The organism is Streptomyces sp. NPDC002054 (assembly GCF_040296685.1).
Taxonomy (GTDB): domain Bacteria; phylum Actinomycetota; class Actinomycetes; order Streptomycetales; family Streptomycetaceae; genus Streptomyces.
The window spans coordinates 57,672-114,273 of record NZ_JBEOXT010000011.1 but is presented as its reverse complement, the minus strand read 5'-3'; the positions used below and the strand labels follow the sequence as shown (position 1 = coordinate 114,273).

Annotated in this window: 55 protein-coding genes (2 of these 55 only partly in view); 37 read left to right on the top strand and 18 right to left on the bottom strand. The window is 71.4% G+C overall.

Annotated elements, in window-relative coordinates:
* From ABT123_RS12835 to ABT123_RS12825, 3 genes are all read right to left on the bottom strand, one after another.
* On the bottom strand, positions 1–555 hold the 5' end (the start) of the coding sequence (locus tag ABT123_RS12835) for a catalase (protein WP_351312793.1). The gene continues 906 nt to the left of window position 1, outside the view; 555 of the gene's 1,461 nt are visible here — the first part of the coding sequence; its start codon is at positions 553–555; its stop codon lies off the left edge, out of view.
* 217 nt (positions 556–772) lie between these two features.
* The gene (locus ABT123_RS12830; protein WP_351312658.1) at positions 773–1,663 is read right to left on the bottom strand and encodes a 2-hydroxy-3-oxopropionate reductase; all 891 of its coding nucleotides are present in this window, start codon (positions 1,661–1,663) and stop codon (positions 773–775) included.
* A 41-nt stretch (positions 1,664–1,704) separates the two neighbouring features.
* Positions 1,705–2,538: a TIM barrel protein gene (locus ABT123_RS12825; RefSeq protein WP_351312657.1), complete on the bottom strand. Its 834-nt coding sequence runs from the start codon at positions 2,536–2,538 to the stop codon at positions 1,705–1,707.
* 125 nt (positions 2,539–2,663) lie between these two features.
* Between ABT123_RS12825 and ABT123_RS12820 the strand changes: the two genes are divergently transcribed.
* From ABT123_RS12820 to ABT123_RS12790, 7 genes are all read left to right on the top strand, one after another.
* The gene (locus tag ABT123_RS12820) at positions 2,664–2,915 is read left to right on the top strand and encodes a hypothetical protein (RefSeq protein WP_351312655.1); all 252 of its coding nucleotides are present in this window, start codon (positions 2,664–2,666) and stop codon (positions 2,913–2,915) included.
* The gene (locus ABT123_RS12815; protein WP_351312653.1) at positions 2,912–3,292 is read left to right on the top strand and encodes a helix-turn-helix domain-containing protein; all 381 of its coding nucleotides are present in this window, start codon (positions 2,912–2,914) and stop codon (positions 3,290–3,292) included. The genes ABT123_RS12820 and ABT123_RS12815 overlap by 4 nt, the downstream gene beginning before the upstream one ends.
* Positions 3,293–3,447: 155 nt before the next feature.
* A complete protein-coding gene (gene uraD / locus ABT123_RS12810; protein WP_351312652.1) occupies positions 3,448–3,954 on the top strand; it encodes a 2-oxo-4-hydroxy-4-carboxy-5-ureidoimidazoline decarboxylase in 507 nt (168 codons plus the stop codon).
* 9 nt (positions 3,955–3,963) lie between these two features.
* Positions 3,964–4,368, top strand: coding sequence for a hydroxyisourate hydrolase (gene uraH, locus ABT123_RS12805; protein WP_351312650.1), 405 nt, complete (start codon positions 3,964–3,966; stop codon positions 4,366–4,368).
* A gap of 5 nt (positions 4,369–4,373) precedes the next feature.
* Positions 4,374–5,297: a factor-independent urate hydroxylase gene (gene pucL / locus ABT123_RS12800; protein WP_351312648.1), complete on the top strand. Its 924-nt coding sequence runs from the start codon at positions 4,374–4,376 to the stop codon at positions 5,295–5,297.
* Positions 5,298–5,492: 195 nt separating this feature from the next.
* Complete coding sequence (locus tag ABT123_RS12795) at positions 5,493–6,896, top strand: 8-oxoguanine deaminase (protein WP_351312646.1); 1,404 nt, start codon at positions 5,493–5,495, stop codon at positions 6,894–6,896.
* A gap of 286 nt (positions 6,897–7,182) precedes the next feature.
* Positions 7,183–8,577 carry a nucleobase:cation symporter-2 family protein gene (locus tag ABT123_RS12790; protein ID WP_351312791.1) on the top strand — a complete coding sequence of 465 codons (1,395 nt, stop codon included), beginning with the start codon at positions 7,183–7,185 and terminating at the stop codon, positions 8,575–8,577.
* A 96-nt stretch (positions 8,578–8,673) separates the two neighbouring features.
* On the opposite strand, the gene ABT123_RS12785 is transcribed toward ABT123_RS12790, so the two are convergent.
* Positions 8,674–9,504, bottom strand: a complete 831-nt coding sequence (locus tag ABT123_RS12785) for a class I SAM-dependent methyltransferase (RefSeq protein ID WP_351312644.1) — start codon at positions 9,502–9,504, stop codon at positions 8,674–8,676.
* Between the two features lie 154 nt (positions 9,505–9,658).
* On the opposite strand from ABT123_RS12785, the gene ABT123_RS12780 reads away from it, so the two are divergent.
* Both ABT123_RS12780 and ABT123_RS12775 read left to right on the top strand, forming a co-directional pair.
* On the top strand, positions 9,659–10,273 hold the full coding sequence (locus ABT123_RS12780; RefSeq protein WP_351312643.1) for a TetR/AcrR family transcriptional regulator: 615 nt from the start codon (positions 9,659–9,661) through the stop codon (positions 10,271–10,273).
* 13 nt (positions 10,274–10,286) lie between these two features.
* Positions 10,287–11,507, top strand: coding sequence for a cytochrome P450 (locus ABT123_RS12775; protein WP_351312641.1), 1,221 nt, complete (start codon positions 10,287–10,289; stop codon positions 11,505–11,507).
* A gap of 13 nt (positions 11,508–11,520) precedes the next feature.
* Here the strand turns inward: ABT123_RS12775 and ABT123_RS12770 are convergent, their stop codons facing one another.
* Genes ABT123_RS12770 through ABT123_RS12760 form a run of 3 tightly spaced genes read right to left on the bottom strand, consistent with a single transcriptional unit; the run spans position 11,521 to position 15,251 of the window.
* The gene (locus tag ABT123_RS12770; RefSeq protein WP_351312640.1) at positions 11,521–13,338 is read right to left on the bottom strand and encodes an FAD-binding dehydrogenase; all 1,818 of its coding nucleotides are present in this window, start codon (positions 13,336–13,338) and stop codon (positions 11,521–11,523) included.
* Positions 13,339–13,396: 58 nt separating this feature from the next.
* Positions 13,397–14,011 carry a 3'-5' exonuclease gene (locus ABT123_RS12765; RefSeq protein WP_351312638.1) on the bottom strand — a complete coding sequence of 205 codons (615 nt, stop codon included), beginning with the start codon at positions 14,009–14,011 and terminating at the stop codon, positions 13,397–13,399.
* 43 nt (positions 14,012–14,054) lie between these two features.
* Positions 14,055–15,251 (bottom strand): GDSL-type esterase/lipase family protein, encoded by a 1,197-nt coding sequence (locus ABT123_RS12760; protein ID WP_502970946.1) that lies wholly within the window; start codon positions 15,249–15,251, stop codon positions 14,055–14,057.
* 248 nt (positions 15,252–15,499) lie between these two features.
* On the opposite strand from ABT123_RS12760, the gene ABT123_RS12755 reads away from it, so the two are divergent.
* On the top strand, positions 15,500–17,020 hold the full coding sequence (locus ABT123_RS12755; protein WP_351312634.1) for an amino acid adenylation domain-containing protein: 1,521 nt from the start codon (positions 15,500–15,502) through the stop codon (positions 17,018–17,020).
* A gap of 60 nt (positions 17,021–17,080) precedes the next feature.
* Here the strand turns inward: ABT123_RS12755 and aceB are convergent, their stop codons facing one another.
* On the bottom strand, positions 17,081–18,706 hold the full coding sequence (gene aceB / locus ABT123_RS12750; protein WP_351312632.1) for a malate synthase A: 1,626 nt from the start codon (positions 18,704–18,706) through the stop codon (positions 17,081–17,083).
* Positions 18,707–19,010: 304 nt separating this feature from the next.
* Positions 19,011–19,697 carry a nucleotidyltransferase family protein gene (locus ABT123_RS12745; RefSeq protein ID WP_351312630.1) on the bottom strand — a complete coding sequence of 229 codons (687 nt, stop codon included), beginning with the start codon at positions 19,695–19,697 and terminating at the stop codon, positions 19,011–19,013.
* 252 nt (positions 19,698–19,949) lie between these two features.
* Between ABT123_RS12745 and yczR the strand changes: the two genes are divergently transcribed.
* A complete protein-coding gene (gene yczR / locus ABT123_RS12740) occupies positions 19,950–21,446 on the top strand; it encodes a MocR-like transcription factor YczR (RefSeq protein ID WP_351312628.1) in 1,497 nt (498 codons plus the stop codon).
* A gap of 30 nt (positions 21,447–21,476) precedes the next feature.
* Here yczR and ABT123_RS12735 read toward each other — a convergent pair whose 3' ends face one another.
* Positions 21,477–22,106, bottom strand: a complete 630-nt coding sequence (locus ABT123_RS12735; RefSeq protein WP_150206566.1) for a response regulator — start codon at positions 22,104–22,106, stop codon at positions 21,477–21,479.
* A gap of 2 nt (positions 22,107–22,108) precedes the next feature.
* Positions 22,109–23,293 (bottom strand): sensor histidine kinase, encoded by a 1,185-nt coding sequence (locus tag ABT123_RS12730; protein ID WP_351312789.1) that lies wholly within the window; start codon positions 23,291–23,293, stop codon positions 22,109–22,111.
* A gap of 144 nt (positions 23,294–23,437) precedes the next feature.
* Here ABT123_RS12730 and ABT123_RS12725 point away from each other — a divergent pair, with 144 nt between their 5' ends.
* On the top strand, positions 23,438–24,520 hold the full coding sequence (locus ABT123_RS12725; protein ID WP_351312626.1) for an ABC transporter permease: 1,083 nt from the start codon (positions 23,438–23,440) through the stop codon (positions 24,518–24,520).
* Positions 24,517–25,197 (top strand): ABC transporter ATP-binding protein, encoded by a 681-nt coding sequence (locus ABT123_RS12720; RefSeq protein ID WP_351312624.1) that lies wholly within the window; start codon positions 24,517–24,519, stop codon positions 25,195–25,197. The genes ABT123_RS12725 and ABT123_RS12720 overlap by 4 nt, the downstream gene beginning before the upstream one ends.
* Positions 25,198–25,305: 108 nt before the next feature.
* Here the strand turns inward: ABT123_RS12720 and ABT123_RS12715 are convergent, their stop codons facing one another.
* Entirely contained in the window at positions 25,306–26,109 is an 804-nt protein-coding gene (locus ABT123_RS12715) for an IclR family transcriptional regulator (RefSeq protein ID WP_351312622.1), read from the bottom strand.
* Between the two features lie 328 nt (positions 26,110–26,437).
* Between ABT123_RS12715 and allB the strand changes: the two genes are divergently transcribed.
* Both allB and alc read left to right on the top strand, forming a co-directional pair.
* Positions 26,438–27,781, top strand: coding sequence for an allantoinase AllB (gene allB, locus ABT123_RS12710; RefSeq protein WP_351312621.1), 1,344 nt, complete (start codon positions 26,438–26,440; stop codon positions 27,779–27,781).
* Between the two features lie 2 nt (positions 27,782–27,783).
* Positions 27,784–28,917: an allantoicase gene (alc, locus tag ABT123_RS12705; RefSeq protein WP_502970943.1), complete on the top strand. Its 1,134-nt coding sequence runs from the start codon at positions 27,784–27,786 to the stop codon at positions 28,915–28,917.
* A 74-nt stretch (positions 28,918–28,991) separates the two neighbouring features.
* On the opposite strand, the gene ABT123_RS12700 is transcribed toward alc, so the two are convergent.
* Positions 28,992–29,723: an SDR family oxidoreductase gene (locus ABT123_RS12700; protein ID WP_351312617.1), complete on the bottom strand. Its 732-nt coding sequence runs from the start codon at positions 29,721–29,723 to the stop codon at positions 28,992–28,994.
* A 173-nt stretch (positions 29,724–29,896) separates the two neighbouring features.
* On the opposite strand from ABT123_RS12700, the gene ABT123_RS12695 reads away from it, so the two are divergent.
* Complete coding sequence (locus ABT123_RS12695; RefSeq protein ID WP_351312615.1) at positions 29,897–30,514, top strand: dihydrofolate reductase family protein; 618 nt, start codon at positions 29,897–29,899, stop codon at positions 30,512–30,514.
* Positions 30,515–30,528: 14 nt separating this feature from the next.
* On the opposite strand, the gene ABT123_RS12690 is transcribed toward ABT123_RS12695, so the two are convergent.
* Positions 30,529–31,338: a hypothetical protein gene (locus ABT123_RS12690; protein WP_351312614.1), complete on the bottom strand. Its 810-nt coding sequence runs from the start codon at positions 31,336–31,338 to the stop codon at positions 30,529–30,531.
* A gap of 109 nt (positions 31,339–31,447) precedes the next feature.
* Here ABT123_RS12690 and ABT123_RS12685 point away from each other — a divergent pair, with 109 nt between their 5' ends.
* Entirely contained in the window at positions 31,448–32,359 is a 912-nt protein-coding gene (locus tag ABT123_RS12685; protein WP_351312612.1) for a DMT family transporter, read from the top strand.
* Positions 32,360–32,462: 103 nt separating this feature from the next.
* On the top strand, positions 32,463–33,650 hold the full coding sequence (locus tag ABT123_RS12680; protein WP_351312610.1) for a cytochrome P450 family protein: 1,188 nt from the start codon (positions 32,463–32,465) through the stop codon (positions 33,648–33,650).
* Positions 33,651–33,704: 54 nt separating this feature from the next.
* On the opposite strand, the gene ABT123_RS12675 is transcribed toward ABT123_RS12680, so the two are convergent.
* Positions 33,705–34,709, bottom strand: coding sequence for a Gfo/Idh/MocA family protein (locus tag ABT123_RS12675; RefSeq protein ID WP_351312608.1), 1,005 nt, complete (start codon positions 34,707–34,709; stop codon positions 33,705–33,707).
* Between the two features lie 151 nt (positions 34,710–34,860).
* On the opposite strand from ABT123_RS12675, the gene ABT123_RS12670 reads away from it, so the two are divergent.
* The 12 genes from ABT123_RS12670 to ABT123_RS12615 all read left to right on the top strand — a co-directional run bounded on the left by ABT123_RS12670 (position 34,861) and on the right by ABT123_RS12615 (position 44,839).
* Complete coding sequence (locus ABT123_RS12670; RefSeq protein ID WP_351312606.1) at positions 34,861–35,871, top strand: sugar ABC transporter substrate-binding protein; 1,011 nt, start codon at positions 34,861–34,863, stop codon at positions 35,869–35,871.
* Positions 35,868–36,914 (top strand): ABC transporter permease, encoded by a 1,047-nt coding sequence (locus tag ABT123_RS12665; RefSeq protein ID WP_351312604.1) that lies wholly within the window; start codon positions 35,868–35,870, stop codon positions 36,912–36,914. The genes ABT123_RS12670 and ABT123_RS12665 overlap by 4 nt, the downstream gene beginning before the upstream one ends.
* Entirely contained in the window at positions 36,884–37,750 is an 867-nt protein-coding gene (locus ABT123_RS12660) for an ATP-binding cassette domain-containing protein (protein ID WP_351312603.1), read from the top strand. The genes ABT123_RS12665 and ABT123_RS12660 overlap by 31 nt, the downstream gene beginning before the upstream one ends.
* Complete coding sequence (locus ABT123_RS12655; RefSeq protein WP_351312602.1) at positions 37,747–38,919, top strand: ROK family glucokinase; 1,173 nt, start codon at positions 37,747–37,749, stop codon at positions 38,917–38,919. The genes ABT123_RS12660 and ABT123_RS12655 overlap by 4 nt, the downstream gene beginning before the upstream one ends.
* Entirely contained in the window at positions 38,916–39,515 is a 600-nt protein-coding gene (locus ABT123_RS12650; protein WP_502970942.1) for a hypothetical protein, read from the top strand. Before ABT123_RS12655 ends, ABT123_RS12650 begins: the two co-directional genes overlap by 4 nt.
* 29 nt (positions 39,516–39,544) lie before the next feature.
* The gene (locus tag ABT123_RS12645; protein WP_351312600.1) at positions 39,545–40,177 is read left to right on the top strand and encodes an MBL fold metallo-hydrolase; all 633 of its coding nucleotides are present in this window, start codon (positions 39,545–39,547) and stop codon (positions 40,175–40,177) included.
* A 30-nt stretch (positions 40,178–40,207) separates the two neighbouring features.
* Positions 40,208–40,987 carry an exodeoxyribonuclease III gene (locus ABT123_RS12640; RefSeq protein ID WP_351312599.1) on the top strand — a complete coding sequence of 260 codons (780 nt, stop codon included), beginning with the start codon at positions 40,208–40,210 and terminating at the stop codon, positions 40,985–40,987.
* Between the two features lie 16 nt (positions 40,988–41,003).
* Positions 41,004–41,444 carry a DUF6278 family protein gene (locus tag ABT123_RS12635; RefSeq protein ID WP_351312597.1) on the top strand — a complete coding sequence of 147 codons (441 nt, stop codon included), beginning with the start codon at positions 41,004–41,006 and terminating at the stop codon, positions 41,442–41,444.
* A gap of 141 nt (positions 41,445–41,585) precedes the next feature.
* On the top strand, positions 41,586–42,329 hold the full coding sequence (locus tag ABT123_RS12630; RefSeq protein ID WP_351312595.1) for an amino acid ABC transporter ATP-binding protein: 744 nt from the start codon (positions 41,586–41,588) through the stop codon (positions 42,327–42,329).
* A gap of 14 nt (positions 42,330–42,343) precedes the next feature.
* Positions 42,344–43,282, top strand: a complete 939-nt coding sequence (locus ABT123_RS12625; protein WP_351312593.1) for a glutamate ABC transporter substrate-binding protein — start codon at positions 42,344–42,346, stop codon at positions 43,280–43,282.
* 16 nt (positions 43,283–43,298) lie between these two features.
* Complete coding sequence (locus ABT123_RS12620; protein ID WP_351312591.1) at positions 43,299–43,943, top strand: amino acid ABC transporter permease; 645 nt, start codon at positions 43,299–43,301, stop codon at positions 43,941–43,943.
* Positions 43,940–44,839, top strand: a complete 900-nt coding sequence (locus ABT123_RS12615; protein ID WP_351312589.1) for an amino acid ABC transporter permease — start codon at positions 43,940–43,942, stop codon at positions 44,837–44,839. The genes ABT123_RS12620 and ABT123_RS12615 overlap by 4 nt, the downstream gene beginning before the upstream one ends.
* 40 nt (positions 44,840–44,879) lie before the next feature.
* Here the strand turns inward: ABT123_RS12615 and ABT123_RS12610 are convergent, their stop codons facing one another.
* Positions 44,880–46,481 carry a CocE/NonD family hydrolase gene (locus ABT123_RS12610; RefSeq protein ID WP_351312587.1) on the bottom strand — a complete coding sequence of 534 codons (1,602 nt, stop codon included), beginning with the start codon at positions 46,479–46,481 and terminating at the stop codon, positions 44,880–44,882.
* 110 nt (positions 46,482–46,591) lie between these two features.
* Positions 46,592–47,788, bottom strand: coding sequence for a L,D-transpeptidase (locus ABT123_RS12605; protein ID WP_351312586.1), 1,197 nt, complete (start codon positions 47,786–47,788; stop codon positions 46,592–46,594).
* 237 nt (positions 47,789–48,025) lie between these two features.
* Here ABT123_RS12605 and ABT123_RS12600 point away from each other — a divergent pair, with 237 nt between their 5' ends.
* The 6 genes from ABT123_RS12600 to ABT123_RS12575 are packed head-to-tail and all read left to right on the top strand — an operon-like array spanning position 48,026 to position 54,950.
* Positions 48,026–49,192, top strand: a complete 1,167-nt coding sequence (locus ABT123_RS12600; RefSeq protein ID WP_351312584.1) for a lipid II:glycine glycyltransferase FemX — start codon at positions 48,026–48,028, stop codon at positions 49,190–49,192.
* Entirely contained in the window at positions 49,117–50,862 is a 1,746-nt protein-coding gene (gene murJ / locus ABT123_RS12595; RefSeq protein WP_351312582.1) for a murein biosynthesis integral membrane protein MurJ, read from the top strand. The genes ABT123_RS12600 and murJ overlap by 76 nt, the downstream gene beginning before the upstream one ends.
* A 35-nt stretch (positions 50,863–50,897) precedes the next feature.
* Entirely contained in the window at positions 50,898–51,578 is a 681-nt protein-coding gene (locus tag ABT123_RS12590; protein WP_351312580.1) for a response regulator, read from the top strand.
* A 49-nt stretch (positions 51,579–51,627) separates the two neighbouring features.
* Positions 51,628–53,073 (top strand): ATP-binding protein, encoded by a 1,446-nt coding sequence (locus ABT123_RS12585; RefSeq protein ID WP_351312578.1) that lies wholly within the window; start codon positions 51,628–51,630, stop codon positions 53,071–53,073.
* Entirely contained in the window at positions 53,070–53,618 is a 549-nt protein-coding gene (locus ABT123_RS12580) for a hypothetical protein (protein WP_351312576.1), read from the top strand. Before ABT123_RS12585 ends, ABT123_RS12580 begins: the two co-directional genes overlap by 4 nt.
* Before the next feature lie 51 nt (positions 53,619–53,669).
* A complete protein-coding gene (locus tag ABT123_RS12575; RefSeq protein WP_351312574.1) occupies positions 53,670–54,950 on the top strand; it encodes a cytochrome P450 in 1,281 nt (426 codons plus the stop codon).
* Here the strand turns inward: ABT123_RS12575 and ABT123_RS12570 are convergent.
* The gene (locus tag ABT123_RS12570) at positions 54,910–55,638 is read right to left on the bottom strand and encodes a hypothetical protein (protein ID WP_351312572.1); all 729 of its coding nucleotides are present in this window, start codon (positions 55,636–55,638) and stop codon (positions 54,910–54,912) included. The genes ABT123_RS12575 and ABT123_RS12570 overlap by 41 nt on opposite strands.
* 85 nt (positions 55,639–55,723) lie before the next feature.
* Between ABT123_RS12570 and ggt the strand changes: the two genes are divergently transcribed.
* Positions 55,724–56,602: the 5' end (the start) of a gamma-glutamyltransferase gene (ggt, locus tag ABT123_RS12565; protein ID WP_351312570.1), read on the top strand. It continues 936 nt past the right edge of the window; only the first 879 of its 1,815 coding nucleotides appear in the window; it begins with the start codon at positions 55,724–55,726; its stop codon lies beyond the right edge, outside the window.

Below are 56,602 nucleotides of genomic sequence, written 5' to 3'. Positions count from 1 at the left end.
CGGGATACCGCGGTCACCCATCAGCCAGGTGATCTGGTGCGTCGCCTCGGGGGCGTGCGCCCAGAAGTCCCAGACGTTGTCCGCCTCCTGCTTGCCCGTGAAGGGGTCGCGCTTCTGGGAGTGGATGAAGTCGGGGAATTTGATCGGGTCCTTGATGAAGAACACCGGGGTGTTGTTGCCGACGAGGTCGTAGTTGCCGTCCTCGGTGTAGAACTTCAGCGCGAAACCGCGGGGGTCACGCACCGCGTCCGCACCGCCGAGGGAGTCGGCGACGGTGGAGAAGCGCAGGAAGGTCTCGGTCTTCTTGCCGACCTCGTTCAGGAACTTCGCCGAGGTGTAGGCGGTGACGTCGTCGGTCACCTCGAAGTAGCCGTACGCGGCGGAGCCGCGGGCGTGCACGACACGCTCCGGGATGCGCTCGCGGTTGAAGCGGGCCAGCTTCTCCAGGAGCTGCTGGTCCTGGATCAGAAGCGGGCCACCGACGCCGGCGGTGGCGGAGTTCTGGTTGTCGGCGACCGGAGCGCCTGACTCGGTCGTAAGCACGCGCTTCGACATGGTGACCTTCCGTACGGGTGCCTGCTGACGGAAAACGTCTTCCGTCATGCGGATGAGCCTAATTTCGGCTCGAACGTGACGTCAACAGTTTGTTGAAGAAAGCTGAAGGAGAGGTGATCCGGACAGTGCCGGCGCTTGGGCGCGACAGGACAGGTGTCAGCACCGGCACCGTCCGGAAACTCAGGTCCCTCGCGGAGAGAGGGGGAGGGGGCTCGGATCAGAGCTGGGCGCCGGAGAGGCGCTCGACGGCGCGCAGCAGGGCTGAGTGGTCCAGGCCGCCGTCACCCTGGGCGCGCAGCGAGGCGACCAGCTGGGCGACGACCGCGCCGACCGGCAGGGCCGCACCGACATTGCGGGCGGCGTCGGTGACGATGCCCATGTCCTTGTGGTGCAGGTCGATCCGGAAACCGGGCTTGAAGTCGCGGTTCAGGAAGTTGTCCTTCTTGCGGGTCAGGACCGTGGAGCCGGCCAGACCGCCGTTGAGGACGTCCAGGGCGGCCTGGAGGTTCACGCCGGACTTCTCGAGGAAGACGACGGCCTCGGCGCAGGCCTGGATGTTGACCGCGACGATGAGCTGGTTGGCGGCCTTGACCGTCTGGCCGGAGCCGTGCGGGCCGCAGAGGACGATGGTCTTGCCCAGCGCCTCGAGGATCGGGAGGGCCGCGTCGAAGTCGGCCTGCTCGCCACCCACCATGATCGACAGGACGGCCTCGATGGCGCCGGCCTCGCCGCCGGACACCGGGGCGTCGATGACGCGGATGCCCTTCTCCTTGGCGTTCTTGGCCAGGTCGACCGAGGTCTGCGGGGTGATCGACGACATGTCGACGATCAGCGCGCCCTGCTTGGCGTTCTCCAGGATGCCCTCGGGGCCGTAGGAGATGGCCTCGACGTGCGGGGAGGCGGGCACCATCGTGATGATCACGTCGGCGTCCTTGACGGCCTCGGCGATCGAGCCGGCCGCGGTGCCGCCGGCGGCGGCCAGGCGGTCCAGCTTGTCCTGCTCCAGGGTGAAGCCGGTGACCGAGTAGCCGGCCTTGATCAGGTTCTCGGACATGGGGGAGCCCATGATGCCGAGACCGATCCATGCGACCTTGGGGAGATTGCTCATGGTGAGGGTGCCTCTCAAAACTGGTGGTACAGGGGAGGAAGTCAGCGGGCCGCGCGGGCCTCGGCCGGGAGCCACTCGAAGGACGCGGCGGCGTCGGCGGCCTTGTACTCCAGGCCGACCCAGCCGTCGTAACCGGCCTTCTTGAGCTCGTCGAGCAGCTGCTCCAGGGGGAGCTCGCCGGTGCCCGGCGCGCCACGGCCCGGGTTGTCGGCGATCTGGACGTGGCCGGTCTTGGCGGCGTACTCCGCGATGACCTCGCTGACGTTCTCGCCGTTCATCGACAGGTGGTAGATGTCGAGGAGGAACTTGGCGTTGCCGAGCCCGGTGGCGGCGTTGACCTTGTCGACGACCTCGATCGCCGAGGGGGCGCTCACCAGCGGGTAGAGCGGCGATTCCGGCTTGTTCAGCGTCTCGATCAGCAGGATCGCACCGACCCGGTCCGCGGCGCGGGCCGCGAGAACCAGGTTCTCCAGGGCGAGCTCGTCCTGGACGGCCGGGTCCACACCCTCGACGCGGTTGCCGTAGAGGGCGTTCAGCGCCTTGCAGCCGACCGAGGCGGCGAAGTCCGCCGCGACGTCGATGTTGGCGCGGAAGCGGTCGGACTCCTCACCGGGCACCGAGACCGCACCGCGGTCCGGGCCGGGGAGCTGACCGGCGTAGAAGTTCAGGCCCACCAGCTGGGTGCCGGCGTCCTCAAGGGCCTTCTTGAGGGCGTCGAGCTCCGCCTGGGCGGGAGTGGGGGTCTCGATCCAGGGCCACCACAGCTCGACCGCGGTGAAGCCTGCCGCGGCGGCAGCCGCGGGACGCTCCAGAAGCGGGAGTTCCGTGAAGAGGATCGAAAGGTTCACATCGAAGCGCTGGTCCGTGTATCCCATGAGGGGTGTGCGCTCCTTCCGTATTGCGGAAGTTAGTTTCTGCTTGATGGAAGACTGCAAGGCGGGCGCCGCACTTGTCAAGTACGGACTCCCGGAAAATCGTGACCGCGGGGTAGCTTGACGAGGTGCGATTGAGAGTGGAATTCACGACCGAGCCCTTCGACCTCGAAGAGGCCCCCGCCCATGCCGTGGCCGCTCGCGAGGTCATCCAGAAGGCGCAACTGGACGCGGTGGACGTCGGCCCGTTCGGCAACACTGCCGAAGGGGAGGCCGGCGAGCTGCTCGGCGCGGTGACCGCGCTGCTGCGCGATGCGCTGGCAGCCGGTGCCACCCGGGTCTCGCTGCAGGTCAATGTGATCCCGGAGGACCTCCGATGACCGAGCCCCGCGACCACCCGTTCGTCGCCGCGGTCAAGCCGCTGGTCGACGCGATGGGCGGGGAGCTGCTGGACCCCGCCCTGGCCCAGCCCGACGACGTCGTGCTGGCCTGGGAGGGCCGCGACCTGCTCGCCGTACGCCTGCCGCAGCTGTCCGACTCGCTGGACCACATCCTGGCGGCCCTGGAGCGCCGGCACGGGATGCCGCTCTCGCAGCTGGACCGCAAGTCCAAGCAGGACGTGGTGCGCATACTGGAGGCGCGCGGCGCCTTCTCCGTGCGCCATGGCGTCGAAACGGTGGCCGGCGCCCTGGGCGTAAGCCGCTTCACCGTCTACAACTACCTGAACAGGGAAAACCCCAACAAGAACAGCCGGTAGTGAAGACGGTTTCACCCATGGTGACGAGCCGCCGCCCGATTCAACCGGGCGGCGGCTTTTGTGTACGGGAAGTTTCAACAAAGTGTTGACGCCGTGTTGTCGAGGGCGTTAGCTATGCGCAGCCCGTCAAAGCAACATGGCCACGGAGGCTTCCCGTGACTTCGAGTCCGACACCGGGTCTGACCCGGTTCAACACCCTGGACGACAGCGCGGCCACGGCCGAGCTGCACGAGGTGTGCGCCAGCGCGGCATGGGGCGGCAAACTGCTCGCCCAGCGCCCGTTCTCCAGCGCCGAAACCCTGTTCGCCGCGAGCGACGCCGCCATGGCCGAGCTCACCGTCGCGGACCTGGAAGAGGCGATGGCGGGCCACCCGCCGATCGGCCGGCCGAAGCCGGGTGACCCGACCTCTGCCCGCGAGCAGCGCGGCATGGCCGGTGCCTCCGAGGAGCTCAAGACCGAACTGCTGGAACTGAACCTGGCCTACCAGGAGAAGTTCGGCCATGTCTTCCTGATCTGCGCCACCGGTGCGACCGGAGAGCAGATGCGGGACGCGGTCAAGGTCCGGATCGAGAACACTGCCGAGGTCGAGCGGGAGATCGCCCGCGGAGAGCTCGTCAAGATCAACCGGATCCGTCTGACCCGCCTCGTAGAAGGAGAGTGAGCACAGCACATGAGCACGCAGACCACGGCCTCGGTGTCCACGCACATCCTGGACACCAGCATCGGCAAGCCCGCCGAGGGCGTCGCCATCACCCTGTCGGCCCGTAGCGGATCCGACGCGGAGTGGGCGAAGCTCGGCGGTTCCGCCACCGATGCGGACGGGCGTTGCAAGGACCTGCCGGCGCTGCCGGAGGGCACCACCCACGTACGTCTCGACTTCGAGACCGAGGCGTACTTCACGCGTCAAATCAACACAGTGAAGCAAGCCGAGGCGCAGCAGGACGCCCCCCGCGTAAGGGACAGCGGCGCGTTCTTCCCCGAGGTGACCATCACGTTCGCGGTCACCCCGGGCGAGCACTACCACGTACCGCTGCTGCTCAACCCGTTCGGCTACTCCGTTTACCGAGGGAGCTAGCAGACATGCCCACGATTCTCGGCCAGAACCAGTACGGCAAAGCAGAGAACCGCGTCGTCAAGATCACGCGGGACGGCGACACCCACCACATCAAGGATCTGAACGTCTCGGTCGCCCTCTCCGGCGACATGGACGACGTCCACTACTCCGGCTCGAACGCCAACGTCCTGCCGACGGACACCACGAAGAACACGGTGTACGCGTTCGCCAAGGAGTACGGCATCGAGTCCGCCGAGCAGTTCGGCATCCACCTGGCGCGCTGGTTCGTGAACAGCCAGGAGCCGATCCACCGGGCGCGCATCCGTATCGAGGAGTACTCCTGGGAGCGGATCGCCACCTCGGACGCCAACTCCAAGTTCATCGGCTCCGACGAGGTCAAGCACTCCTTCGTCCGCAAGGGCCAGGAGACCCGCGTCACCCAGATCACCTACGACGGCCAGAACTGGGAGGTCATCTCCGGCCTCAAGGACCTGGTCGTCATGAACTCCACCAACTCGGAGTTCTGGGGCTATGTGAAGGACAAGTACACGACCCTGCAGGAGGCGTACGACCGCATCCTGGCCACCCAGGTGTCGGGCCGCTGGCGGTTCAACTGGACCGACGACGAGCAGCGGATGCCCAACTGGGAGAAGTCCTACGAGGCCACCCGCAAGCACATGCTCGAGGCCTTCGCGGAGACCTACTCGCTGTCGCTGCAGCAGACCCTGTACCAGATGGGTTCGCGCATCATCAACCACCGCTCGGAGATCGACGAGGTCCGCTTCTCGCTCCCGAACAAGCACCACTTCCTGGTCGACCTGGAGCCCTTCGGCCTCAAGAACGACAACGAGGTGTACTTCGCCGCCGACCGTCCCTACGGTCTGATCGAGGCCACGATCCTGCGGGACGGCGCCGACGCGCGCATCCCGGTGGACATGACCAACCTCTGATCCCCGTGCGAAGAGCGTCCCGGGGCTCCGCAGTGGCCCCGGGGCGCGGCGCAACACACTTTTGCTTCCTGATTCGGCACCCGGCGCACCATACGGGGCGGCAGTACTGTCAGCTGTCAAGGCCCCCGGCTCCGGCACTCAAATTCCCTGGGCCTTGCCGTGCCCGTACCGCCACTGAAAGCACGAGGAAGTCCCATGGCAGCATCGGCAGCCCCTGACAGCGCAGTCGAGCGCATCGTCATCGAGAACTGCGCCATCGCGACCGTCGACGCCAACGACACCGAGTACGCCTCGGGCCACATCGTTGTCGCCGGCAACAAGATCGAGTCCATCGGTGCGGGCAAGGCCCCCGAGAACCTCGAGAACGTGGTCCGCCGCATCGACGGCACCGGGCACCTCGTGACCCCCGGTCTGGTCAACACCCACCACCACTTCTACCAGTGGATCACGCGTGGCCTGGCCACCGACCACAACCTCTTCAACTGGCTCGTCGCCCTGTACCCGACCTGGGCGCGCATCGACGAGCAGATGGCGTACACGGCGGCCCAGGGCTCCCTCGCCGCGATGGCCCGCGGCGGTGTCACCACCGCGATGGACCACCACTACGTCTACCCCAAGGGCTCCGGCGACCTCTCCGGCGCAATCATCCGCGCCGCGTCCGAGATGGGCGTACGGTTCACCCTCGCGCGCGGTTCCATGGACCGCAGCGAGAAGGACGGCGGCCTGCCGCCGGACCACGCCGTCGAGACCCTCGAAGGCGCGCTCGCCGACACCGAGGCCACCGTCAAGAAGCACCACGACGCCTCCTTCGACGCGATGACCCAGGTCGCCGTCGCCCCCTGCTCCCCCTTCTCGGTCTCCACCGAGCTGCTGAAGCAGGGCGCCGAGCTGGCCCGCCGCCTCGGTGTGCGCATGCACACCCACGGCAGCGAGACCGTCGAGGAAGAGCAGTTCTGCAAGGAACTGTTCGGCATGGGTCCCACCGACTACTTCGAGTCCACCGGCTGGCTCGGCGAGGACGTGTGGATGGCGCACAGCGTCCACATGAACGACTCCGACATCGCCGCGTTCGCCCGCACCAAGACCGGTGTCGCGCACTGCCCGTCCTCCAACGCCCGACTGGCCGCCGGCATCGCCCGCGTCCCGGACATGCTGGCCGCCGGCGTGCCCGTAGGCCTCGGCGTGGACGGCACCGCCTCCAACGAGTCCGGTGAGCTGCACACCGAGCTGCGCAACGCGCTGCTGATCAACCGTCTGAACCCGGTGCACCGCGAGGCCGCGCTCAACGCCCGCCAGGCCCTTCGCCTGGGCACCTACGGCGGTGCGCAGGTCCTCGGCCGCGCCGACAACATCGGTTCGCTGGAGGTCGGCAAGTGCGCCGACCTGGTGATGTGGAACCTGAACACCTTCCTGCACTCCTCGATCGCCGACCCGGTCACCGCGCTGGTCTTCGGTGCGGCTGCCCCGGTGACCCTCTCCCTGGTCAACGGCAAGCAGATCGTCGAGAACAACCGTCTCCTCTTCGCCGACGAGGACGCCATCGCGGTTTCCACCCGGGAAGAGGCCCAGCGCCTCGCGCGGATCACCGCGCAGGCCTGATCGAAGGAATCCGGCCGGGGGGGACGGCCCCCGGCCGGTGGCCGCGGTCCCGAGCGGGGTCCGCGGCAGCCGTTCCCGGGCGGTGCCACCGGATTCCGGCGGCGCCCCCGGGCGCGGTGACTCGTGCCACCACGGCTCCGTACCTGGAACGCACCACGGCCACGGCACCGCCATGCCCGAAAACCGTCTCCCCCCACAACTGCATACAGGCTCGACTTGCACAGCTTTCGCACGACCTCCAAGACACCACGTCCCTGCCGACGTGTTCAACCGAGCGGAGGAAGCCGTGGCCAACGCGCCCAGGTTTCGCAAAGATGCAGTCGCAATACCGGAGGAAAAGCACCCGGTCGACGAGACCCTGCCTCCTCTGAAGATGTTCACCAGCGGCCTCCAGCACGTGGCCGCCATGTACGCGGGTGTCGTCGCCCCGCCCATGATCGTCGGCCCGGCCGTCGGACTCTCCGCCAAGGAGACCGCCTTCCTGATGGGCGCGTCCCTCTTCACCGCCGGACTCGCCACCCTCCTCCAGACCCTCGGATTCTGGAAGATCGGCGCCAAACTCCCCTTCGTCAACGGCGTTTCCTTCGCCGGTGTGACCCCGATGATCGCCATCGGCAAGGGGGAGGGGGACAACGCCATCCCCATCATCTTCGGCGCGATCATCGTCGCCGGCCTGCTGGGCTTCTTCGCCGCCCCCTACTTCGGCAAACTCGTCCGCTTCTTCCCGCCCGTGGTCACCGGCACGGTGATCACCCTGATCGGCGTCTCGCTGCTCCCGGTGGCCTTCAACTGGTCCCAGGGCGGCAATTCCACCGCCGCCGACTACGGCTCGATGAAGAACATCGGGATGGCCGCCCTCACCCTGGCCATCGTGCTGCTGATGCGGAAGTTCCTGCGCGGCTTCCTCCAGCAGATCTCCATCCTGCTCGGCCTGGTCGCCGGCACGCTGATCGCGATCCCGCTGAATATGACCGGCTTCGACGCCATTGCCGGCGCGGACCTGGTCGGCTTCCCCACCCCCTTCCACTTCGGCGCCCCGCAGTTCCAGGTCGCGGCGATCATCTCCATGTGCATCGTCATGCTCGTCTGCATGACCGAGTCCACGGCCGACATCCTGGCCCTCGGCAAGATCGTCGGACGGCCGGCGGACGAGAAGACCATCGAGGGCGGCCTGCGCGCCGACACCCTCGGCAGCGCGCTCAGCCCGGTCTTCAACGGCTTCATGTGCAGCGCCTTCGCACAGAACATCGGGCTGGTCGCGATGACCAAGGTGCGCAGCCGGTTCGTGGTCGCGGCCGGCGGCGGCATCCTGATCCTGCTCGGCCTGTGCCCGGTGGCGGCCTCCGTCATCGCCCTGGTCCCGCTGCCGGTACTCGGCGGCGCCGGCATCGTGCTGTTCGGCTCGGTCGCCGCGAGCGGCATCCAGACCCTGGCCGGCGCGGCCATGGAGAAGGGCGAGAACGCCCTGATCGTCGCGGCCTCCGTCGGCATCGGCCTGATCCCGATCGCGGCGCCCGAGTTCTACCACGCCTTCCCGGAGGACCTGCTCGTCGTCCTGGACTCCGGCATCAGCACCGGCTGCGTGGTGGCCATCCTGCTCAACCTGGCCTTCAACCACCTCGGCAGCCGCAAGAACGCGGGCGCCGGCGCGGCCGTACCGGAACCGGCCGCCGCGCACTAGGGGGTGTCCGGCGAGACCGTACGGCGGTGCGCACGCCACCCACTGCGGGTGTGGCGTGCGCACCGCCGTATCCGTACGGGAGCTGCGCGGCCTGGGCTACGCCTTCGCCGTTCCCCAGGCGGTGAGCATGCCGGGCGAGAGGGCGGCGCACTCGGGCGAGTCCAGATAGCGGATCGCCGCGTCGATCGTCGCGTCGTCGACCAGTCCGGTGGCCGTCATCGCCTCCCGTGCGCGCTCCCATGTCTCCGCCCAGAACCGGCTGATGGGGCTGCCGGGCAGCAGCGGGGGGACGTGGATCTCGGCCGCCACGGAGGTGAGGCCGGCCGCCCGGAGGTGCCGGGGGTAGTCCGGCACCCAGGAGACGTCGGTGCCGAGGGTGTCCCGCAGGCCGTGCCACATCGCCCCCATCACCCGGCTGTACGGGGTGTCCGGCGAGGTGGCGGCGGTGGTCAGGTCCACGGCGTCGCTGAGCACCAGGACCCCGCCGGGGGCGAGCAGGGAGGCGAGCCTGCCGATCATCTGCTGCCAGGAGCGCAGGTGCATGAGCACGAACCGGGCATGGACCAGCCGGAACCGGCCGGGCATGAAGTCCGGGTCGGTGACGTCCGCTTCGAGGGCGGTGAGCCCGGCGGCCGGGTGCGCCCGGAGGAAGCGTACGTCGCGGTCGACGGCGAGGACCTCCGCGACCCCGGCCCGCTCCAGGAGCAGGCGGGCCACCGTGCCCGTGCCCGCGCCCACATCCAGGCAGCGCCAGCCGGGGCCGACGCCCAGTTCCGTCAGCCGGGCCAGGGTGAAGGCGTCGTACGCGAGCGCGCCGAGGTCGATGCGTTCGTCCTCGCCCGCCTGCTCGGGCCGGAACACCGCCTCGCCGTAGCGGTCTCCGGGAGGCACGGCACCGCCATCGCCAGCGCCATCGAACCGTTTCATGGCCCGATCCTGCACGGGCCGCCCTCCGTTCGCCCGAGGCGCGCCGCACTGCACGGGGGTTGACGGGCAGTCAGGGCAGAGCGCAACACTTATATCCGACGGCCGATATAAGTTGCGCCGAACCCCCGATCCGCCGACCCCCACCGGAGGTGCCGTGCCGCCGCCCCGCACACCCCAGGCCCAGCGCAAGTCCGAGACCCGGTCCCGGCTCATCGACGCGGCGGCCGAGCTCTTCGCCCGCAAGGGGTTCCACGCCGTGTCCGCCGAAGCCGTCGCCGAAGCGGCGGGGCGGACCACCGGCGCGCTCTACAGCCACTTCGGCGGCAAGGAGGGCCTGCTGCTGGCCCTGCTGGAGGTGTGGAAGGACCGCACCGCCGAGGAACTGGCCGCCGAGATCGCCGGCAGCACCGACCCGGCCGACCCCGCCGTGCACTTCGGCGCCATGTGGGGCAGCCTCACCCGGCCGCACCCCGACCGGGGCGAGGCCTGGCTGCTGCTGGAGACCGAGCTGTGGCTGCACGGGGCCCGCAGCCCGCTCATCGGCAGCCGCCTCGCCCAGCGGTACGCCGAGATCCGCGCCCAGCTCGGCGAGGGCCTGGCCGACTGGGCCGAGACCACCGGCACCCCGCTGGCCCGGAGCCCGGAGGAGACCGGCGCCCTGGTCCTCGGCGTCCTCCTCGGCCTCGCCATGCAGCACCGCCTCGAACCGGACGCCGTCCCCGACGCCCTTGTCGTCGACGCCCTCAGCGCACTCCTGGCACGCTCCTGAAAGGAGTCCGATCGTGACCGTGATCCCCGCCGGCGAGATCAACCTGCTCGAGGACACCTGGGCCCGCGAGGTCCCGCACGACCAGTTCACCCGGCTGCGCCGGGAGGACCCGGTGCACTGGCACGACGTACCCGGAGGCCACGACGGGTTCTTCGCCGTCACCCGGCACGCTGACATCAAGGCCGTCAGCCGCGACCCGGAGCTGTTCTCCACCGAGCTCGGCTCCTTCCTCATCCGCGACCAGGCCCCCGAGTCCCTGGAGGCGTTGCGCCTGGTGCTGCTCGGCATGGATGCGCCGCGGTACTCCCGCTACCGCTCCCTGGTCAGTGCCGGGTTCACACCGCGGGTGATCCGCCGGCTGGCCACCCGGATCCGCGAGCAGGCGGCCGACCTGGTCGCCACGATCCCGGCCGGCGGGACCGTGGAGTTCGTCGAGGAGATCGCGGCCCGGCTGCCGGTGGAGACCATCTGCGAGATGATCGGCGTACCGGCCGGGGACGAGCGGCTGGTCTTCGAGTGGAGCAACCGGATGGCCGGCGGCCAGGACCCGGACCTGTCCGGCGGGCGGGCCGACAGCGACCTGGCCGCCGCCGAGATCTACGCGTACTGCGACGCGCTCGTGGCCGAACGCCGGGTCCGGCCCCGGGAGGACATCCTGACCACCCTGGTCCACGCCGAGGTGGAGGGGGACCGGCTCACCCCGGACGAGATCAACATGTTCTTCGTCCTGCTCTGCGTGGCGGGCAACGAGACCACCCGCAACCTGCTCTCGCAGACCGTGCTGGCCCTCGCCGAACATCCGCAGGTGCGGGCCGAGTTGGCCGCCGGCACCGAGGACGACGCGCTGTGGGCCACCGCCACGGAGGAGTTCCTGCGCTGGAGCGGGTCCATCCACAACTTCCGCCGGACCGCCACCCGGGACACCGTGCTGCGCGGAGTGCCGATCCGGGCGGGCCAGAAGGTGGTGACCTACTACACCTCCGCCAACCGGGACGAGGAGGTGTTCACGGACCCCTTCACCCTGGACGTGCGGCGCACCCCGAACGAGCACCTCGCCTTCGGCGGCGGCGGTCCCCACTTCTGTCTGGGTGCGGGCCTGGCCCGCACCCAGATCAACTCCCTGATCCGTGAACTCCTGCGCCGCCACCCCGAGTTCGCCCTGGCCGGGTCGCCGCGCCGGGTCCGCTCGGACTTCATCAACGGCCTCAAATACCTCCCGGTCGGCTTCGGATAGCCGCCGTTCGGGGTCAGACCCCGGTGGCGGCTGCGGCTGCCCGGCCGGCCTGCCGGCCGGAGAAGATGCAGCCGCCGAGGAACGTGCCCTCCAGGGACCGGTAGCCGTGCACCCCGCCGCCGCCGAAGCCGGCGACCTCCCCCGCCGCGTACAGGCCGGGCACGGGGTTGCCGGAGGCGTCGAGGACCCGCCCCGAGAGGTCGGTCTGGAGGCCGCCGAGCGTCTTGCGGGTGAGGATGTTGAGGCGTACGGCGATCAGCGGGCCGGCGGACGGGTCCAGGATCCGGTGGGCCGACACCGTCCGGCTGATGGCATCCCCGGGGTAGGCGAGGGCGTTGCAGATGCCCATGACCTGGACGTCCTTGGTGTACAGGTTCTCCATCTCCCGGTCCCGCGCCTCGATCTGCCGCTTGAGGCCGGCCAGCTCGATCAGGTCGTCGCCGGTCAGCCTGTTCATTCCGGCGACCAGGTCGGTCAGGTTCGTGGCGACCACGAAGTCGGCCCCCCGCTGCTTGAACCTCTCGATCGGCTCCGGGCTCTGCCAGATCCGCGACAGCAGCTTCAGGATGTCCTTGTTGGTGAGGTCGGGGTTCTGCTCGGAGCCCGAGAGGGCGAACTCCTTGGCGAGGATCTTCTGCGTAGTCACGAACCACGAGTAGTCGTAGCCGGTGTCCGTGATCGACTTCAGGGTGTGCAGGGTGTCGTAGCCCGGGATGTCCGGGGTGCCGAAGCGCCGGCCCTTCGCGTCGAACCACATCGACGACGGGCCCGGCAGGATGCGGATGCCGTGACCGGGCCAGATCGGGGCGTAGTTGCGGAGACCCTCGGTGTAGTGCCACATGCGGTCGGGGTTGACGATGCGTCCGCCCGCGCGCTCCGTGATGGCGAGCATACGGCCGTCCACGTGCGCGGGCACGCCCGTGACCATGGTGGCGGGCGGGGTGCCGAGCCTGGCCGGCCAGTTCCGGCGGACCAGCTCGTGGTTGGCGCCGATGCCCCCGGAGGTGACCACGACGACGGGGGCGCGCAGCTCGAACTCACCCACGACGGTGCGGGAGCTGGGCGTGCCGCGTGCCGAGCTGCTGGGTTCCAGGATGGCCCCGCGCACGCCGGTGACGGCTCCCGCCGTCGTGACCAGCTCGTCCACCCGGTGCCGGAACTTGAAGGTCACCTTCTTGTTCCCGACGGCGGCCCGCACCTTCTTCTCGAAGGGTTCGACGACCGCCGGGCCCGTTCCCCAGGTGACATGGAACCGCGGCACCGAGTTGCCGTGGCCGTCCGCGAGCCCGCCACCGCGCTCGGCCCAGCCCACGATCGGGAACCACTGCACGCCCAGCCCGGCCAGCCAGGACCGCTTCTCCCCGGAGGCGAAGTCCACGTACGCCTCGGCCCACTTGTACGCCCAGTGGTCCGGACCGGCAGGGTCGTCGACGTCCCGGTCGAAGCCCGCCGTGCCGAGCCAGTCCTGCCAGGCGAGGTCGCGCGAGTCCTTGATGCCCATGAGGCGCTGCTCGTGGGAGTCTGCGAAGAACAGTCCGCCGAAGGACCAGAACGCCTGCCCGCCGATGCTGGCCTCCGGCTCCTGGTCCAGGAGCAGCACCTTGCGCCCGGCAGCCGCGAGTTCGGCGGTGGCGACGAGGCCGGCGAGGCCGTGCCCGACGACGATGGCGTCCGCGTGGTACGACTCGGCACCGAAGGCGGGGAAGGCGTTGGCGGCCAGGGCGGCCCCGGCGAGCACACCGCCGGTGACGGTGAGGGCCCGGCGTCGCGTGATGCCGGGCGGCTCCCCGGTGTGGGGCGTGGGAACAGCGAGGACCGGACGGCAGAACATTACCGACCGGTATTACCGACGGTAACTCACGGCCCGTCAGTTCTGCCGGACCCCTGTCTCACGAAGGCATGCCCGGCCAGGCCATCAGGTTGCTCATCAGCTCCGCCTGCTCGATCGCATCGTCCAGCGCGTGGTGGGTGTGCCGGCGGCGGGAGAGGAGGTGTCGCGGCATGGTGCCCTTGGCGACGGCGCGGAGCGGGAGCGCGGCCTTCGTCGCGTAGAGGGTCTTCATGTCCAGGCAGCCGGAGTGGCCGAAGGGGCTCTCCCCGGTGAAGCGGATCAGGTACCAGTACAGGAACGTCCAGTCGTACGAGGCCGGGTAGCCGCACATCACCGGCTGGGCCCCCGCGCCCGCCCCCGAGCCCGCCGACACCTCGCGGACCCAGGCGCTGAACTCCCGCATCGCCGCGGCCGGGTCCGCGCCCTCGGTCCGGAGCCGGTCCCGGTCCAGCCCGCTGACGGCGAGCGCCTCGGGTACGAACTCCTCGCTGATCGGCCGGAGTTCACGGTAGAAGGTGTCCTGCTCGGGGTCCGCGGCCGTGTAGCCCTCGGCGTCCTGCCGGCCGGCGACCGCCGCGCCGAGACTGATCATCGAGTACGGGCCGGGGATGGGGCCGTCGGCCTCGATGTCGACGGAGATGTAGAGGCTGGGTTTGATCCTGCGTGCTGCCATGCCGGTGAGCATGGCAGCACGCAGGCCGGTGGATCATCCGGATTTACGGGAGGGCGGTCAGGTACATCCCGGTGTGGTCCTGCCCGGCGGTGTTGCGGCAGGAGAACCCGGCCGCGCCGGCGGGCTGGGCCGCGACCAGCGACAGGCAGCGGCCGGCGGCCAGCTGGCCGTAGTAATTGGGGTGCATGGACTCCTGGACCAGGCCCTGGGTCTCGTTGTTGTCGATCCAGCGGGCCCATTCGCTGGTCGTCGCGGAGGCCGGGACGGTCGAGCTGACCGGCTTGCCGGCCTTGGCGCAGACCTCACGCCCCTGCAGCATGTCCCGCAGGTCCATGAACTGGGCGCCCTTGGCCGCCGCCACACCCTTCAGCCGGTTCGCGATCTGCGGCACCAGGGAGTCCCGGGCCCAGTCGGAGTCCCGGTTCCAGAAGGGGCAGCCGCCGGTGTTGTAGCGGCTCCAGTCGCTCTGCGGGTGCCGGTTCTCCGCGCCCCGCGGAATCGGCGAGGGGTAGGACTGGAGCACGATCCGGTACGAGGAGTCCGCGTACCCGGCGTTCCGCATCACCGTGCGGATCTCGTCCAGCGACTTGCCGACCTTCGCCATCACCCCGTCGATCTTCTGGTCGACCCCGTACTGCTGGTCGTCGTGGCAGTAGGAGTTCCAGAGGACGAAGTCGTAGGCGCAGTCCTCGATGATCTGGGCGAAGCCGAGGTCGTTGCCGCCGATGGACAGCGTGATGAGCTTGACGTCGTGGCTCGCGGCGACGGCGGCGAGCTGATCGGCCTGCGGGGCCTCGCCCTTGTAGGCCACCCCGCCGTTCGAGGCGCGGAACACATTGTCCGTCACCGCACCCGAACAGGCCAGGTTGACGGCCACGGCGGCGATCGGGCCGGCGCTCTTGACCTCGGCGGAGTCGGAGCGGTGGCAGCCGTTCGCGGCGGTGCTGCCGTATACCTTCGACGGGTCGTAACTGGAGCCGCTCACCCAGGCGCGGTCGGTGCCGTTCCGGCTCCCGCTGTTGGTGAGGCTGTTGCCCTTCCAGCGGCCGGCCTCGCCGGAGATGTAGCTGTCGCCCAGGGCGACCACGGCGGTGGGCCCCTGCCCGGGCCCGGCCGCTGCGGTACCGGCGCCGGCGGTGAACACCCCGGCCAGGGCCAGCGGCACGGCCAGACCCGCGCCGGCCACCCGTCGCACCCGGCTGCCGGTCGCCCGGTCCTTGCGTATCGTGCGGAATCCGATCACTGCGGAACTCCTGCGGTCGGCCACGCCGGGGACGACGAGAACTCCGGTGCGTGGCTGGGTAAGTGGGGGTACCTCCGGCCGGGGGGTTGGCAGGAATGTGGCATGCCCCGTCTTGTTACCGCTAGGTAGCCGCAGGTTACGATGGAGTAACGACCGACCGGTCGTTCGGGCTTGACCGCCTGGACTGCCGGGCGGCCGACGGAAATCCACGAGCGGGCCGGCGCCCGAGGCCGCAGGATGCGGGGGTGGACCACCTCCTGCTCGGGCTCGCCGCCAACCCCGCCCTCCCTTCCGCGCTGCTCGGCCGGCTGGTCGACTGCGTCATCGAGTCCGGGCCAGACTCCGTTATTGCGGAGGTCGCCGTCGTACTCGCCGAACGCCCGGACCTCGGCCCGGCGCACGCAGCCGCCCTCACCGCCGTGTACGGGGAGAAGGTCGCCGTATGCCTGGCCGAACGGGGCCGCCTCGACACGGCGGACGTGGATCCCGCCGTCTGGCCGCTCGCCGCCCTCGCCCTGCTCCGCCACGGCACCGCACCTCCGGCATGGGCGCGGGTCCTGGCCGCGGCTCCGGATGCCTTGCACCGCAGGTTGCTCGCCGCTGAACCCGCCGTGTTGTCCGCCGAGGTAGTTGACCTGCTCGCCGCCGACCCGGACATCGACGTGGTGGCGGAACTCGCCCTGGAGGCCGGCCCGGAGCTCGCCGCCCGGCTCGCCCGCCACCCCCACGCGGAGGTTCGCCTCGCGGTTGCCCACAACCGGGCGACTCCGCCCCCGGTGCTCCGCGCGCTGCTCACCGGCGAAGGCCTGCCGGCCGCCCGGGCGTGCCTGGTCTGCGACCAGGAGCCGGTGCCGTTCAGCCACGACCCGCAGTGCGGGCGGGCGGACTGCGACCTGCCGGCCGACGCGGCCTGCGACGGCACCCACCAGTCCACCGGCCACCGGATCCGGCGGGCCGCGCTGGGCAATCCCGCCACCCCCGGGGAGGCCGCGGCCCACTTCGCCGACTCGCCCTCGGTGCTGCTCCGCTGGTCCCTGGCAGGCCACCCGGACCTCCCGCAGACGGCGTACGCCCGGCTCGCCGCCGACCCGGTGCCCGGGATCCGGATGGAACTCGCCGGGAACCCGGGCGTCGGTTCGGCCGTGCTCGGTGTCCTGTTCGCCGATACCGCTTCGCACGAGGTGCTGCGCTCCGTCGCACACCGTGCGGATCTCCCGCCCGAGGTGGTGGCCGGCCTGGCCCGGTCACCGCAGGCCGGGGTGCGCCGGTTCCTCGCGCAGCGGCGCGACCTGCCGGATGCCGTGCGCGAGGCGCTGGCCGGGGACCCGGACGCCGGTGTGGCCGCGCGGGCCGCTGCACACCCGGGCCTGTCCGAGGCCCGGCTGCGGTCCCTTCTCGACCGGTTCGGGGATCAGGTGGCGGCCGGGATCGCGGCCAACCCCGATGCCCCGGCCGCCCTGTTGGAGGAGCTTGCGGGGCGTCCGCACCCGCCGCGCAAGGCGCTCCGGGCCATCGCCGCGCATCCGCGGGCCACGGCCCGGGCCCTCTGCGCCTGCCTGGCCGACGGCCGGGCCCGGCGCCTGGCCGCCGGCCGCCCCGAGCTCCCCGTACCGGACCTGCTGCGGCTGCTGACCGACCGGGACTGGCGGGTGGTGGAGGCGGCGGCGGCCAACCCCGCGCTGCCGGCCGGGGTGATGGCGGACCTGGTGGCGGGTGCGGTGCCGGCGGAAGTTGCCGGGGACGGCGCCGCCCCCGGGGTCGGGTGACACCGGGGGCGGGGCGGTCGATTCGGCTGCTGTGCGATGCAGTCGAAGCGGGGTGGGGGGTTAGCGCTTGGCGATCAGGCGGTCGTATGCGGGGAGGGTCAGGAAGTCCGCGTAGTCCGCGTCCAGGGAGACCTGGAGTAGCAGGTCGTGGGCCTGCTGCCACTCGCCGGCCGCGAAGGCCTCCTCACCGATCTCGGCGCGGATGGCGGCCAGTTCCTCGGCCGCGACCTTGCGGGTCAGGTCGGCGGTGGCCGTCTCGCCGTTCTCGAAGACCACGCCCGCGTTGATCCACTGCCAGATCTGGGAGCGGGAGATCTCGGCGGTGGCGGCGTCCTCCATCAGGTTGAAGATGGCGACGGCGCCCAGGCCGCGCAGCCAGGCCTCGATGTAGCGGATGCCGACCTGGACGGCGTTGCGCAGGCCGTCGTAGGTCGGGCGGGCGTCCAGCGAGTCGATCGCGATCAGGTCGCCGGGGGCGACCGAGACGTCCTCGCGGAGGCGGTCCTTCTGGTTCGGCTTGTCGCCGAGCACCGCGTCGAAGGAGGCCATCGCGATCGGGACCAGGTCCGGGTGGGCGACCCAGGAGCCGTCGAAGCCGTCGCCCGCCTCGCGGTCCTTGTCGGCCTTGACCTTCTCGAAGGCGACCTTGTTGACCTCGGCGTCCTTGCGGGACGGGATGAAGGCCGCCATGCCGCCGATGGCGTGCGCGCCGCGCTTGTGGCAGGTGCGGACCAGCAGTTCGGTGTACGCCCGCATGAACGGGGCGGTCATCGTCACCGCGTTGCGGTCCGGCAGGACGAACTTCTCGCCGCCGTCGCGGAAGTTCTTGACGATGGAGAAGAGGTAGTCCCAGCGTCCCGCGTTCAGTCCGGCCGCGTGGTCCTTCAGCTCGAAGAGGATCTCTTCCATCTCGTACGCGGCGGTGATGGTCTCGATCAGGACGGTCGCGCGGACCGTGCCCTGCGGGATGCCGACGTAGTCCTGTGCGAAGACGAAGATCTCGTTCCAGAGGCGGGCCTCCAGGTGGGACTCCGTCTTGGGGAGGTAGAAGTACGGGCCCTTGCCGAGGTCGATCAGGCGCTGCGCGTTGTGGAAGAAGTACAGGCCGAAGTCGACCAGGGCGCCGGGGACGGAGCGGCCGTCGAGCTGGAGGTGGTGCTCCTCCAGGTGCCAGCCGCGGGGGCGCATCACGACGGTGGCGAGCTGGTCCGCGGGCTTCAGGGCGTACGTCTTGCCGGTGCGCGGGTCGGTGAAGTCGATCCGGCGCTCGTAGGCGTCGATCAGGTTGAGCTGGCCGAGGACGACGTTCTCCCAGGTGGGAGCGGAGGCGTCCTCGAAGTCGGCGAGCCAGACCCGGGCGCCCGAATTGAGGGCGTTGATGGTCATCTTGCGGTCGGTCGGACCGGTGATCTCCACCCGGCGGTCGTTGAGCGCGGCCGGGGCCGGCGCGACCTTCCAGTCTCCCTCGCGGACCTGTGCGGTGTCCGGGAGGAAGTCCAGGTGGGAGGTGCGGGCGATCTCGGCGCGCCGTTCGGCGCGGCGGGCCAGGAGCTCGTCCCGGCGCGGGGTGAACCGCCGGTGCAGCTCGGCCACGAAGGCGAGTGCCGCTTCGGTGAGGACCTCGTCCTGCCGGGGCAGGGGCTCGGCGTCGACGATGGCCAGCGGGGACGGCGCTGGTGCGGACATATCTGTCACTCCTTCAGCGGCGGTGCCTGGCGGCCGCTGGGGAATGCTCGCGCGCGGACGGCACGCAGTGCCGTCGAGTGTGGAGAGTTCCAATTACGGTCGCGGGCGCCGTCTGGGGGTTCAGGGCGCTTCTGACCAGTGGATAGTAATTTCCTCATGGTGGAAGTTCAATGGTTTGTTGATGTCGAGATTCTCTGAGTCGACAGATACCTACCCCGGATGGCGCTCAGTGCCACCCCGGTCACGCCCCGCACAGCCCGGCCCGCCGCGCGGCTCCCGGCCGGGACGCCCGGGGAACCGCAGCTCAGGCCGGGTCGAGGCGCGCCAGGTCGGCCGGCAGGTCGATGTCGAAGGGCTCCGCCACGTCCGCGCACTCCACCAGCGTGAGTTCCGCCGCATGTGCACTCAGATGGACGCGCGCGCCGCGGTCGCCGGTCGCAGTCGCCACGATGTCCGGCCACCGGTCCGCGCCGAACAGCACCGGGTGGCCGCGCTCGCCGTCGTACGCCGCGGCGACCAGGCTCGCCGGGGAGCGGTACGCGGCCCGCACCCGGGCCACCGCCGCCGGCCCGATGCCCGGCTGGTCCACCAGCGACACCAGGGCCGCGGAGGCGCCCGTACCGGCCAGCGAGGCCAGCCCGACCCGCAGCGAGGAGCCCATGCCCTCCGCCCAGTCCGGGTTGTCCAGCACCACACAGCCGGCCAGGTCGGCGCGCTCGCGGACCTCGGCGGCGGAGGCCCCGAGCACCACGTGCAGCGGTGCGCAGCCCGCCTCGCGCAGTACCCGTACGGCGTTCTCGACGAGCGGGCGGCCACGGTGGGGGAGCAGCGCCTTGGGGCGCCCGCCGAGCCGCCGGCCACCGCCGGCGGCCAGCAGCAGCCCGGCGATCACCGGGGGGCGGGGCGGGCGGGGGAGGCCGGCAGCGAGGCCGGAAGTGGGACCGGAAGCGGGGCCGGAAGCGGGGTCGGTGGAGGGCTCGTTGGCTGGCATGACACCGATTCTCGCCGCCCCGACTGCGGCCGGCGCCGGGACCGCTCCCGGAACCAGGCGCCCACGGCGCCCACGGCGGCCGACACGGCGCGCAACCGCACCGGCTCGGCGATCCGGTGCTCCGCGGCGAGCAGCAGGGCACGTTCTTCGCGATCCGTGATCATCTCGGCAACTCCTTGCCAATCGGGGGCCAATACCGCGAGTCTGGACCCCGATTGGCCTGGCAGGCAGAGCCAATCGGGGGAGGTTGGCATGGCAAACGGGCGAGTGGTCCAGACGGCGGACAGCACCATCGGCAGCCGCCAGCTGGCCGCACTGCTCCCCGCCGGGGTACTGGCCCGGCCCGGCTACCGCGCCCTCGCCGACGCCGTCCGCACCCTGATCCTCGACGGCCGGATCGCCCTCCATGTGCGGCTGCCCGCCGAGCGTGAGCTCGCCGAGGCCCTCGGCGCCAGCCGGGCCACCGTCACCGGCGCGTACGACCTGCTGCGCGAGAGCGGCTACGTCCGCAGTCGGCGCGGCTCCGGCACCTGGACCGAACTGCCCGAAGGCCACCGGCCGGTCGGCGCGCACGTGCTGCTCGGCCCCGGCGGCCACATTGGGGAGGGCACTGAGGGCACTGAGGGCATCGACCTGGCCACCGCCGCCATGGGCGCCCCCGAGGGCAGCGTCGCCGAGGCCCTCGCCTGGGCCGCCCCCCGGCTGCCGGAGGCCGCCCGCACCCCCGGCTACCACCCCTTCGGCCTGCCCGACCTGCGGGCCGCCGTCGCGGACCGGTTCACCCGGCGCGGCCTGCCCACCCGCCCCGAGCAGATCCTGGTCACCGCGGGCGCCCAGCAGGCCCTCGCCCTGGTGATGAGCCTGCTGTGCCGGGCCGGCGACCGGGTGGTCACCGAGAACCCCACCTACTCCAACGCCCTGGACGCGATCCGCCACGCCCGCCTGCGCACCGCCGCCATCGCGGTCTCGGACGCCGGCTGGGACATGGAGATCGCCGAGTCCACGCTGCGCCAGACCGTGCCGCGACTGGTCTACGTGGTCCCGGACTTCCAGAACCCCACCGGGGCCCTGATGCCGGCGGAGCAGCGGCTCCGGCTGCTGGCCGCGACCCGGCGCACCGGCAGCTGGCTGGTGGTCGACGAGACCATCGCCGACATCGCCCTCGATGTGCCGGCGCCCCCGCCGCTCGCCTCCCTCGCCCCGCGCGGCGGCGCCGACCACGTGATCACCATCGGCTCGCTGAGCAAGACCCACTGGGGCGGGATCCGGGTGGGCTGGATCCGGGCCACCGCCAAGCTGATCAACGAAGTGACGGCCGTCCGGGTGGCCGCGGACATGACCGGCTCGGTACTGGACCAGCTGCTCGCGCTCCCGCTGCTGGCCGGCCTGGACGCGGGCCTGCCCGCCCGGCTCGCGCAGCTGCGGTCCCAGCGGCAGGCGCTGGCCGAGGCGCTCCGGCGGCACACCCCGGAATGGTCCTGGCAGCTCCCGCCGGGCGGCCTCTCGCTCTGGGTCGACCTCGGCGAACCGGTCAGCTCGGCGCTGGAGGACCGGGCGGCGGCGGCCGGGGTGTACATCGGCCGGGGCGCCCGCTTCGGCGTGGACCCGGGCACCTTCGAACACCGGCTGCGCATCCCGTACACCCTCCCGGCGGCCCGCCTGGACGAGGCGGTCCGCCGGCTGGCCACGGCCTTCCACGAGGGAGTCCCGCTGCACCCGGCGGTGGACCGCCCGTACTGGGTGGCCTGACCGGCCCGTCCGTCAGACCGACCCGTTCCGTCAGGGGGTGCGGATCAGGCGGCGGGTGCCGGCCGCGGCCACCGCGGCCGTACGGGAGTCGACGCCCAGCTTCGCGTAGATGTGCACCAGGTGGGACTTCACGGTCGCCTGGCTGAGGAACAGCCGCTTCGAGATCTGCTGGTTGGACAGCCCGTCCGCGACCAGCTGCAGCACCTCCAGCTCCCGCTTGGTCAGCGCCTCCGCCGGCGTCCGCATCCGGTCCATCAGCCGCAGCGCCACCGCCGGCGCCAGCGCCGACTGCCCGGCCGCCGCCGTGCGCACGGCCGCCGCGAGCTCCTCCGGCGGGGCGTCCTTGAGCAGATAGCCGGCCGCACCGGCCTCCACCGCCGCCAGGATGTCGGCATCGGTGTCGTACGTGGTCAGGATGAGGACCCGGGGCCCGCCGGGCCGCGCGGTGATGGCCGCGGTGGCCGCCGAGCCGTGCATGCCCGGACCGAACTGCAGGTCCATCAGGACCACGTCCACCGCCTCCGAGGCGGCCAGCTCCACCGCCCGCTCGGCGGTCGCGGCCTCCGCGACCACCGTGAACCCCGGTTCGGTGTCCAGCACCGCACGCAGCCCGGCCCGGACCACCGGGTGGTCGTCGGCCAGCAGCAGCCGGATGGTCATGGTCAGGCCTCCACGGGCAGCGGCAGCGGAAGGGTCACGGCCACGGCGGTGCCCTGGCCGGGTGCGGACTCCACGGTGAAGATCCCGCCCAGCGACTCGGCGCGGGACCGCATCGCGGGCAGCCCGAAGCCGCCCCCGCCGGCCGATGCTGCCAATGACGGGTCAAAGCCCGTGCCGTCGTCCACGACGTCCAGGGTCACCGAGGCATCCATGAAGGTCAGCGTGATCTCGGCCCGCCCGGCCCTGGCGTGCCGGACCACATTGGCCAGCGCCGACTGGGCGATGCGGAGCAGCGCCACCTCGTACGGGGTGGGCAGCGGGGTGGGGCGGACCGGCCCGCTCAGCGAGAACCTGACCCGCGGCCCGGGCGCCGACCCGCACAGCCGCTCCAGGGCCGCCGCCAGCGAACCGTGCTCCAGGTCCGGCGGAGTCAGCGCCCGTACGAACCGCCGCGCCTCCGCCAGGTTCTCCTGCGCGGCCTCCCGGGCCCGGGCGATGTGCGGGCCGGCCGGCGCATCGGCCGGCAGGGTCCGCTCCGCCGCCCGCAGCAGCAGCTGGATCGAGGACAGGCCCTGCGCCAGAGTGTCGTGGATCTCCCGGGCCAGCCGCTCCCGCTCGGCCAGGACACCCGCGTCGCGCTCGGCGGCGGCCAGCTCCGCCCGGGTGGTGATCAGCTCCTCGATGAGCTCCCGGCGCCGCTCGCTCTCCCGGTACAGCGCCTGGTAGCCCAGCACGGTCGCCACGGCCACCGCACCCCCCAGCAGCGGCCCCAGGAAGGCGCCCGGGGTGACCGCCGGGCTGTGCACCAGGAAGCCTCCGATGGCCGCACCGGCGGTCACCGCCACGGCGGGCAGGCTCCAGCGCAGCGGCAGCAGGTGCAGCTGGAGGAAGTACAGGGGGAAGGCGATCCACAGCCCGTCCGAGGAGACCGCGAGCAGTCCCGCCCAGGCCGCGCCGAGGGCCGCCAGCCACAGCGCACCCGCCCGGGGGGACCGGTGCACGGCGGAGGTCCGTACCCCGGCCGCGTACACGAGGGCCATCAGCAGGCAGATCGCCAGCACGGCGCCGGCCTGCGGTGCGGCATCGGCCAGGGCGCGCGCCGAGGCCAGCCCGAGCAGCCCCAGCAGCAGGGCGTGCAGACACAGCCGCAGCATGCGGGACACGGGGGTGAGGGGCCGGGATTCCAGAAAAGACATGACCCGACCAGCCTAGGCGTGCCATCGGGCCGACCCGGTCAACCAAAAGTTTGATGTCCGAATGCGCCCTTCGATACCAGGATCGGGACTGCGGCTCGATGCGGTGCGGGCGGGGCGGAAAGCAGGGTGGGGAACATGTTCGTCGCATGGAGAGATCTCAGGTTCGCCAAGGGCCGGTTCGCCCTCATGGGCACGGTCGTCGTACTGATCACACTGCTGGTGGGCCTGCTGTCCGGGCTCACCGCCGGCCTGGCCCGGGAGAACATCTCGGCCATTTCCGGGCTGCCCGCCTCGCACCTCGCCTTTGCCGAGCCCGAGGGGGACCAGAAGGTGTCCTTCAGCAACTCGCAGGTGGCCGAGCCGGCCTGGCTGGAGTGGCGGAAGCAGTCCGGGGTGACCTCGGCGCAGCCGGTCGGCATCCGCACCACCAACGCGGTCGCCGGTGACCGCACCGCTTCCGTCTCCGCCTTCGGCGTCGAGGCCGACGGCGGCCTCGCCCCGGCCCGGATCGCCCAGGGGGAGGTGATCCTCTCCGAGCGGGCCGCGAAGGAACTCGGCGGGCAGACGGCCGGCGGGACCCTGAAGATCGGCACCCTGGAGCTGACCGTCCGGTCGGTCTCCGGCACCGCCTCCTACAGCCACACCCCGGTGGTCTGGATGGACCTCAACGACTGGCAGCGGATCGGGAACCCGGGCACCTCCACCGACACCCTGGCCACCGTCGTGGCCCTGGACGGGGACGCCGGCACGGACTGGGCGGCCGGCGACCGGGCGGCCGGGACGAAGACCCAGAGCGTCGACGAGGCGCTCGGCGCCATCGGCTCCTACGCGGCCGAGAACGGCTCCCTGCAGCTGATGCGGGGCTTCCTGTTCGCCATCTCCGCGCTCGTCATCGGCGCCTTCTTCACGGTCTGGACGATCCAGCGCAGTGGGGACGTCGCCGTCCTGAAGGCCCTCGGCGCCTCCACCCCGTACCTGCTGAAGGACGCCCTCGGCCAGGCCGTGGTGATGCTGGCCGCCGGCACCGGGCTCGGCACCCTGCTTGCGGCGGGCCTGGGCGGACTGATCAGCGGCGGCAACGTGCCGTTCGTCCTGGACGCCGCCACCGTGCTCGTACCCGCCGCGGTGATGATCCTGCTCGGCGCGGCCGGTGCGGCCCTGTCCATCCGGCGGATCACCGCCGTCGACCCCCTGACCGCTCTCGGGAGCGCCCGATGACTCTCCTCGTCCATGACGTCACGCTGACCTACCCGGACGGCGAGGGCCGGCTCACCGCCCTCGACCGGGTCCACCTCGACGTACCGGCCGGCACCCTCACCGCGGTGGTGGGGCCCTCCGGCTCGGGCAAGTCCAGCCTGCTCGCCGTCGCCGCCACGCTGGTGACCCCGGACTCGGGCCGGGTGGTGATCGCCGGACAGGACACCGGGAAGCTGACCGCGGCGGAGAAGTCGGCGCTGCGGCGGTCGAAGATCGGCATCGTCTTCCAGCAGCCGAACCTGCTGCCCGCGCTGACCGCGGCCGAGCAGCTCCAGGTGATGGCCCACCTGTCCGGCCGGCCCTCCCGGGAGCTGCGGCGCCGGGCGCTGGAGCTGCTGGCGGCGGTGGGCCTGGCGGACAAGGCGGACAGGCGTCCGCACCAGCTGTCCGGGGGGCAGCGCCAGCGGGTGAACATCGCCAGGGCGCTGATGAACGAGCCCGCGGTCCTGCTGGTGGACGAGCCCACCAGCGCGCTCGACCACGAGCGCGGCGCGGCCGTCCTGGACCTGCTGGTCTCGCTGACCCGTGACCAGGCGACGGCCACGGTCCTGGTCACCCACGACCGCGCGCACCTGACGGCAGTGGACCACACGACCACGATGACCGACGGCCGCCTCACGGACTCGGTCCCGGCGTAGCCGCGGCACGGACCGGCCGACCCCGTCGGGGGGCGGGGCCGGCCCCTGAACACGCAGGGCTCCGCCCGGCCGCGCCGAGCCCCGCTGCGCCCCGCCGGGCTCGCCCGGCTACGCCGGGTTCTGGTTGGCCAGGGCCAACGAGAGCTCCGCCGCCACGCCCTGCAGGATCGGTACGAAGGACTCGGCCACCGCCTCCGTCACCCGGCCCGCCGGGCCGGAGATCGAGATCGCGGCGGCGGTCGGCGAGTTCGGTACCGATACCGCCAGGCAGCGGACCCCTATCTCCTGCTCGTTGTCGTCGACCGCGTAGCCGGACTTGCGGACCTGCTCCAGCGCCTCCAGGAAGCCCTCGGGCGTGGTGATGGTCTTCTCGGTCGCGGCCGGCATGCCGGTACGGGCGAGCAGCGCCCGGACCTCCTCCGCCGGGGTGTGCGCGAGCAGCGCCTTGCCCACGCCGGTGGAGTGCGGCAGCACCCGGCGCCCGACCTCGGTGAACATCCGCATGGAGTGCTTGGACGGCACCTGGGCGACGTACACGATCTCGTCACCGTCGAGCAGGGCCATGTTCGCCGTCTCGCCGGTCTCCTCGACCAGCCTGGCGAGGTACGGGCGGGCCCAGGTGCCGAGCAGCCGGGAGGCCGACTCGCCGAGCCGGATCAGGCGGGGGCCGAGCGAGTACCGCCGGTTGGGCTGCTGGCGTACGTAGCCGCAGGCCACCAGCGTGCGCATGAGGCGGTGGATGGTGGGCAGGGGCAGTCCGCTGGCGGCGGAAAGCTCGCTCAGGCCGACCTCACCCCCGGCGTCGGCCATCCGTTCGAGCAGATCGAAGGCGCGCTCGAGGGACTGGACGCCACCGCTGGCGGCGGTCGTCTTCGAGGAAGCGTCGGTGGTGCTGGCGCTGGACGTCGGCACGGCGCGGTCCTTTCGGTGCTGGCAGGCAAGGAAGCAGCCTACCCGGCACCGGCCGTCGGCCCTAGTGCCGGGGCGGTGCCGTCCTCGCCGGTCAGAGGGGGTTTGTCCGGGTGGCGGACGCCCTCCGCGGGGCGCCTGCCCGGCTCCCGGTGGTGGTAGCTACGTTCTGTAGAGCGAAATCTTAATTCCGTTCTGTGGAAATCTCCAATTGTGGCTCGGGCGTGTGGGCTGTCCGTCCGGGTGCTCTTGACGGGCCCCGGATCGGCGTGAAGACTCCGTCAACAGAACGTTGAATTTCGCTCTGTGGAAGTAGATGGGGAGGTTCCGGGTGTCCGACGTGGCAGTGGAACTGGTACTGCGCTCGACGCGCGTCATCACCCCCGAGGGGACGCGCGCCGCTTCGGTGGCCGTCGCCGCCGGGAGGATCGCGGCCGTGCTGCCGTACGAGGCGGAGGTGCCCGCCGGCGCCCGCCTGCAGGACTTCGGGGACGATGTGCTGCTCCCCGGCCTGGTCGACACCCACGTCCACGTGAACGACCCCGGCCGCACCGAGTGGGAAGGCTTCTGGACGGCCACCCGCGCCGCCGCGGCCGGCGGCATCACCACGATCCTCGACATGCCCCTCAACTCGCTGCCGCCCACCACCACGACCGGCAACCTGGTCGTCAAGCAGGACGTGGCGCGCGCGAAGGCCCATGTGGACGTCGGCTTCTGGGGCGGCGCCCTGCCCGACAACGTCAAGGACCTGCGCCCGCTGCACGACGCCGGCGTCTTCGGCTTCAAGTGCTTCCTGTCGCCCTCCGGCGTCGACGAGTTCCCCGAGCTCGACCAGGAGCAGCTGGCCGCCTCCCTCGCGGAGATCGCCGGCTTCGGCGGCCTGATGATCGTGCACGCCGAGGACCCGCACCACCTGGAATCGGCGCCGGTCGTCCCCGGCCCCAAGTACACCGACTTCCTGGCCTCCCGGCCGCGTGACGCCGAGAACACCGCGATCGAGAACCTGATCGCCCAGGCCAAGCGCCTGGACGCGCGGGTGCACGTCCTGCACCTGTCCTCCTCCGACGCGCTGCCGCTGATCGCCGCCGCCAAGGCCGAGGGTGTCCGGATCACGGTCGAGTCCTGCCCGCACTACCTCACCCTCACCGCCGAGGAAGTGCCGGACGGGGCCAGCGAGTTCAAGTGCTGCCCGCCCATCCGCGAGGCCGCCAACCAGGACCTGCTGTGGGACGCGCTCGCCGACGGCACGATCGACTGCATCGTCTCCGACCACTCGCCCTCCACCGCGGACCTGAAGACGGAAGACTTCTCCACCGCCTGGGGCGGCATCTCCTCCCTCCAGCTGGGCCTCCCGGCGATCTGGACCGAGGCCCGCCGCCGCGGCCACTCCCTGGAGGACGTCGTCCGCTGGATGTCCGCGGCCCCGGCCCGGCTTGCGGGCTTGGAGCAGAAGGGCGCGATCGAGGCCGGCCGCGATGCCGACTTCGCGGTGCTGGCCCCTGAAGAAACGTTCCTTGTGGACCCGGCCGAGCTCCACCACCGCAACCAGGTCACGGCGTACGCGGGCAAGACCCTGCACGGCGTCGTGAAGTCCACCTGGCTGCGCGGGCGGCAGATCGCCGACCACGGCACCCCGTCCGAGCCCACCGGCCTCCTCCTCGAAAGGCAGAACTGACCGTGGCACAGCGTTCGACTCCTTTGGCATCCTTCACCGGCAACGCGAACCCGTACGGAGGCGGCGACCCGTACGCGGACTACCGCACCGCGGACTTCCCGTTCACCCAGTACGCGAACCTCGCCGCCCGTGAGCTGGGCGCCGGTGTCATCGCCGCCAACGACGAGTTCTTCGCCCAGCGCGAGAACCTGCTGATCGCCGAGGCCGCGCACTTCGACCCCGAGCACTTCGGCCACAAGGGCAAGGTCATGGACGGCTGGGAGACCCGCCGCCGCCGTGGCGTCTCCGCGACGCAGCCGTGGCCTACGCCTGAGGACCACGACTGGGCGCTGGTACGCCTGGGCGCTCCCGGCGTGATCCGCGGCATCGTCGTCGACACCGCCCACTTCCGCGGCAACATGCCGCAGGCCGTCTCCATCGAGGCCACCAACTGGCAGGGCGCGCTCGCGCCGACCCCGGAGGAGCTCCAAGGCGACGAGGTGAAGTGGACGACCATCGTCCCCCGCACCCCGGTCGGCGGCCACGCGGCCAACGGCTTCGAGGTCACCGTCGAGCAGCGCTTCACGCACCTGCGCGTCAACCAGCACCCGGACGGCGGCATCGCCCGCCTGCGCGTCTACGGCGAGGTCCTCCCGGACCCGAAGTGGCTGCAGGCCCTGGGCTCCTTCGACGTGGTGGCGCTGGAGAACGGCGGCGCCGTCCAGGACGCGTCCAACCGCTTCTACTCCCCGCCGACCAACACCATCAACCCGGGCCGCTCCCGCAAGATGGACGACGGCTGGGAGACCGCCCGTCGCCGTGACAACGGCAACGACTGGATCCGGTACCAGCTGGTCGCCGAGTCGGAGATCCGCGCCATTGAGATCGACACCGCTTACCTGAAGGGCAACTCGGCGGGCTGGGCCTCCCTCTCCGTCAAGACGGGCGAGGAGGGCGACTGGCAGGAGTTCCTGCCGCGCACCCGGCTCCAGCCCGACACCAACCACCGCTTCGTCCTGGACACCCCGGCGGTCGGCACCCACGTCCGGATCGACATCTTCCCGGACGGCGGCTTCTCCCGCCTGCGCCTGTACGGCTCCCTGACGGACGCGGGCACGTCGGCCCTGACGACCCGCCACCAGGAACTCGCGGGCTGACCCCGCCCCACTGAAGCCCCGGGGGCCAACACCCCCGGGGCTGTCGGGGGCGCGGGCGCGCTCGGGGGGCGGGGTCAGGCTGCGTGGCCGCCGTCGACCGAGAATTCCGCGCCCGTGATGAACGCGGACTCCTCGTTCGCCAGGAACGCCACCATCGCCGCGATCTCCTCCGCCCGGCCGAACCGGCCCAGCGCAGTCAGCGCCGTCTGGCCCGCCGCGTACGGGCCGTCCGCCGGGTTCATGTCGGTGTCCACCGGGCCCGGGTGGACGAGGTTCGCGGTGATGCCGCGCTCGCCAAGTTCCCGGGCCAGCGCCTTGTTCAGGCCGGTCAGTGCCGCCTTGCTCATCGCGTACAGCGTGCCGCCCGGGCCGGGCACCCGCTGGGTCATGCAGGTGCCGATGGTGATGATCCGCCCGCCCCGGCCGAGATGGGCGGCCGCGGCCTGCGTGGCCAGGAAGGTGCCGCGCACGTTCACGTCCAGCACCCGGTCCACATCGGCCGTGCTCAGCCCGTCCAGCGGACCCAGCACCCCGATCCCGGCGTTGTTGACCAGTACGTCGAGCCGCCCGAACGCGCCAACGGTCCGCTCGACCGCCGCGGCCACCGCCGCCGCGTCCCGGGCGTCGGCCCGCAGGGCCAGCCCGCGCCGACCGGCCGCCTCGATCTTCCCCGCCACCTCGGCCGCCGCCTCCGCGTCGCTGACGTAGGTGAACGCCACGTCGGCGCCCTCCCGGGCCAGCCGCAGGGCCGTTGCCGCGCCGATGCCGCGGCTGCCACCGGTGACCAGTACCGCCTTGCCGTTCATTGTTGGCTCCCTTGTTCCCGCCGTGCAGTTGGTTGCGGGTTCAATGAAACTCGTGGCGGGCGATCACCGCTGGCTGGAATCCGACCTCGCGTTCGCGCGTGCCTGACCGATGAGTTCCGCGCGCTCCGGGAGTCTGAACCGGTGAACAGACCCCGACCAAGGAGCGCGGAGCCATGGGCAAGCTGACCCTCACCACATTTGTGACCCTCGACGGCGTGATGCAGGCCCCCGGCGGCCCGGAGGAGGACACCAGCGGCGGTTTCGCCTACGGCGGCTGGGTGGCGCCCTTCGTCGACGAAGGGATGCTGACGTTCGTGACGGAGGTCTTCGCGCGGGCCGGCGCGTTCCTGCTCGGCAGGCATACGTACGACATCTTCGCGGGCTACTGGCCCCGGCAGACCAACCCCGCCGACCCCATCGCCTCGCCGCTCAACACCCTGCCCAAGTACGTGGCCTCCACCACGCTGACGGACCCCGCATGGGCCGGGACCACCGTGATCGACGGGGAGAACCTCCAGGCCGAGGTGGTCCGTGCGAAGGACGCCACCGAGGGCGAGCTCCAGGTGCACGGCAGCGGACAGCTCGCCCAGTACCTGCTCGCCCGCGACCTCGTCGAGGAGCTCAACCTGCTGGTCTTCCCCGTCTTCCTCGGGGCCGGCCGCCGGCTGTTCCCCACCGGCGGCCTGCCCACCACCTGCGAACTCGTCGCCTCCCGCACGACCTCGACCGGCATCGCCATCCACACCTACCGCCCCACCGGCCGCGCCGCCTTCGGCCAGATCGGCGATTGAGCCGGGCCGGACCGTTAGCCGTCCGTGACGCTGGCGCCCCGCAGGGCCTTGGTCAGCAGGCCACCACCCACGATCAGGGCGAGACCGAGCCACCACAGACCGTCGTCGAAGATCATTACGGCGATCCCGACGGGCACCAGCAGCCCGGCCAGCGGCAGCAGCAGTCCGGCCGGCCCGGGCGGCTCCGGGCCCGGCAGCCCGCGGGCGCGCAGCGAGCGGGCGCGGACCACCTCCGGGTACCAGGAGGTGAACTTCAGGGCCGCCACGATGGCCAGGATCTGGATGATCCACCCGGTCCAGATGTTGTCCGGGTTGTGCAGCACGAGATCGCCGTAGGCGCCCGCGATCGCCGCCACCAGGAAGGCCAGCCCCCACACCCCGGTGATCGCGTAGTTGGTGCGCAGGAACTCACGGGTGTGCCAGTGGGCCGGATCGACCTGCTCCCGGGCGTACTGGAGGGTGAACGGCATCCGTACCGCCATCGACCCGAACGCGATCAGCGTCAGCGCGATGTTGGACACCTCTCCGGCGTACGTCTCCAGCCAGCGGCGGGTCCCGTCGTCGGCCAGCGCGCCGACCACGGTCAGCCCCGCGAAGAAGACCAGGTCGGCCACTTCCAGCAGCTTCCAGGAGGACCCCGGGTGCACCAGCCGCCCGGCGGCGATCAGGACGACGGTCACCCCCAGCGCCAGTCCCACCGCGAGTTCGAACCGGCCCGGCCCGACCAGCAGGGAGAACACGATCCACGGCGCCATCCCGACCACGGGGCTCTCCAGGAACCCGGCGATCCCGGCACGGGCCTTCTCCGGCAGCTCCGCCTTCACCCTTCCAGCCTGCCCCGGCCCCGCCCGGCACGCAGCCGGACCGGTACCGTGATCACGCCCGCGTGCGAGCCGCCGTAGTCTCCACCCGCCCCAGCCGCTGGAGAACCCGGTGTCCCCCCTCGCCGCGCCCGCCCTCGCACCCCGCCGGACCTGGGCAGCCGATCTGCCCGTGCTGCTCGTCGCCGTCGTCTGGGGCGGCAGCTACCTCGCCGCCAAGGGCATCACCACCACCCACACCGTGATCGCCGTCCTCGTGCTGCGCTTCGCGCTGGTGCTGCCGGTGCTGGTGCTCGCCGGCCGGCAGGCGCTGCGCGCCCTCACCCCCGCCCAGCTGCGCGGCGCCGGGGTGCTGGGACTCGTACTCGGCGGGATCTTCCTGCTGGAGACCTACGGGGTGGTGCACACCTCCGCCACCAATGCCGGGCTGATCATCAGCCTGACCATGATCTTCACCCCGCTCGCCGAGGCCGCCGTCCGCCGGACCAGGCCCTCCGGCGCCTTCCTCGCCGCCGCCGGGCTCTCCGTCGCGGGCGTGGTGCTGCTCACCCAGGGCGCCGGGTTCGCCGCCCCCGGCCTCGGCGACCTCCTGATCCTCGGGGCGGCGCTGGCCCGGACCCTGCACGTGCTGCTGATGGCCCGGATCAAGGCGGTCCAGGACGCCGACTCGCTCTCCCTCACCACCGTCCAACTGGGCGGGGCCGTACTGGTCTTCGCGCTGCTCGCCGCCCTGCCCGGCACCGGCGCGACCCCCTGGGCGACCGCCGCGGACTTCGGCCCCGCCGAGTGGGCCGGGCTGGTCTTCCTCGCCGTCTTCTGCACCGTGTTCGCCTTCTTCGTGCAGATGTGGGCGGTCCGCCGGACCTCCCCCTCCCGGGTCAGCCTGCTGCTCGGCACCGAACCGCTGTGGGCCGCCGCCGCAGCCATCGCCCTCGGCGGCGAACACCTAAACACCGCCGGGTTCGCCGGGGCCGGCCTGGTCCTGGCCGGCACCGCCTGGGGCCGCCGCGCCGCAGCCGTCTGAGGACGAACCGCCGCAAAGCCCTGCCACAAAGCCCTGCCGCACTCGTCCGACCATGGCCGGAAATCGAGGCCGCGGAACCGGAAGGCCGCCGTACTGTGGGCCAATGCCCGTCGCGGACTTCACCGGTTTCACCGATGACTTCAACGCCAACCCCTACCCGTACTACGCCCGGATGCGCGAGGCCGGACCCGTCCACCGGGTCATGCTCACCGAAGGCCAGGAGTGCTGGCTGATCGTCGGCCACGACGAGGCCCGGTACGCCCTCAACCACCCGGCCCTCTCCAAGAACTGGCAGGACTCCGGGCACTGGGAGGGCCTGGTGGCCACCGCCGCCAACGCCAACATGCTCGAATCGGACCCGCCCCACCACACCCGGCTCCGCAAGCTCGTCGCCCGCGCCTTCACCTCCCGCCGCATGGAAGCCCTGCGCCCCCGGGTCCAGCAGGTCACCGACGAGCTCCTGGACGCCATGGCCGCCCGGCCCGGCCGGACCGCCGACCTGATCGCGGCCCTCGCCTTCCCGCTCCCCATGACCGTCATCTGCGAACTGCTCGGGGTCCCCGACCTGGACCGCGCCCGCTTCCGGTACTGGTCCCAGGAGATCGTGGCACCGCCCGCCGGCGCCCCCGACAACAACGCGCTGGCCGAGCTGAGCGGCTACCTCACCGAACTCGTCGCCGCCAAGGCCAAGGACCCCGGCGAGGACCTGCTCAGCGCCCTGATCCGGACCCGGGACGAGGACGGCGACCGGCTCACCCCCGACGAGCTGATCGGCATGGCCTTCCTGCTGCTGGTGGCCGGCCACGAGACCACCGTCAACCTGATCGGCAACGGGATCCGGGCCCTGCTCGCGCACCCCGCCCAGCTGGCCGCCCTGCGCGCCGACTTCGACGGGCTGCTCGACGGCGCGGTGGAGGAGATGCTCCGCTACGACGGCCCGGTGGAGAACGCCACCTTCCGCTGGGCCCGGGAAGCCGTCGAGGTCGGCGGCACCCTCATACCGGCCGGCGCCTCCGTGCTGGTCTCCCTCGCCGGCGCCGACCGCGACCCGGCCCGGTTCCCCGAACCCGACACCTTCGACATCCGGCGCGCTCCCCAGGGGCACCTCGCCTTCGGCCACGGCATCCACTACTGCATCGGCGCCCCGCTGGCCCGGATCGAGGGCGCCATTGCCGTCCGCTCCCTGCTGGAACGTTTCCCCCAACTGGCCGAGGACCCCGGAGCCGACCCGCGGGTCTGGCTCCCCGGCACCCTGATGCGCGGGGTCGTCAAGCTCCCGGTCCGCTGGTAGCCGTCCATGACCGCACCGCGCAGCCCGCTGCCTTCCGCACCCGCACCCCCGCCGTCAGAGGTCCGGCAGCTCCGCCAGGTACACCGGCCGCCGCTCCCGCCGCGAGGTCTCGCAGGCCTCCGCGACCCGCAGCGCGGCCAGTCCCTGCCGGCCGTCGCAGGGGTTGTCGCCCTCGCCGCGGACCAGCCGGACGAACGCCGTCAGCTCGGCCTCGTACGCCGGACCGAACCGCTCCAGGAACCCGGTCCACGGCTTGCTCGCCGGCGGCGGTCCGTGCGGCTCGGTCGAGGCGATCGGCGTACGGTCGTCCAGCCCGGCCGACACCTGGTCCAGCTCCCCGGCCAGCTCCATCCGTACGTCGTACCCGGCGCCGTTGCAGCGGGTGGCCGTACAGGTCGCCAGCGCGCCGTCGGCCAGGGTGAGGACGGCGGCGGCCGTGTCCACGTCCCCGGCCACCCGGAACTGCGCCGGTCCCGCGTCCGAGCCGGCCGCGTACACCTCCGTCACCTCCTGCCCGGTCACCCAGCGCACCATGTCGAAGTCGTGCACCAGACAGTCCCGGTACAGGCCCCCGGAGGTCTCCAGATAGCCGGCCGGCGGCGGGGCCGGATCGGCGGTCATCGTCCGTACGGTGTGCAGCCGGCCCAGCGCCCCGGAGCGCACCAGCTCCCGTGCGGTCCGGTAGCCCGCGTCGAAGCGGCGCATGAACCCCAGCTGGAGCACCCCGCCGGCGGCGGCCACCTCGCGCAGCACCGCCAGGGTGCCGGGCAGGTCCGGGGCCACCGGCTTCTCGCAGAACACCGGCAGCCCGGCCCGTACGGCCCGGATCACCAGCTCCGGATGGCCGGCCGTGGAACAGGCCACCACCAGGGCGTCCACGCCCCACCGGAACACCTCGTCGACCCCCGGGGCGGCCGTGGCCCCCAGCCGGTTGGCCACCTGCGCCGCCCGCGCCGGATCGGCGTCGGCGAGCAGCAGAGACCCCGCCTCCGGGTTCCGGCTGAGCGCCGCCGCATGGAACGAGCCGATCCGGCCGGTTCCCACGATCCCGATGCGCATGCACTCAACCTGAACCCGAGCGGGTCGGCTGTCAATCTGCCCCGATGGCCCTCCATCATCCACTGTGGCGGATACTGGGCGGCTGACACCGGAATGACCGGCTTCGACGACCGGCTTGAAGCGACCGGCTTGGAAAGGTAGGCACGGGGACGTGACCAGGGTTCGGACAGGGGCACGCGTCGTGGGCGCCGTGCTCGCCGCGGTACTGGGGGCCTCCCTGGTCGGCTGCAGCAGCACCGGCGGCAAGCGCGCGGAAGAGCGGGCCAAGGCGGCGGCACAGGGCCGGCCGGCCGTGTCCACCCCGCGCTGGACCTTCGCGATGATCACCCACGCGGGCGATGGCGACACCTTCTGGGACATCGTGCAGAAGGGCGCCAAGGAGGCCGCGGCCAAGGACAACATCAACTTCCTCTACTCGCACGACGACCAGGCACAGCAGCAGGCGCAGTTCGTGCAGACCGCGATCGACCAGAAGGTCGACGGCATCATCGTCAGCCTCGCCAAGCCCGAGGCCCTCAAGGACGTCCTCGGCAAGGCGGCCAAGGCCGGCATCCCGGTGATCACCGTGAACTCCGGCTCCGCCCAGTCCAAGGAGTACGGCGCCCTCACCCACATCGGGCAGGACGAGGAGATCGCCGGCGAGGCCGTCGGCACCGAGCTCACCAAGCGAGGCCGCAAGAAGGCCGTCTGCGTCCTGCACGAACAGGGCAATGTGGGCCATGAGCAGCGCTGCGCCGGAGCGAAGAAGACCTTCGGCGGCAGCATGGAGAACCTGTACGTCGAGGGCACCAACATGCCCTCCGTACAGGCCGCCCTCCAGGCGAAGCTGCAGGCCGAGCCGGATGTGGACGCGGTCCTCACCCTGGGCGCGCCCTTCGCGCCGACGGCCGTCAAGGCCAAGGAGGCGGCCGGCAGCAAGGCCGAGATCGACACCTTCGACCTCAACGAGTCCGTGGCCCGGGACCTGAAGTCCGGCGCCCTCGGCTTCGCCGTCGACCAGCAGCCCTACCTCCAGGGCTACGAGGCCGTGGACCTGCTCTGGCTCTATCGGTACAACGCGAACACCCTGGGCGGCGGGCGCCCCGTGCTCACCGGACCGCAGATCGTCACCAAGGACGAGGCGGCCGAGCTGGAGGAGTACATCAAGCGGGTGACCCGATGAGCACCGCCACCGCTCCGCCACCCGCCGCCCACGACGAACGCCTGGCGCACGTCTCCCTGCTCCGGCGGCTGCTCGGCCGCCCCGAGCTCGGCGCGGTGGTCGGTGCCGTCGCCGTCTTCGTGTTCTTCTCCTTCGCCGCCCCCAGCTTCCTGCAGGCCTCCAGCCTGAGCACGATCCTGTACTCGGCCTCCACCATCGGGATCATGGCGGTGCCGGTGGCCATGCTGATGATCGGCGGCGAGTTCGACCTGTCGGCCGGCGTGATGGTCACCAGCTCGGCCCTGATCAGCTCGATGGTCAGCTACCAGATGACCGCCAACGTGTGGGTCGGCGTCGGGGTGTCCCTGCTGGTCACCCTCGCCATCGGGTTCTTCAACGGGTTCATGCTCACCCGGACGAAGCTGCCCAGCTTCATCATCACCCTCGGCACCTTCCTGATGCTGACCGGCCTGAACCTGGGCTTCACCAAGCTGATCAGCGGCTCGGTCTCCACCAAGTCCATCGCCGACATGGAGGGCTTCCCCTCCGCCAAGGCACTCTTCGCCTCGCAGTGGACCATCGGCGACGTCACCCTCAAGGTCACCGTCCTGTGGTGGCTGGTGCTGGTCGCCATCGCCACCTGGATCCTGCTGCGCACCCGCGCCGGGAACTGGATCTTCGCGGTGGGCGGCGCGGCCGACGCGGCCCGCGCGGTCGGCGTGCCGGTGGTCAAAACCCGGATCGGGCTCTACATGGGCGTCGCCCTGTGCGCCTGGATCTCCGGCCAGCACATCCTGTTCTCGTACGACGTGGTCCAGTCCGGCGAGGGCGTCGGCAACGAGTTCCTCTACATCATCGCGGCCGTGATCGGCGGCTGTCTGATGACCGGCGGCTACGGCTCCGCCATCGGTTCGGCGGTCGGCGCGTTCATCTTCGGCATGACCAGCAACGGCATCGTGTACGCGCAGTGGAACCCCGACTGGTTCAAGTTCTTCCTCGGAGCGATGCTCCTCCTGGCCACTCTGCTGAACGCATGGGTGCGCAAGCGGGCGGAGGCCAAGTGAGTCTCGTGAAGCTGACCGAGGTCAGCAAGTACTACGGGAACATCCGCGCCCTCGAAGGGGTCTCCCTGGAGGTCGCGGCCGGCGAGATCACCTGTGTGCTCGGTGACAACGGCGCCGGCAAGTCCACTCTCATCAAGATCATCGCGGGGCTGCACCAGCACGACGCCGGCAGCTTTGAGATCGAAGGCGAGGAGACCGTCCTCGCCAACCCGCGCGCCGCCCTGGACCGCGGCATCGCCACCGTCTACCAGGACCTGGCTGTGGTCCCGCTGATGCCGGTCTGGCGGAACTTCTTCCTCGGCTCCGAGCCGACCCGGGGCCGCGGGGTCCTGCGCCGCCTCGACGTCGCCCTGATGCGCGAGACCACCCGGACCGCGCTGCTCCGCATGGGCATCGACCTGCGCGACGTCGACCAGCCCATCGGCACCCTGTCCGGCGGCGAACGGCAGTGCGTGGCCATCGCCCGCGCGGTCCACTTCGGCGCGAAAGTCCTCGTCCTGGACGAGCCGACCGCGGCCCTGGGCGTCAAACAGTCCGGGGTGGTCCTCAAGTACGTCGCCGCGGCCCGGGACGCCGGACTGGGTGTGGTCCTCATCACCCACAACCCGCACCACGCCCACCTCGTCGGCGACCGCTTCGTGCTGCTCAAGCGCGGCACCATGGCGGGCTCGCACACCCGGGACTCCATCACCCTGGACGAGCTCACCCGCCAGATGGCAGGTGGAAGCGAGCTCGACGAGCTCAGCCACGAACTGGCCCGGGTGGCAGAATCGACTACAGACCCGCGCGCTGCCGACGCCGGCGACGCAGACGACAGGGACGACAGGACTCGATGAGTACGTACCGGGACTTCACGCTCGCCCACCGCGGGTCGGCGCGTGGCACCGTCCTGCGGACCGTCGGGACCCGTGAGCGCCGGTCGCACCTGACCGCCCCGCGCGTCCCGACCGTCGGCATCGACATCGGCGGCACCAAGGTGATGGCGGGCGTCGTGGACGCCGACGGCATCATCCTGGAGAAGATCCGCACCGAGACCCCGGACAAGTCCAAGAGCCCCAAGGTGGTCGAGGACACCATCACCGAGCTGGTGCTGGACCTCTCCGACCGGCACGATGTGCACGCGGTGGGCATCGGCGCGGCCGGCTGGGTGGACGCCAACCGCTCCCGGGTGCTGTTCGCCCCCCACCTGGCCTGGCGCGACGAGCCGCTGCGGGACGCCCTGCAGGCCCGGCTGGCGGTCCCGGTGATGGTGGACAACGACGCCAACACCGCCGCCTGGGCGGAATGGCGGTTCGGCGCCGGCCGCGGCGAGGACCACCTGGTCATGATCACCCTCGGTACCGGCATCGGCGGCGCCATCCTGGAGGGCGGCCAGGTCAAGCGGGGCAAGTACGGGGTCGCCGGTGAATTCGGCCATATGCAGGTGGTGCCCGGCGGGCACCGCTGCCCCTGCGGCAACCGCGGCTGCTGGGAGCAGTACAGCTCCGGCAACGCCCTGGTCCGCGAGGCCCGCGAGCTGGCCGCCGCGGACTCCCCGGTCGCGTACAACATCATCGCCCGGGTCGGCGGGAACGTTCCCGAGATCACCGGGCCGCTCATCACCGAGCTGGCCCGCGAGGGCGATGCCATGTGCATCGAGCTGCTCCAGGACATCGGCCAGTGGCTCGGCGTCGGCATCGCCAACCTGGCCGCCGCCCTCGACCCGTCCTGCTTTGTCATCGGCGGTGGCGTCAGCGCCGCCGACGACCTGCTGATCGGCCCGGCCCGGGACGCCTTCCGGCGCCATCTGACCGGCCGCGGCTACCGCCCCGAGGCCCGGATCGCCAAGGCCCAGCTCGGCCCCGAGGCCGGTATGGTCGGCGCTGCCGACCTGGCCCGCCTGGTCGCCCGCCGGTTCCGCCGGGCCAACCGCCGCCGGGTCGAGCGGTACGAGCGGTACGAACGCTATGAACGCTACCTGGGCCTGCGCGGTGCACCCGGGCCCGAGGAACAGGAACCGCAGTGACCCCGCCCCCCACCACCCTGCCCCGCCAGGCGCCCGCCTCCGACGAGGGCGCGGCGCCGGACCGTGTGTCGGCCGAGGACCGCCGGCACACGGTCCGGCGCCGCTGGCTCACCGCGATCATCATCGTGCTGCTGATCGGCGTTCCCGCCGGCTATCTCGCGGTCTCCGCCGAGCAGAGCCGCAGCAGCGGGCGCGACAAGGCCGCCAAGGCAGCCGCCGACCAGGTGCGCTCCGGCTGGCCGTCCCGGGTCCAGCGCAGCATCTACGAGGTACCGGTCCCGGACTGGTCCACCGGCGTCGGCTTCTACGAGACCAACAACTGGCGCACCAGCCGGCTGTACGTGCAGTTCACCACCAACCCGGTGGACCTGGACTTCTTCCTCAAGGCGATCGGCACCAGCCGCGACGCCCTCACCCCCGGGGTCTCCATCGGCGAGCGCGACGCCGGAGTCGCGGGCTGGACCTGGGCCCCGGAGCAGCACTGGTACGGCACCACCCACGACCAGAAGGACCCGCGCCCCACCCAGGACATCACCGTGGACCTGACCGACCCGGAGAAGCCCCGGGTCTACGTGGTATCCACAGCCACTCCCTGACAGCGTCCCCCGCCCCTACCCTGGGGATCATGAAGCTGACCAAGATGCTGCACTCCTGCGTCCGGCTGGAGAAGGACGGGCGTGTGCTCGTCATCGACCCGGGTGCCTTCAGCGAAGCCGACGCGGGTCTGGGGGCCGATGTCCTGCTGGTCACCCACGAGCACCCCGACCACTTCGACGAGGGCCGGCTGCGGGCCGCCCTCGACGCCCGCCCGGGCGCCGAGCTGTGGACCCTGCGCAGCGTCGCGGACCGGCTGGCCGGGGCCTACCCGGGGCGGGTGCACACGGTCGGCCACGGCGACACCTTCACCGCCGCCGGCTTCGAGGTCCAGGTGCACGGCGAACTGCACGCCGTGATCCACCCCGACCTCCCGCGGATCACCAACGTCGGCTATCTGGTGGAGGGTTCCCTCTTCCACCCCGGGGACGCGCTGACCGTGCCCGGCACCCCGGTGGAGACGCTGCTGCTCCCCGTGCACGCGCCCTGGAGCAAGATCTCCGAGGTGATCGACTACGTACGCGAGGTCAAGCCGGGGGTGGCGATCGACATCCACGACGCCTACCTCGCCGACATCGCCCGCCCGATCTACGACGGGGCCCTGGAGAACCTGGGCGGCGCCCCGCACACCCGGATGACCGCCGGAGAGAGCGCCACCCGGTAGCTGTCGGTGCCGGGCGGTAGGTTGGTTGACATGCGTATCGCCACGTTCAACGTCAACTCGATCACCGCCCGGCTGCCCCGGCTGCTGGCCTGGCTGGAGTCCTCCGGCACCGACGTGCTCTGCATCCAGGAGACCAAGTGCGCCGCCGAGCAGTTCCCGTACGACGCGCTGCGCGAGCTGGGGTACGAGGCGGCCGTCAACGCCACCGGCCGGTGGAACGGCGTCGCCCTGCTCTCCCGGGTCGGCCTGGAGGACGTGGTCACGGGCCTGACCGGCGGGCCGGACTACGAGGGCGTGCAGGAGCCCCGGGCGATCTCCGCGACCTGCGGCGGCGTGCGCGTGTGGTCGGTGTATGTGCCCAACGGCCGTGAGGTCGAGCACGACCACTACGGCTACAAGCTGGACTGGTTCCGCGCCCTGCGCGACGCGGTTGCGGAAGACGCCGCCGGCCCGCGCCCGTTCGCGGTGCTCGGCGACTTCAATGTCGCCCCGACCGACGAGGACGTCTTCGACCCGGCGGTCTTCGAGGGCCTGACGCATGTCACCCCGGCCGAGCGGGCCGCCCTGGAGGCACTGCGTGCCGCCGGCCTGTCGGACATCCTGCCGCGCGCCCTCAAGTACGACCGGCCGTACACGTACTGGGACTACCGCCAGCTCGCCTTCCCCAAGAACCGGGGCATGCGCATCGACCTGGTCTACGGCAACGCGCCCTTCGCGAAGGCCGTCAAGGACGCCTATGTGGACCGCGAGGAGCGCAAGGGCAAGGGCGCTTCGGACCACGCGCCGGTCATTGTCGATCTCGACGTCTAGTGCGACGCTGGAGGGTATGAACATCCCTTTCCTGGACAACTGGCTGAATCGGCACGAGACCGGACAGGGTGCGGCGCTGGCCTCGGCGTTCGCCGACGACCCCGAGGGCGTCACCGAGATGTTCGCCGAGTGCGAGATGCTGCGGGTCCAGGCGAGAGGGGGCGGGCTGGAACTCGACGAGAGCCCCGCGTCGTTGGAGGCCCTGGACCAGATGATGCCGCGCTGGCGCCGGGACCCGGAGGTCACTCCGTGGCTGGGCAATGACGCCGGCTTCTATCTGGGCACGGTGATCATCCGGACCGTGCCCGGGGCCGGCTGGCAGGTGTGGCCCAATGGCCAGCCCGTGATCCGGCTGTCCTCGGGCCGCGAGCTGAACGTGGTCGAGTCCGGGGTCGCCTGGGCCATGACCGGTTCCCCTGAGCTGTGCCAGGCCTATGCGGAGGCCTCCGAGGTCTGATCCCCGCCGGCTGGGGCCCGATCACCCCTCGAACGGGGGACATTTGGCTTTATGCCCCATTTACGCGTGTCGAGACGAAGTGCCCTTCCCCGACTGGATAGTTTGCGCTGACCTCGACACAGCCAAAAAGTGGGGCAGCGTATGGCCGTCGATCCGTTGATCGAGCTGCGGGACGTCAACAAGCACTACGGGCAACTGCACGTCCTCCAAGACATCAACCTCACCGTCGGCCGCGGGGAGGTGGTGGTGATCATCGGCCCCTCCGGCTCCGGGAAGTCCACCCTCTGCCGGGTCATCAACCGGCTGGAGACCATCGAATCCGGCATCATCCGCCTGGACGGACAGCCCCTGCCCGATGAGGGCAAGGAGCTCGCGGCGCTGCGCGCCGAGGTCGGCATGGTCTTCCAGTCCTTCAACCTCTTCGCCCACAAGACCGTCCTGGCCAATGTCTCCCTGGCCCAGATGAAGGTCCGCAAACGGAAGCGGGACGAGGCGGACAAGCGCTCCCGGGAACTCCTGGACCGGGTCGGCCTCGCCTCCCAGGCGGACAAGTACCCGGCCCAGCTCTCCGGCGGCCAGCAGCAGCGGGTGGCCATTGCCCGGGCCCTCGCCATGGACCCCAAGGCCCTCCTCTTCGACGAGCCCACCTCCGCCCTCGACCCGGAGATGATCAACGAGGTGCTGGAGGTCATGCAGCAGCTCGCCCGCGACGGAATGACCATGGTCGTGGTCACCCACGAGATGGGCTTCGCCCGCTCCGCCGCCAACCGCGTCGTGTTCATGGCCGACGGCAGGATCGTCGAGGACCGGACCCCGGAGCAGTTCTTCACCGCTCCCGAGAGCGACCGGGCCAGGGACTTCCTCTCCAAGATCCTCAAGCACTGAGGGGCCGCGGACCGATGACCACCACCCGCGGCTTCCGCCTGCCCGCACACCCCGTCGTACGGTTCCTCGTCCTGCTCCTCGCCCTGCTGGCGGCCGGTACCGGCTGCGGCAAAGAGGGCAGCCCGCCCGTCAAGGGACCGCAGCCCGAGGACCTCCCCGTCTACCAGGTCGCCACCGGTTTCGCCCTGCCCGGCTCGCCGACCTGGCAGCGCGCCAAGAAGCGCGGCCGGCTGGTGATCGGAGTCAAGGAGGACCAGCCCTACCTGGGCGAGAAGGACCCCGCCAGCGGCCGGTACTCCGGCTTCGACATCGAGATCGCCAAGATGATGGCCGCCTCGCTCGGCTTCCGCCCGGACCAGATCGAGTTCAAGACGGTCGCCTCCGCGAACCGCGAGACGGCCCTGCAGAACGGCCAGATCGACTATTACGTCGGCACCTACACCATCAACGACAACCGCAAGAAGCAGGTCGGCTTCGCCGGGCCCTACTACCTGGCCGGACAGTCCCTGCTGGTCCGCCGCGACGAGAAGGACATCAAGGGCCCCGAGGACCTCGCCGGCAAGCGGGTCTGCTCGGCGGCCGGCTCCACCCCCGCCCAGCGGCTGGAGCGCGAATACCCCCAGGCCGACCTGGTCACCTACGACACCTACTCGGTCTGCGTCGACAACCTGCTGACCTACCAGGTCGACGCCGTCTCCACCGACGACTCCATCCTCCTCGGCTACGCGGCCAAGGTCCCCGAGGAACTCAAGGTGGTCGGCAAGCCCTTCTCCAAGGAGCCCTACGGCATCGGCGTCCCGCGCAGCGACAACGCCCTGCGCTTCGCCCTCGACGACGCCCTCGCCGCCAACGAGAAGAACGGCAACTGGAAGAAGGCGTACGACGCCACGCTCGGCCTCTCGGGAACGCCCGCCCCACCGCCGCCCGCCATCGACCGCTACCCGGCGAACTGAGGGGATCCGCACCGGCATGGACGTACTCACCGAGAACTTCGCCGTCTACGGCAAGGGCTTCCTCGGCACCGTCGAACTCACCGTCTACTCCTCGCTGCTCGCCCTGGTCCTCGGCTTCGTCATGGTCTCCTTCCGGGTCGCCCCGGTCGGCTCCCTCCGGGTCTTCGGCACGGTGTGGGTGACGGTGCTCCGCAACACCCCCCTGACCCTGCTCTTCTTCGCGGTCCTGCTCGGGCTGCCGCGGTTCGGGCTGGTCCTGCCCTTCGAGGTGTTCGCCGTCCTCGCCCTCGGCTGCTATACCTCCGCCTTCATCTGCGAGGCGCTGCGCTCGGGCATCAACACCGTCCCTAAGGGGCAGGGCGAGGCCGCCCGCAGCCTGGGGATGTCCTTCAGCCAGACCCTCGGCGACGTGGTGCTGCCCCAGGCGTTCCGCTCGGTGATCCCGCCGATCGGCTCCACCCTGATCGCGCTGGCCAAGAACACGGCGATCGCCGGCGCGTTCAGCGTCAACGAACTGCTGGGGACCTACAAGACCCTCAGCGAACTCGGCTACAGCATCATCTGGACCTTCTTCTGGATCGCCGTGGGCTACCTGATCATCACCCTGTCCATCAGCGCGCTGTTCAACGTCCTCGAGAAGCGTTGGGGGATCGCCCGATGACCGCGACCGCGACCGCGCCCGCACGCGCGCCGCACGGGGACACCGAATCCACCGTCCTCTACGACATCCCCGGCCCCAGGGCCCGGCGCCGGCACTTCCTCTACGGGATCCTCTCCACCGTGCTGCTCCTGGCCCTGCTCGGCTGGATCCTCTACCTGCTCTTCTCCACCGAGCAGTTCACGGCCGAGAAATGGAGCCCCTTCACCTACGAGGGCATCCAGGAACTGGTGCTCAGGGGCCTGGGCAACACCCTCAAGGCTTTCGCCTACGCCTCCGTGCTCTCGCTCCTGCTCGGCGGGGTGCTCGCAACCGGCCGGCTGTCGGTGCACCGGCCGGTGCGCTGGCTGGCCACCGTGTGCGTGGAGTTCTTCCGGGCCATGCCCGTGCTGGTGATGATCTTCTTCATCTTCGTGGCGCTGAAGGTCCAGCCGCTGCCCGCGCTGGTGGCAGGGCTGACCCTCTACAACGGCTCGGTCCTGGCCGAGGTGTTCCGTACCGGCATCAACGCGGTGGAGCGCGGGCAGCGCGAGGCGGCGTACGCGCTGGGCATGCGCAAGACCCAGGTGATGAGCTACGTACTGGCCCCCCAGGCGGTCCGGGCCATGCTGCCGACCATCATCAGCCAGCTGGTGGTCGCGCTGAAGGACACCTCGCTCGGCTACCTGATCACCTATGAGGAGTTCCTGCACGCCGGCAAGCTGATCGCCTCCAACCTCGACTACGACCTGCCCTTCATCCCGGTCGTGATGATCATCTCGCCCATCTACATCGGGATGTGCATGCTGCTGTCCTGGTTCGCCACCTGGGTGGCCAAGCGGCAGCGCCGCAGCCCCAAGACCGATGCGGGCCATGTCGCCCCGCCCGAGCCGAGGCCGGTGCTGCCGGGACAGAGCTGACCCGCGAAGGGCCGGCCCCGGCCCCGGCAGCAGCCGGAGATCACTGCTCGCGCAGCGGGACCGAGACGTACGAGGGATCGGACCGCGGCGAGGAGAAGGTCAGCTGCGCGCCGGCGGGGTTGTGCTCGATGTAGAGCGGGTCGACCGTGTCGATGACCAGAGCGAGCCGATGGCCCTCGGGCACGTCGTAGGCGGTGGAGAACAGCTCCAGATCCACGCCGAAGGCCTGCCCGGGGGTCTTGGCGTGGAAGGTGTACGGGGCGTTCGAGACCAGCTTGCCGATGCCGAGCGGGCCGACGTCGTAGAGGTAGGCGACGAAGGTGCCGTCCGCCCGGGTGGGGGTGACGGTGGTGTGCAGCTTGACGGTGCCGCGGATGCGGCGCGCCTCCTCGTAGCGGCCGGACTGCCAGACGGCGGCGAAGGCGCGGGGGAGGAACGGGACCGAGGCGATGGGGGGCGCCTTGACGAACTGGTCCAGGATGCTGGACAGGAGGACGACGCCGCCGTTGGCCCCGGAGTCCACGCCGGTGAACAGGTGCTCGCTGTCGGAGAGCGCGAGCCGCTCGGTGCCGGCCGCACCGACCGACTTCCAGTTCGGGTATCCCTCGTACCCGCCGGTGCTACGGGACTTCAGCTGGACCGGGGCCTCGGTGTCGATGCCGTTGCGCTCGCCCTTGAGGTGGTGGTCGAACCAGCGGTGGGCGTTGGTCCAGGTGTCGTTGGGCAGGCCCAGCAGGCCGCCGGCCTCGGCGGTGGCGTGGTCGCCCGGGCGGAACTCCAGGCGCTTGGGGCCGGTCAGCTTCTCGAAGAACTCGGCGTGCTGGTTGGGCGGGAAGATGGTGTCGCCCCAGGCGTTGCCCAGCATGATCGCGGCACCGTTGGCGTTGATGCGGTCGATCTGCGCCGCGGCCGAGCGCTTCTTCCCCCACTCGATCATCTGCTGTTCCTTGGCCAGGTTCGAGCCGAGGAAGTCGCCGAGGATCTGCTTCAGTTCGCCGCCGGGGCGGCCGGTGAGGTACCCGGCGGCGCCGAGCAGGCCGGCGGCCTGGCGGTGCTGGGTGCGGCCGGAGTAGATGGACTCGATCAGGTCGGCCCAGCCGCTGAGGGCGACCACGGTCTTGATGCGGGCGTCGTGGGCGGCGGCGAGCAGACTGATGCCGGCGCCGTAGGAGACGCCGCCCAGGCCGATGCGGTCGGGGTCGGCCGGGCTGTTGGCGAGCGCCCAGTCGATGACGGCCGAGACATCGGCGATGTCCGGCGGGCCGGCCACCTCGATCTCGCCGCCGGAGAGCCAGAACCCGCGGGAGGTGTAACTGACCACCACATAGCCGGAGTCGGCGAGCTTTTTGGCCTGCGCGATGTATTCGATCTGCGGCAGGCCCCAGCTCGTGGGGAGCACGATCAGCGGGTACTTCCGGCCGGCCTGGGCGCCGGCCGGGGTGAAGACATTGCCCTTGAGGGTGATGCCGCCGGAGCCCGGAATGTCGTGGAAACGCAGCTCGCTCTGCTCGGCGGTGGCAGTGGCGGTGGTGGCAGCGGCTGTGCCGGCGGAAGCCGCCTGGGCCTGGTGGGGGGCCAGGCCCAGGGCGGCTGCGGCCAGCAGTGCCGTCACGGTCGCGGCAGCTGTGGGGGTGCGTGCCATCAATCGCTCCTCGGGTGCGCCGGATCATCAAAGTGACCCGACGGTAACGGGAGCGCGTTACCGAAAGTAACCCATCAGTAAGTTACGTGCGGGTAACGATTGAATGAGGATCAGTTGCCGGCGAGGGCGGACTTGGCCTTCCACTCGTCCCAGGAGAGGTTCCACTCGGTGTAGCCGTTGCCCAGCTTGGCGTTGCCCTTCGAGCCGCCGCCGGTCACCTCGACCACGTCGCCGATCTGGGCCAACGAGAACAGGGCCGCCGCGTTGCCGGTGCTCATCCCCACGCATCCGGAACTGGCGTTGACACGGCCGAACTTGCCCTCGTTCCACGGCGCGGCGTGGATGTACATCCCGGACCAGGTCACCCGCATCGAGGAGTCGACCATCTTGTTGTACGCATCGCCCAGGCCCACCGTCTCGGAGTTCATGTTGATGGTGCCCTCCTTGGACATGAGCGCCATCTTCCCGGACCAGGACGCCTTCTGGCCGCCGGGCGTGCCCGCCGACACCGGGATCGTCTTCACCGTCTGCCCCTCCTCCGTCACCGTCATCTGCCTGGTGTCGAGGTTCACCAGGAGCCGGCGGTCCTTGCCGGTCTTGAACTCGGTGTTGTAGTCGCGGACGAAGTAGCCGCCGCCCTGACCGGAGTCCACCCCGTTGAGGTTCATCTGCACCTTGACGTCGGTGCCGGACTTCCAGTACTCCTTCGGCCGCCAGTCGACCCGGTCCTTGCCCGAGTAGTCCGTCATCCAGCCCCAGGAACCCTCGGTGTTGTTCGAGGTGGTCACCTTCAGGTGCTTCTCCACCTCGGCCTTGTTCTTCACCGGGTTGTCGAAGACCAGCGAGACCGGCTGCGCCACGCCCACCGTGGAATTCTTGCCCGGGAAGATCGAGACCTTGTTCACCTTGTCCGCGGCAGAGGTCTTGAACTGCGTGTTCGCACTCTGGCTGTCGGCGTTCTGGGCCTCGACCTTGTACTCCGTACCCGGTGACGCGTTGCGCTCGGAGGTCCAGGTCTTCCCGTCCGGCGATATCTGGCCGACCAGTTCCCCGCCCTTGGCGTCGGTCACCTTCACCTGGGACAGCTTCCCCTCGGCGAGGGTCACCTTGACCGGCTCACCCGCCTTGACCTCGGTACCCGTCAGGTTCACGGATATCGCCATGGGGGGCTTGTTCTTCATGTCCGCCTGGCCGGCCGCCGCAGTCGACCCGCCCGACGAGCCGCCCGAACAGGCGGTCAGCGCGGCGGCCAGCAGTGCGGTGCCGGCAAGGGCGGCCTGACGGGCGGTACGGCGTGTGCGGCTCAACGAAAACCCCTCCGATGCAATGAGCGTCCGCAAACCAAGAGCGGACGGACCCGACTTTAGGTTCCGTCCGGCACCTAAAAATCTCCCTCTTTCTGTTGTGACGTGGACCGCAGCAGAACGGTCATCATCCGGTCACAATCGCCGCGCACTTCGGTCATGGGCGGCTGTGAAAGTCCTGTGCAACCCCATTGGACGTACCGGATGGGACGTACCGGACCACCGGAAGGACGGTCAGCCGTGTGTGCCCTGCTCGCGACCCCAGCCACCCCGCGCCAGCTCGACCGGGAGCTCCCTGTCCGGACTCTGTCCGTCCCGGAGTACCAGGCCTTCCTCGCCCGGCACCAGCGGGCCAGCTTCCTCCAGTACCCGTCCTGGGCCGGGGTGAAGAACCTCTGGCGCTCGGAGCGGGTCGGATGGCACGGTCCGGCCGGTGACCTCCTCGGCGGCGCCCTCGTTCTCTACCGCCAACTCCCCGGCACCCGCAAATACTTCGCCTACCTCCCCGAGGGGCCGGTCGCGGACTGGACCGACCCGCATATCGACCGCTGGCTGACCCCCCTCATGCGTCACCTCCGCGCCGCCGGCGCCTTCGCCGTACGGATCGGCCCCACCCCCGCCTACCGCCGCTGGGACGCCGCCACCGCCAAGGCCGCCGCCGGCCCCGGCCTGCAGATATCCGACGTCCTCGCCACCGAGGTCGACCCGCTCGGCACCGCCGTCGCCGACCGGCTCCGCACCCGCGGCTGGAAGCGCTGCGGCGGAGAGGACGACGGGGACGCCCAGCCACGGCACGTGTTCCGGGTCCCGCTGGCCGGCCGCTCCCTCGACGACCTGTGGTCCGGCCTCAACCAGGAATGGCGCCGCAACGTCCGCAAGGCCGGCAAGGCCGGCGTGGAGACCTCCGTCGGCACCGCCGAGGACCTCCCCGAGTTCTACCGGCTGCTGCAGATCACCGAGGAACGCGACGGATTCCGGCTCGGCCGCTCCCTCGGCTACTACCGGCAGCAGTACGAGGCCCTGAACGCCGAGGCACCCGGCCGGATGCGCCTCTACCTGGCCACCCACCAGGGCGAGATCCTCGCCGCCCACACCATGATCGTGGCCGGCCGGCGGGTCTGGTACCAGACCGGCGCCTCCGCCGACCACCGCCGCGAGGTCCGCCCCAGCAACGCCCTCCAGTGGCGCATGCTCTGCGACGCACACGCCCTCGGCGCCGACGAGTACGACATGCGCGGGGTACCCTCCACCCTCGACCCCGACGAACGCTCCTTCGGACTGCTGCGCTGGAAGCTCGGTACCGGCGGGCAGGTCGTCGAAACCCTCGGCGAATGGGAGACCCCGATGGACGGATACGCCAACTCCGCGCTCTACAAGGCTTTCCAGGCCTACCTGGCCCGCCGGTGAGCAACAGCACCACCGCCGCCGCCACCCGCCCCGGGGCCATACCCGCGGCGGAGCCGGCCAAGAGCTCCGTGCTGCGCAGCGGCGCCATCATGGCGGCCGGCTCCATCGTGTCCCGCGCCACCGGCTTCGTCCGCTCCGCCGTGGTCGTCGCCGCCCTCGGCACCGGACTGCTCGGCGACACCTACGCCGTCGCCAACACCGTCCCCGCCATCCTGTACATGCTGCTCATCGGCGGCGCCCTCAACGCGGTGTTCGTCCCCGAGCTGGTCCGCGCCGCCAAGGAACACGCCGACGGCGGCCGGGCCTACACCGACCGGCTGCTGACCGCCTGCACCGCCGCCCTGCTGGTCCTCACCGCCGCCGCGGTGCTGGCCGCACCGCTCATCGTGGCCGCGTACACCCCGTACGAGGGAGCCGAAGCCGACACCACCGTGGCACTGGCCCGCTACTGCCTGCCGCAGATCCTCTTCCTCGGCCTGTTCACCCTGCTCGGCCAGGTCCTCAACGCCCGCGGCCGGTTCGGCGCCATGATGTGGACTCCCGTCCTCAACAACATCGTGATCATCGGCGTGTTCGGGCTGTTCCTGTACATCTCCCACGACTCGGCCGACGGCCTGACGGCAGCCGAGACCCGGCTCCTCGGCCTCGGCACCACCGCCGGCATCGTCGTCCAGGCCCTCGCCCTGATCCCCTCCCTGCGCGCGGCCCGGTTCCGCTGGCGGCCCCGCTTCGACTGGCGCGGCAGCGGCCTGGCCCGCCCGCTGCGCAACGCCGGCTGGCTGGTCCTGCTCGTCCTCACCAACCAGATCGCCTACTGGGTGGTGACCCGGCTGTCCACCGCCACCGGCCGGCAGGCGGAGCTGGCCGGCATCGCCGGCGGCGCGGGCTACACCGCCTACAGCAACGCCTACCACCTGTGGATCGTCCCCCAGGGCATCATCACCGTCTCCCTGGTGACCGCCCTGATGCCCCGGATGAGCGCCGCCGCCACCGACGGCGACCTCACCGCCGTCCGCCGCGACGTCTCGCACGCCCTGCGCACCAGCGCCGCCTTCGTGGTCCCCGCCGCCTGCCTGTTCGCCGTGCTCGCCCCCTGGGTCATGGGCAGCGTCTTCGAGTACGGGCGCACCGGTGCCGCCGACGTCGAGCTCATGGCGGGCATGCTGATCGCCTTCGCGCCCGGCCTGATCGCCTTCTCCGGCCAGTACGTCCTCTCGCGCGGGTTCTACGCCCTCTCCGACACCCGGACCCCGTTCTTCCTGAACCTGGTGATCGCCGGGCTGAACGCTGCGCTGTCGGCCGCCGCCTACTGGCTGCTGCCCATCCGGTGGGCCGTCACCGGCATGGCCGGGGCCTACTCGCTCGCCGTGATCGCCGGCTGCGCCGTCACCGCGTACACCCTGGCCCGCCGGCTCGGCCCGCGCGGCGGCACCCGGACCGAGCGCCGCACCAGCGCCCTGCGCACCCACCTGAGGCTGCTGGCCGCGAGCATCCCGGCCGGCGCGGCGGGCTGGGCGGCGGCCCGGGCCGCCGAGGGCCTCGGCAGCCTCGCGGCCCTCGCCGCCGGAACCGCAGCCCTCGCGATCGTCGTCGTGCTCCTCGCGCGGCCCCTGCGCCTGACCGAGATCACCGACCCGCTGGACTCCCTGCGCCGCCGCATCGGCCGGTAGGGGTGCCCGGCTGACACCACTGGGATACTGACCCGATGCCACGCGTACTCCTGATCGAGGACGACCCCTCCGTACGGGAAGGGGTCGGCCTCGGGCTGCGCCGGCGCGGCCACGAGGTCAGCGCCGCCGAGACCGGGGAGGCCGGCCTGGCCCTGCTGCCCGGCTTCCGCCCCGAACTGGTGCTGCTCGACCTGATGCTCCCCGGGATCAACGGCGTCCAGGTGTGCCGCCGCATCCGCGAGACCAGCCAGATCCCGATCATCATGCTGACCGCCCGCGGCGACGACTTCGACGTGGTCGTCGGCCTGGAGGCCGGCGCCGACGACTACATCGTCAAACCCGCCCGCACCGAGGTCATCGAGGCCCGGATCAAGGCCGTGCTGCGCCGGCTCACCGACCCGGGCGCCCGCCCCGGCATCGAGTTCCACGGCGAGCTCGCCGTGGACCGGGCCGGCCTGACCGTCGCCAAGAACGGCGAACGGGTCGCCCTCGCCCCCAGCGAACTCAAGCTGCTGCTGCACCTCTCCGCCTCGCCCGAGCAGGTCTTCAGCCGCCAGCAGCTCCTGGAGTACGTGTGGGAGCACAGCTACCACGCGGACGCCCGGCTGGTGGACGCCTGCGTCCGCCGGCTCCGCACCAAGATCGAGGACCCGGCCGGCAACCCCCGCTACATCCAGACCGTGCGGGGCTTCGGCTACCGCTTCGGCCCGCTGTGACCGGCACGACGCGGGGCACCAGGGTGACCGGGGTGACCAGGGTGACCCGGTGATACGTTTCCGCCCGCTCGGCCTGCGCACCCGACTGATCGCCGCCTTCCTGCTGGTGGCCGTGATCAGCGCGGTGAGCACCGCCGCCTTCACCTACCGGGAGGCGCGCACCGCCATCCTGCGCCAGTCCCAGGACATGGCAGTCGAAACCCTCCGCGACCAGGTCGAGAACCTGTCCGACGTCCCCCTGCCCCTCGACGAGCAGGCGCTGCGCCGCATGGTCAACGAGGTCGTCAAACGCAGCAAGCCGCACCCCTGGTACGTATTCGCCGAGTACGGCTCGATCCGGATCTCCACCACCGACCGGCCCACCTCCCCCCTGATCACCCCGCAGCTGCGCGCCCGGGTGACAGCCGGAAACCTGGGCGCCTTCCAGCGGGTCACCGACGCGAACGGCACCCCCACCCTGGTCGTCGGCATGCCGGCCGCCTTCACCCACAACGGCATCCGGCAGCCCACCGGGCTGGTCTTCTACCTCACGATGCCCCTGATCTCGGAGCAGACCACCATCAGCCTGATGGTCGACGCCGCCCGCCAGGGCGCCCTCCCCGGCCTCGCCATCGCCCTGGTGCCGGCCCTGATCGCCGCCCGCAGCGTGCTCCGGCCGGTCCGCGACATGCGGCGGGCCACCCAGCGGATCGGGCAGGGCAGGCTGGACACCCGGCTCGAGGTGCGGGGCGCCGACGAACTCGCGGGTCTCGCCCGCACCTTCAACGAGACCGCCCGGGCCCTGGAGAAGTCGGTGGACGAACTCCAGCAGGCCGAGGCGCGGGCCCGCCGGTTCGCCGCCGACGTCTCGCACGAACTGCGCACCCCGCTGGCCGGGATGCTCGCCGTCACCGAGGTCCTCGACGAGGACGCCGAACACCTCGACCCCGACACCGCCAAGGCACTGCGGCTGGTCAGCACCGAAACCGGCAAGCTCGCCGTGCTCGTCGAGGACCTGATGGAGATCTCCCGCTTCGACGCCCGCGCCGCCGAACTCAACCTGGACGACGTGGACATTGCCGAGGCCGTCTCCAAGACCCTGGAGCGCCGCCAGTGGGGGCCCGACCGGGTCACCACCCGGCTGCCGCGGGACGTCCGGGCCCGGCTGGACTCGCGCCGCTTCGACGTGATCCTCGCCAACCTGGTCGGCAACGCCCTCAAACACGGCGAGGCCCCCGTCCTGGTCTCCGTACACACCACGGCGGGCACCGACGGGGACCGGCTGGTCGTCGAGGTCGCCGACCGGGGACCCGGCATCGCGCCCGAGGTGCTGCCGCACATCTTCGACCGCTTCTTCAAGGCCGACGCCTCCCGGGCCCGGTCGTCCGGCAGCGGTCTGGGCCTGGCCATCACGCTGGAGAACATCCGGCTGCACGGCGGGACCGTGCGCGCGGCCAACGGGGCCGCCGGTGGTGCGGTGTTCATCGTCGACATGCCGCTGGAGGCCCGCGAGTGACCCGCCCGCGACTGACCCGGAGAACCCGCCCTCGGCGCGGCGTGCGCCCGCTCGCCGCGACCGGCACCGCCGCGCTGCTCGCGCTGGCGCTGTCCGGCTGCGGCATCGAGCCCACCTGGGTGATCGAGAGCGGCCAGCCCGCCGTGGTCAGCGCCGGCGACCCCAACGGGACCGCCCTGATCTACCTGATCGACCCGGCCGGCCGGCTCGCCCCCGTGCCGCGCCACCGGTACCCGCCCTACTCCGCCCCGGAGCTGGTCCGGCAGCTGATGAACGGCCCCGAGGAGGCGGAGACCGCGGCCGGCCTGCGCACCGAACTGCCCTCCGGACCCGAGAAGGACCTCTTCCATTCGACCGGCCTCACCAGCCGCCCGGACGGCACCCTCGAGGTCCGAGTGGGCTTCCCGGTCACCAGGCTGAGCCCGATCGCCCGCCGCCAGGTGCTGTGCACCGTCGCCCTCGCCGCAGCCGGCCGGGGGACGTCCGAACTGGTCCTGATCGGCCCCGACGGCAGCCTGCCACCGGAACCCTGCGGCCTGGGCTGACCCGGGCACCCGGTCTTGCGGAGCCGCGCCCGGGGCCGCACTGTGGCGGCCATGGACCAGCGTGCCCCCGGCATCCCGGACGTCTTCGACCCCCGTATCTACGCCGAGGGCATCCCGCACGACCGGTACCGCAGGCTCCGCGACCTCCACCCGGTGGCCTGGCAGCCCGAGCCCGAGCTCCTCGGCTGGCCGGCCGGCCCCGGCTTCTGGGCGGTGACCCGGCACGCCGACGTGGTCCGGGTGCTGCGCGACCACCGCACGTACTCCTCCTGCCTGGGCGCCACCCAGATCCGCGACCCCGACCCCGCCGACCTGCCCTTCCTCCGCCGCACCATGCTCAACCAGGACCCTCCGGACCACGGCCGGCTGCGCCGGCTGGCCGCCCGTGCCTTCACCCCCGGCCGGGTCGACGCCTTCGCCGGCCGGGTCCGCGACCGGGCCCGTACCCTGCTGACCGCCGCCCGGGAGGCCGCCGAGGACGGCACCGCCGACCTGGTCCGCACGGTCACCGACGAGTACGCCCTGCTCAACCTCACCGACCTGCTGGGCGTCCCGGCCGCCGACCGCGGCCTGCTGCTGGACTGGACCGTACGGATCATCGGCTACCAGGACCCGGAGGACGCCCCGGCGCCGGTGCTCGGCCCGGACGGGCGGCCCGTCAACCCGCGCTCGCCCGCACTGCTCGGCGAGATGTTCGGCTATGCCCGCGAGCTCGCCGCCCACAAGCGCAGACATCCCGACTCCGACGCCTCCGACGCTTCCGACCTGATGACCGTCCTCGCCGGGGCCGGACTGGCCGACGCCGAACTGGAGATGTTCTTCTTCCTGCTCACCGTCGCCGGCAACGACACCGTGCGCAGCGCGGCCCCCGGCGGCCTCCTCGCGCTGGCCGCCGCCCCGGACGCGTACCGGAGGCTGGCCGAAGGGCGGACGGACCCGGCCCGTGCCGTGGACGAACTGCTCCGCGTGCACCCGCCGGTGCTCAGCTTCCGCCGCACGGCGGCCGTCGACACCGAACTGGCCGGTCGGCGGATCCGGGCGGGGGACAAGGTGGTGGTCTTCCACGCCTCCGCCAACCACGACGAGCGCGTCTTCGCCGACCCCGCCCGGCTGGACCTCGACCGGGCGCCCAACCCGCACGTCTCCTTCGGGGACGGCCCGCACGTCTGCCTCGGCGCCCACTTCGCCCGGCTCCAGCTGCGCACCTTCTACGAGGAGTGGACCGCCCTGATGCCGCCGCCCGAACTCGCGGCCCCACCGCGCCGCCTGGTGTCCAACTTCATCAACGGGATCACACGGCTGCCGCTGCGGGTGTCCGGGCCGGTCCGGTGACATCCGCCAGGAGCTCCGTCACATCGGGCCCGTAGGCATCGGAGTTGATCACCTTCAGCAGGATGCAGAAGGAGCTCCCGCCGTACTTGCGGGCCAGCCGCTGGTGGTGCTTGGCCAGGTAGCGGGCAGCCGCCTGGTTGCTGTTCGCCGTCTGCCCCGACAGCAGGAACACCGGCCGGGAGCCCTGGTCGGTGGTCAGCCGCGCCAGCAGCACGTGCTCGACCATCCCCTTCTCCCAGCGGTACCGCTCCTCGCCGATGCGGATGGACCCGCGGTCCGGATGGCCCGTCTCCAGGCCGACGTCGAACTGAACACCCGGGAGCATGGAGGACAGGTGCGCGGTGGTACGGGTGTTGGACGCGGGCCCGCCGACGCAGAACTCGGCCCGCTCGCCGAAGCCCTGGCGGGCGGTGTCGTGGGTGACGATCTGGACGTTCGCCCCACAGTCTTTGATCAGGGCGGAGATCTCCAGCAGGGCGAAGGCGTCGTTGCGGTGCAGGGACGCATCGGTGCCGCCCATCTGGCGGTTGACCACGAACAGGCAGTCGGACCCGGTCGGCAGCCCGAAAAAGGCCTGCTTGCGGCGCAGCGCACGCCGCCACAGGTAGGTCCGGGAGAACCAGCCGAACCCGCCGCTGAGGGCGGTGGCTATCACCCCGAGCACGATGTTGCGCACGTCGTCGGTCATGCGGCGGATGGTAGCGGCACGGTAGTGTTCCTGACGCGGGGGGTGCGGTGAAGCTACAGTGCCGACCTCACGTTTGGAGGAACGGATGCGTCGTCCCGCGGCACGTCAATTAGCGCTCGTCGCCCTCGCCGGGGCCCTGATCTCCACCGGGGCCGCCGCCCCGCCCACTTCTGCCCCGCCCACGACCGCGACGACCCCGCCCAAGGTGCCGGAGGCGGTCGGCCGGGGCGGGGCCGTGGCCAGCGTGGACCCCGACGCCTCGGCCGCCGGGATCGCGGTGCTGCGGTCCGGCGGCAACGCGGTGGACGCGGCCGTGGCCACCGCCGCCGCGCTCGGGGTGACCGAGCCGTACTCGGCGGGCATCGGCGGCGGCGGGTACTTTGTCTACTACGACGCGAAGAGCCGCCGGGTGCACACCGTCGACGGCCGCGAGACCGCGCCGGCCAGCGCCACCGCGGAGCTGTTCCAGGAGAACGGCGTCCCCATCCCCTTCGCCGAGGGCCAGACCAGCGGCCGGGGCGTCGGTGTCCCCGGCACCCCCGCCACCTGGCGGACCGTCCTCGACTCCTGGGGCACCCGCCCGCTCGGCCAACTCCTGCGCCCGGCCGAGAAGCTGGCCCGCCACGGCTTCACCGTGGACCCCACCTTCCGCGCCCAGACCGAGCTCAACGAGGCCCGGTTCCGGGACTTCCCCGCCACCCGCGAGCTGTTCCTGCCCGGCGGGCAGCTGCCGGTGGTCGGCTCCACCTTCAAGAACCCCGACCTGGCCGACACATACGCGGAGATCGCCCGCAAGGGCACCGGGGCCATGTACCGCGGCCCGATCGCCCGGGACATCGTCAACACCGTCCGCACCCCGCCCGTGGACCCGGCGGCCACCCGCATCGTCCGGTCGGGTGATCTGACCGCCGCCGATCTGCGCGCGTACGAGACCAAGCGGCAGGCGCCCACCCGGGTGCGCTAC

Coding starts and splice junctions, on each gene's coding strand:
- uraH (WP_351312650.1), top strand. CDS start 3,964: ATGAGCACGCAGACCACGGCCTCGGTGTCCACGCACATCCTGGACACC.
- ABT123_RS12785 (WP_351312644.1), bottom strand. CDS start 9,504: ATGAAACGGTTCGATGGCGCTGGCGATGGCGGTGCCGTGCCTCCCGGA.
- ABT123_RS12695 (WP_351312615.1), top strand. CDS start 29,897: ATGGGCAAGCTGACCCTCACCACATTTGTGACCCTCGACGGCGTGATG.
- ABT123_RS12735 (WP_150206566.1), bottom strand. CDS start 22,106: ATGACCATCCGGCTGCTGCTGGCCGACGACCACCCGGTGGTCCGGGCC.
- ABT123_RS12720 (WP_351312624.1), top strand. CDS start 24,517: ATGACTCTCCTCGTCCATGACGTCACGCTGACCTACCCGGACGGCGAG.
- ABT123_RS12640 (WP_351312599.1), top strand. CDS start 40,208: ATGCGTATCGCCACGTTCAACGTCAACTCGATCACCGCCCGGCTGCCC.
- aceB (WP_351312632.1), bottom strand. CDS start 18,706: ATGTCCGCACCAGCGCCGTCCCCGCTGGCCATCGTCGACGCCGAGCCC.
- ABT123_RS12625 (WP_351312593.1), top strand. CDS start 42,344: ATGACCACCACCCGCGGCTTCCGCCTGCCCGCACACCCCGTCGTACGG.
- ABT123_RS12660 (WP_351312603.1), top strand. CDS start 36,884: ATGGGTGCGCAAGCGGGCGGAGGCCAAGTGAGTCTCGTGAAGCTGACC.
- pucL (WP_351312648.1), top strand. CDS start 4,374: ATGCCCACGATTCTCGGCCAGAACCAGTACGGCAAAGCAGAGAACCGC.
- ABT123_RS12700 (WP_351312617.1), bottom strand. CDS start 29,723: ATGAACGGCAAGGCGGTACTGGTCACCGGTGGCAGCCGCGGCATCGGC.
- ABT123_RS12645 (WP_351312600.1), top strand. CDS start 39,545: ATGAAGCTGACCAAGATGCTGCACTCCTGCGTCCGGCTGGAGAAGGAC.
- ABT123_RS12665 (WP_351312604.1), top strand. CDS start 35,868: ATGAGCACCGCCACCGCTCCGCCACCCGCCGCCCACGACGAACGCCTG.
- ABT123_RS12570 (WP_351312572.1), bottom strand. CDS start 55,638: ATGACCGACGACGTGCGCAACATCGTGCTCGGGGTGATAGCCACCGCC.
- ABT123_RS12575 (WP_351312574.1), top strand. CDS start 53,670: ATGGACCAGCGTGCCCCCGGCATCCCGGACGTCTTCGACCCCCGTATC.
- ABT123_RS12830 (WP_351312658.1), bottom strand. CDS start 1,663: ATGAGCAATCTCCCCAAGGTCGCATGGATCGGTCTCGGCATCATGGGC.
- ABT123_RS12745 (WP_351312630.1), bottom strand. CDS start 19,697: ATGCCAGCCAACGAGCCCTCCACCGACCCCGCTTCCGGCCCCGCTTCC.
- ABT123_RS12825 (WP_351312657.1), bottom strand. CDS start 2,538: ATGGGATACACGGACCAGCGCTTCGATGTGAACCTTTCGATCCTCTTC.
- ABT123_RS12815 (WP_351312653.1), top strand. CDS start 2,912: ATGACCGAGCCCCGCGACCACCCGTTCGTCGCCGCGGTCAAGCCGCTG.
- ABT123_RS12725 (WP_351312626.1), top strand. CDS start 23,438: ATGTTCGTCGCATGGAGAGATCTCAGGTTCGCCAAGGGCCGGTTCGCC.
- ABT123_RS12655 (WP_351312602.1), top strand. CDS start 37,747: ATGAGTACGTACCGGGACTTCACGCTCGCCCACCGCGGGTCGGCGCGT.
- yczR (WP_351312628.1), top strand. CDS start 19,950: ATGGCAAACGGGCGAGTGGTCCAGACGGCGGACAGCACCATCGGCAGC.
- ABT123_RS12620 (WP_351312591.1), top strand. CDS start 43,299: ATGGACGTACTCACCGAGAACTTCGCCGTCTACGGCAAGGGCTTCCTC.
- ABT123_RS12630 (WP_351312595.1), top strand. CDS start 41,586: ATGGCCGTCGATCCGTTGATCGAGCTGCGGGACGTCAACAAGCACTAC.
- ABT123_RS12635 (WP_351312597.1), top strand. CDS start 41,004: ATGAACATCCCTTTCCTGGACAACTGGCTGAATCGGCACGAGACCGGA.
- ABT123_RS12770 (WP_351312640.1), bottom strand. CDS start 13,338: ATGTTCTGCCGTCCGGTCCTCGCTGTTCCCACGCCCCACACCGGGGAG.
- ABT123_RS12680 (WP_351312610.1), top strand. CDS start 32,463: ATGCCCGTCGCGGACTTCACCGGTTTCACCGATGACTTCAACGCCAAC.
- murJ (WP_351312582.1), top strand. CDS start 49,117: ATGGGAGACCCCGATGGACGGATACGCCAACTCCGCGCTCTACAAGGC.
- ABT123_RS12610 (WP_351312587.1), bottom strand. CDS start 46,481: ATGGCACGCACCCCCACAGCTGCCGCGACCGTGACGGCACTGCTGGCC.
- ABT123_RS12795 (WP_351312646.1), top strand. CDS start 5,493: ATGGCAGCATCGGCAGCCCCTGACAGCGCAGTCGAGCGCATCGTCATC.
- ABT123_RS12615 (WP_351312589.1), top strand. CDS start 43,940: ATGACCGCGACCGCGACCGCGCCCGCACGCGCGCCGCACGGGGACACC.
- ABT123_RS12675 (WP_351312608.1), bottom strand. CDS start 34,709: ATGCGCATCGGGATCGTGGGAACCGGCCGGATCGGCTCGTTCCATGCG.
- ABT123_RS12765 (WP_351312638.1), bottom strand. CDS start 14,011: ATGGCAGCACGCAGGATCAAACCCAGCCTCTACATCTCCGTCGACATC.
- ABT123_RS12590 (WP_351312580.1), top strand. CDS start 50,898: ATGCCACGCGTACTCCTGATCGAGGACGACCCCTCCGTACGGGAAGGG.